Annotated in this window: 44 protein-coding genes and 2 tRNA genes (2 of these 46 running past the window's edge); 14 read left to right on the plus strand and 32 right to left on the minus strand. The window is 71.2% G+C overall.

The features are described 5' to 3' along the window. From ACFZBD_RS23495 to ACFZBD_RS23515, 5 genes are all read left to right on the plus strand, one after another. Positions 1-567, plus strand: partial view of a glycosyltransferase gene (locus tag ACFZBD_RS23495; RefSeq protein WP_391142628.1) — the 3' portion only. It extends 165 nt beyond the left edge of the window; only the last 567 of its 732 coding nucleotides appear in the window; its start codon lies off the left edge, out of view; the stop codon is at positions 565-567. Continuing rightward, positions 564-1,469, plus strand: a complete 906-nt coding sequence (locus ACFZBD_RS23500) for a glycosyltransferase (protein ID WP_391142629.1) — start codon at positions 564-566, stop codon at positions 1,467-1,469. Before ACFZBD_RS23495 ends, ACFZBD_RS23500 begins: the two co-directional genes overlap by 4 nt. Before the next feature lie 62 nt (positions 1,470-1,531). Then, complete coding sequence (locus tag ACFZBD_RS23505; RefSeq protein WP_391142630.1) at positions 1,532-3,766, plus strand: CDP-glycerol glycerophosphotransferase family protein; 2,235 nt, start codon at positions 1,532-1,534, stop codon at positions 3,764-3,766. Between the two features lie 71 nt (positions 3,767-3,837). Next, the gene (locus ACFZBD_RS23510; protein WP_391142632.1) at positions 3,838-7,422 is read left to right on the plus strand and encodes a CDP-glycerol glycerophosphotransferase family protein; all 3,585 of its coding nucleotides are present in this window, start codon (positions 3,838-3,840) and stop codon (positions 7,420-7,422) included. Continuing rightward, on the plus strand, positions 7,419-8,954 hold the full coding sequence (locus tag ACFZBD_RS23515) for a DUF6020 family protein (protein WP_391142635.1): 1,536 nt from the start codon (positions 7,419-7,421) through the stop codon (positions 8,952-8,954). The genes ACFZBD_RS23510 and ACFZBD_RS23515 overlap by 4 nt, the downstream gene beginning before the upstream one ends. Positions 8,955-9,108: 154 nt before the next feature. Here ACFZBD_RS23515 and obgE read toward each other — a convergent pair whose 3' ends face one another. The 19 genes from obgE to ACFZBD_RS23610 all read right to left on the minus strand — a co-directional run bounded on the left by obgE (position 9,109) and on the right by ACFZBD_RS23610 (position 35,379). After that, positions 9,109-10,548, minus strand: coding sequence for a GTPase ObgE (gene obgE, locus ACFZBD_RS23520; RefSeq protein ID WP_391142636.1), 1,440 nt, complete (start codon positions 10,546-10,548; stop codon positions 9,109-9,111). Positions 10,549-10,655: 107 nt separating this feature from the next. Next, on the minus strand, positions 10,656-10,910 hold the full coding sequence (gene rpmA / locus ACFZBD_RS23525; RefSeq protein WP_030961848.1) for a 50S ribosomal protein L27: 255 nt from the start codon (positions 10,908-10,910) through the stop codon (positions 10,656-10,658). 14 nt (positions 10,911-10,924) lie between these two features. Next, positions 10,925-11,245, minus strand: a complete 321-nt coding sequence (gene rplU, locus ACFZBD_RS23530) for a 50S ribosomal protein L21 (protein ID WP_114036861.1) — start codon at positions 11,243-11,245, stop codon at positions 10,925-10,927. A 249-nt stretch (positions 11,246-11,494) separates the two neighbouring features. After that, positions 11,495-12,424, minus strand: a complete 930-nt coding sequence (galU, locus tag ACFZBD_RS23535; RefSeq protein WP_391142640.1) for a UTP--glucose-1-phosphate uridylyltransferase GalU — start codon at positions 12,422-12,424, stop codon at positions 11,495-11,497. 93 nt (positions 12,425-12,517) lie between these two features. Beyond that, the gene (locus ACFZBD_RS23540) at positions 12,518-16,306 is read right to left on the minus strand and encodes an Rne/Rng family ribonuclease (RefSeq protein ID WP_391142642.1); all 3,789 of its coding nucleotides are present in this window, start codon (positions 16,304-16,306) and stop codon (positions 12,518-12,520) included. Between the two features lie 233 nt (positions 16,307-16,539). After that, a complete protein-coding gene (locus ACFZBD_RS23545) occupies positions 16,540-17,331 on the minus strand; it encodes a TIGR03936 family radical SAM-associated protein (RefSeq protein WP_391142644.1) in 792 nt (263 codons plus the stop codon). Between the two features lie 128 nt (positions 17,332-17,459). Beyond that, complete coding sequence (locus tag ACFZBD_RS23550) at positions 17,460-18,560, minus strand: hypothetical protein (protein ID WP_391142646.1); 1,101 nt, start codon at positions 18,558-18,560, stop codon at positions 17,460-17,462. A 75-nt stretch (positions 18,561-18,635) separates the two neighbouring features. Next, on the minus strand, positions 18,636-20,564 hold the full coding sequence (locus ACFZBD_RS23555) for a TIGR03960 family B12-binding radical SAM protein (protein ID WP_391142649.1): 1,929 nt from the start codon (positions 20,562-20,564) through the stop codon (positions 18,636-18,638). Between the two features lie 50 nt (positions 20,565-20,614). After that, entirely contained in the window at positions 20,615-22,150 is a 1,536-nt protein-coding gene (locus ACFZBD_RS23560; protein ID WP_391142652.1) for a CHAD domain-containing protein, read from the minus strand. A 48-nt stretch (positions 22,151-22,198) separates the two neighbouring features. Next, positions 22,199-23,398 (minus strand): rod shape-determining protein RodA, encoded by a 1,200-nt coding sequence (gene rodA, locus ACFZBD_RS23565; protein WP_391142654.1) that lies wholly within the window; start codon positions 23,396-23,398, stop codon positions 22,199-22,201. 4 nt (positions 23,399-23,402) lie between these two features. After that, entirely contained in the window at positions 23,403-25,598 is a 2,196-nt protein-coding gene (gene mrdA, locus ACFZBD_RS23570) for a penicillin-binding protein 2 (protein WP_391142656.1), read from the minus strand. Positions 25,599-25,617: 19 nt separating this feature from the next. Further along, positions 25,618-26,286: a rod shape-determining protein MreD gene (gene mreD / locus ACFZBD_RS23575; RefSeq protein ID WP_391142658.1), complete on the minus strand. Its 669-nt coding sequence runs from the start codon at positions 26,284-26,286 to the stop codon at positions 25,618-25,620. A gap of 3 nt (positions 26,287-26,289) precedes the next feature. Continuing rightward, positions 26,290-27,381 carry a rod shape-determining protein MreC gene (gene mreC / locus ACFZBD_RS23580; RefSeq protein ID WP_391142660.1) on the minus strand — a complete coding sequence of 364 codons (1,092 nt, stop codon included), beginning with the start codon at positions 27,379-27,381 and terminating at the stop codon, positions 26,290-26,292. Between the two features lie 152 nt (positions 27,382-27,533). Next, positions 27,534-28,553: a rod shape-determining protein gene (locus ACFZBD_RS23585; protein WP_189824232.1), complete on the minus strand. Its 1,020-nt coding sequence runs from the start codon at positions 28,551-28,553 to the stop codon at positions 27,534-27,536. A 282-nt stretch (positions 28,554-28,835) separates the two neighbouring features. Next, on the minus strand, positions 28,836-29,249 hold the full coding sequence (gene ndk, locus ACFZBD_RS23590) for a nucleoside-diphosphate kinase (protein WP_391142663.1): 414 nt from the start codon (positions 29,247-29,249) through the stop codon (positions 28,836-28,838). Positions 29,250-29,436: 187 nt separating this feature from the next. Continuing rightward, positions 29,437-29,829 (minus strand): DUF4233 domain-containing protein, encoded by a 393-nt coding sequence (locus ACFZBD_RS23595; RefSeq protein WP_391142665.1) that lies wholly within the window; start codon positions 29,827-29,829, stop codon positions 29,437-29,439. A gap of 5 nt (positions 29,830-29,834) precedes the next feature. Beyond that, complete coding sequence (locus ACFZBD_RS23600; protein WP_391142667.1) at positions 29,835-31,325, minus strand: glutamate ligase domain-containing protein; 1,491 nt, start codon at positions 31,323-31,325, stop codon at positions 29,835-29,837. 163 nt (positions 31,326-31,488) lie between these two features. After that, entirely contained in the window at positions 31,489-32,643 is a 1,155-nt protein-coding gene (locus tag ACFZBD_RS23605; protein ID WP_391142668.1) for an ATP-binding protein, read from the minus strand. A gap of 114 nt (positions 32,644-32,757) precedes the next feature. Beyond that, positions 32,758-35,379 (minus strand): valine--tRNA ligase, encoded by a 2,622-nt coding sequence (locus ACFZBD_RS23610; protein WP_391142670.1) that lies wholly within the window; start codon positions 35,377-35,379, stop codon positions 32,758-32,760. A gap of 138 nt (positions 35,380-35,517) precedes the next feature. Between ACFZBD_RS23610 and ACFZBD_RS23615 the strand changes: the two genes are divergently transcribed. Beyond that, positions 35,518-36,468, plus strand: coding sequence for a hypothetical protein (locus ACFZBD_RS23615; RefSeq protein WP_391142672.1), 951 nt, complete (start codon positions 35,518-35,520; stop codon positions 36,466-36,468). A gap of 92 nt (positions 36,469-36,560) precedes the next feature. On the opposite strand, the gene clpX is transcribed toward ACFZBD_RS23615, so the two are convergent. The 5 genes from clpX to ACFZBD_RS23640 form a co-directional block, all read right to left on the minus strand. Continuing rightward, complete coding sequence (gene clpX / locus ACFZBD_RS23620) at positions 36,561-37,844, minus strand: ATP-dependent Clp protease ATP-binding subunit ClpX (protein WP_158987286.1); 1,284 nt, start codon at positions 37,842-37,844, stop codon at positions 36,561-36,563. 168 nt (positions 37,845-38,012) lie between these two features. Further along, positions 38,013-38,690: an ATP-dependent Clp protease proteolytic subunit gene (locus tag ACFZBD_RS23625; protein WP_391142674.1), complete on the minus strand. Its 678-nt coding sequence runs from the start codon at positions 38,688-38,690 to the stop codon at positions 38,013-38,015. 47 nt (positions 38,691-38,737) lie between these two features. Beyond that, positions 38,738-39,343 carry an ATP-dependent Clp protease proteolytic subunit gene (locus ACFZBD_RS23630; protein ID WP_391143333.1) on the minus strand — a complete coding sequence of 202 codons (606 nt, stop codon included), beginning with the start codon at positions 39,341-39,343 and terminating at the stop codon, positions 38,738-38,740. A gap of 266 nt (positions 39,344-39,609) precedes the next feature. Beyond that, complete coding sequence (gene tig, locus ACFZBD_RS23635; RefSeq protein ID WP_391142676.1) at positions 39,610-40,992, minus strand: trigger factor; 1,383 nt, start codon at positions 40,990-40,992, stop codon at positions 39,610-39,612. A gap of 161 nt (positions 40,993-41,153) precedes the next feature. Then, positions 41,154-41,230, minus strand: a tRNA-Pro gene (locus tag ACFZBD_RS23640). 131 nt (positions 41,231-41,361) lie between these two features. Here ACFZBD_RS23640 and ACFZBD_RS23645 point away from each other — a divergent pair. Further along, a tRNA-Gly gene (locus ACFZBD_RS23645) sits at positions 41,362-41,435 on the plus strand. 102 nt (positions 41,436-41,537) lie between these two features. Here ACFZBD_RS23645 and ACFZBD_RS23650 read toward each other — a convergent pair. From ACFZBD_RS23650 to ACFZBD_RS23660, 3 genes are all read right to left on the minus strand, one after another. Further along, complete coding sequence (locus ACFZBD_RS23650) at positions 41,538-41,732, minus strand: hypothetical protein (RefSeq protein WP_030210679.1); 195 nt, start codon at positions 41,730-41,732, stop codon at positions 41,538-41,540. Between the two features lie 162 nt (positions 41,733-41,894). Then, on the minus strand, positions 41,895-42,344 hold the full coding sequence (locus tag ACFZBD_RS23655; protein WP_391142679.1) for an HD domain-containing protein: 450 nt from the start codon (positions 42,342-42,344) through the stop codon (positions 41,895-41,897). A gap of 55 nt (positions 42,345-42,399) precedes the next feature. Then, on the minus strand, positions 42,400-43,545 hold the full coding sequence (locus tag ACFZBD_RS23660) for a SpoIIE family protein phosphatase (protein WP_391142681.1): 1,146 nt from the start codon (positions 43,543-43,545) through the stop codon (positions 42,400-42,402). 107 nt (positions 43,546-43,652) lie between these two features. Here ACFZBD_RS23660 and ACFZBD_RS23665 point away from each other — a divergent pair, with 107 nt between their 5' ends. Then, the gene (locus ACFZBD_RS23665; protein ID WP_391142683.1) at positions 43,653-44,882 is read left to right on the plus strand and encodes a GNAT family N-acetyltransferase; all 1,230 of its coding nucleotides are present in this window, start codon (positions 43,653-43,655) and stop codon (positions 44,880-44,882) included. A 24-nt stretch (positions 44,883-44,906) separates the two neighbouring features. Here the strand turns inward: ACFZBD_RS23665 and ACFZBD_RS23670 are convergent, their stop codons facing one another. Beyond that, positions 44,907-45,716 carry a DNA-formamidopyrimidine glycosylase family protein gene (locus ACFZBD_RS23670; protein WP_391142685.1) on the minus strand — a complete coding sequence of 270 codons (810 nt, stop codon included), beginning with the start codon at positions 45,714-45,716 and terminating at the stop codon, positions 44,907-44,909. Then, positions 45,716-46,210 (minus strand): ribose-5-phosphate isomerase, encoded by a 495-nt coding sequence (locus ACFZBD_RS23675; RefSeq protein ID WP_391142687.1) that lies wholly within the window; start codon positions 46,208-46,210, stop codon positions 45,716-45,718. Before ACFZBD_RS23675 ends, ACFZBD_RS23670 begins: the two co-directional genes overlap by 1 nt. A 185-nt stretch (positions 46,211-46,395) precedes the next feature. Between ACFZBD_RS23675 and ACFZBD_RS23680 the strand changes: the two genes are divergently transcribed. Further along, entirely contained in the window at positions 46,396-47,841 is a 1,446-nt protein-coding gene (locus tag ACFZBD_RS23680; RefSeq protein ID WP_391142688.1) for an amino acid permease, read from the plus strand. 146 nt (positions 47,842-47,987) lie between these two features. On the opposite strand, the gene ACFZBD_RS23685 is transcribed toward ACFZBD_RS23680, so the two are convergent. Continuing rightward, positions 47,988-48,611 carry a biotin transporter BioY gene (locus tag ACFZBD_RS23685; RefSeq protein ID WP_391142691.1) on the minus strand — a complete coding sequence of 208 codons (624 nt, stop codon included), beginning with the start codon at positions 48,609-48,611 and terminating at the stop codon, positions 47,988-47,990. A 285-nt stretch (positions 48,612-48,896) separates the two neighbouring features. On the opposite strand from ACFZBD_RS23685, the gene ACFZBD_RS23690 reads away from it, so the two are divergent. From ACFZBD_RS23690 to ACFZBD_RS23700, 3 genes are all read left to right on the plus strand, one after another. Further along, the gene (locus tag ACFZBD_RS23690; RefSeq protein ID WP_391142693.1) at positions 48,897-50,291 is read left to right on the plus strand and encodes an amino acid permease; all 1,395 of its coding nucleotides are present in this window, start codon (positions 48,897-48,899) and stop codon (positions 50,289-50,291) included. Between the two features lie 115 nt (positions 50,292-50,406). Further along, the gene (locus ACFZBD_RS23695; RefSeq protein WP_391142696.1) at positions 50,407-51,825 is read left to right on the plus strand and encodes an amino acid permease; all 1,419 of its coding nucleotides are present in this window, start codon (positions 50,407-50,409) and stop codon (positions 51,823-51,825) included. 177 nt (positions 51,826-52,002) lie between these two features. After that, positions 52,003-52,647 carry a Fe-Mn family superoxide dismutase gene (locus ACFZBD_RS23700; protein WP_391142699.1) on the plus strand — a complete coding sequence of 215 codons (645 nt, stop codon included), beginning with the start codon at positions 52,003-52,005 and terminating at the stop codon, positions 52,645-52,647. A 162-nt stretch (positions 52,648-52,809) separates the two neighbouring features. Here ACFZBD_RS23700 and ACFZBD_RS23705 read toward each other — a convergent pair whose 3' ends face one another. Continuing rightward, positions 52,810-53,445 carry a DsbA family protein gene (locus tag ACFZBD_RS23705; RefSeq protein ID WP_391142700.1) on the minus strand — a complete coding sequence of 212 codons (636 nt, stop codon included), beginning with the start codon at positions 53,443-53,445 and terminating at the stop codon, positions 52,810-52,812. 158 nt (positions 53,446-53,603) lie between these two features. Between ACFZBD_RS23705 and pepN the strand changes: the two genes are divergently transcribed. Further along, positions 53,604-56,180, plus strand: a complete 2,577-nt coding sequence (pepN, locus tag ACFZBD_RS23710; protein ID WP_391142702.1) for an aminopeptidase N — start codon at positions 53,604-53,606, stop codon at positions 56,178-56,180. Positions 56,181-56,369: 189 nt separating this feature from the next. Beyond that, positions 56,370-57,233 (plus strand): hypothetical protein, encoded by an 864-nt coding sequence (locus ACFZBD_RS23715; RefSeq protein ID WP_391142704.1) that lies wholly within the window; start codon positions 56,370-56,372, stop codon positions 57,231-57,233. A 58-nt stretch (positions 57,234-57,291) separates the two neighbouring features. Here the strand turns inward: ACFZBD_RS23715 and ACFZBD_RS23720 are convergent, their stop codons facing one another. Continuing rightward, positions 57,292-57,671, minus strand: partial view of a serine hydrolase gene (locus ACFZBD_RS23720; RefSeq protein ID WP_391142706.1) — the end only. The gene runs 781 nt beyond the window's last position; the window shows 380 of its 1,161 coding nt (coding positions 782-1,161); the start codon falls outside the window, past its right edge; the stop codon is at positions 57,292-57,294.

Below are 57,671 nucleotides of genomic sequence, written 5' to 3' on the forward strand. Positions count from 1 at the left end.
GCGACCGTGATGACCCTGCCGTACAACCTCGGCGTCGGCGGTGCCATGCGCGCCGGCTACCGCTACGCGCACGACCGCGGCTACGACGTCGCCATCCAGGTCGACGCCGACGGCCAGCACGACCCGCGCAACGTCCCCGAGCTGCTGGCCCGTCTCGGCCGCTCCGACCTGGTCATCGGCGCGCGCTTCGCCGGCACCGGGGAGTACGAGACCCGCGGCCCCCGCAAGTGGGCCATGCTCGTCCTCGCCTTCTGGCTCTCCCGCATGGCCAAGTCGAAGCTCACCGACGTGACCTCCGGCTTCCGCGCCTGCAACCGCGACCTCATCGACGTCTTCGCGCACTGGTACCCCGTCGAGTACCTCGGCGACACCGTCGAGAGCACCATCGCCGTGGTCCGGGCCGGCTACCGCATCGAGCAGGTCCCCGTGGCCATGCGTCCGCGCGCCACCGGCACGCCCAGCCAGTCGCCCTGGAAGGCCACGATGTACCTCGGCCGGATCGGGATGATCCTGCTGCTCGCGCTCAGCCGGCGGTCCGCCCTCGGCCCCGCGCGGAAGGGCAAGTGACCGCTGTGGACACGCTCGACATCATGCTGCCGCACTACGGCGACACCGGTCTCCTCCAGGCCGCCGTGCGCAGCGTGCTCGACCAGACCGACAAGGACTGGCGGCTGACCGTCGTCGACGACGGCCGCGAGGAGGGCGTACCCGAGTGGTTCGCCTCCCTCGGCGACAGCCGGGTGCGCTACGAGCGCAACGAGCGGAACCTCGGCATCACCAAGAACTTCCGCAAGTGCGTGGAGCTGGTGGAGTCCACCCACTTCACCATGCTCGGCAGCGACGACCTGCTGCTGCCGGACTACGTGGCCACGATCCGCGCGGCCGTGGCCGCCGAGCCCGGCGCGGCGATCTACCAGCCGGGCGTCGAGGTCATCGACGAGCACGGCAACCCCTCCACCACCCTGGGCGACGAGGTCAAGCGGCGGCTGTACGCGCCGAAGAACGACGGCCGCCGGCTGGTCCTGTCGGGCGAGCCGCTCGCCGCGAACCTGCTGGGCGGGAACTGGCTGTACTTCCCCTCGATCGCCTGGCGCGCCGACGTCGTCAAGGAGATCAGCTTCCGCGAGGACCTCTCGGTCATCCAGGACCTGGCGCTGATCATCGAGCTGATCCGGCGCGGCGAGAAGCTGGTGGTGGACCCGGCGACGGCGTTCCGCTACCGCCGCCACTCCGGCAGCCTCTCCTCGGCCGAGGCCATGACGGGCGCCCGCTTCGGCGAGGCCGTGCGCTTCTTCAACGAGGTCGCCGACGAACTCGACCGGCACGGCTGGCCGAAGGCCGCGAAGGCGGCCCGCCGGCACCTGTCCATGCGTCTGCACGCGCTGACGCTGCTCCCCGGGGCCCTGCGGCACCGCCAGTCGGCCGCCGTACGCCGCCTGCTCGGCTACGCCCTGACCTCCACTCCGTGAACGTCCTCCCGGGGCGGCCGGACGCGGTCCGGCCGCCCCGCTGAACCTCCCCTGGTAGCCACATGACTCCTACGCAAGCAGCAGATCGGCCCGCCGTACCCCGGTTCAGCATCATCGTGCCGGCGTACGGCGTCGAGGCGTTTCTGCGCGACTGCCTCGACTCCGTGCTGAGCCAGTCCTTCGGGGACTTCGAGGTCATCGCCGTCAACGACGCCTCGCCCGACGCCTGCGGCGAGATCATGGACGAGTACGCGGCCCTGGACGAGCGGGTCGTGGCGGTCCAGCTCACCGCCAACGTCGGTCTGGGCCGCGCCCGGAACGTCGGCATGACCCGCGCCCGGGGCACGTACCTGCTCTTCCTGGACAGCGACGACACCATGCTGCCCGGGTCCCTCCAGGCGATCGCCCGGCGCCTGGAGGAGACCGAGGACCCCGACCTGCTGGTCTTCGACTACTCCCGCACCCACTGGGACGGTCGGATCACCCCCAACGCCAAGGCCGCGGTGCTGGCCGAGAGCCCCCGCGGCGCCTTCGCGCTGGACGAGAAGCCCGAGCTCCTCGGCCTGCTCCAGGTGGCCTGGAACAAGGCGTACCGCCGTGCGTTCGTGGAGCGCTGGGGCTTCGAGTACCCCACGGGCTACTACGAGGACACCCCCTGGACCTATCCGGTCATGGTCGCCGCCGAGCGGATCGCCGTCCTGCCCCGGGTCTGCGTCCACTACCGCCAGCGGCGCCAGGGCAGCATCCTGCACAGCCGCAGCCGCAAGCACTTCGACGTCTTCGACCAGTACGAGCTGGTCTTCGCGTTCCTGGCCGCGCACCCGGAGTTCGAGCGCTGGCACGGCGCGCTCTACGAGCGGATGACCACGCACTTCCGGGTGATCGAGCGCTCCCCCGGCCGGCTCCCCGACGACGCCCGCGAGGAGTTCCGCACCCGCTTCCTGGCCGCCGAGCGCGCCCACCGCCCCGCCGGCCACGTCGCGCCGCAGAGCTCGACGTCCACGGCCCGCAAGGTCGCCACCCGCCTCCCCGTGCCGCTGCGGAAGGTCGCCCGCGGCGCCTACCGCTCGGCCCGCAGGCTCCGCGCCGCCCCGCGCACCCTGCGCAAGCCGCTGCGCACGGCGGTCCTGGCCGGCTACTACCGCGCCCAGCGCATGCTCCCGGTCCAGAACGACGTCGCCGTCTTCGCCGCGTACTGGAACACCGACTACGCCTGCAACCCGGCGGCGATCCACCAGAAGCTCCTCGAACTGGCCCCCAAGGTCAAGGCGACCTGGATCCTCAAGCCCGGTTCGCGCAACACCCCGCCGCCCGGCACGAACGTCGTCCACCCCGGCTCCTTCGGCTTCTGGCGCGCCATGGCCCGGGGCAAGTACTTCGTGAACAACGTGAATTTCCCCACCCGGGTCGTCAAGCGGCCCGGGCAGATCCACGTGCAGACCCACCACGGCACCCCGCTGAAGCGGATGGGCGTCGACCTGGCCGAGTTCCCGGTCGCGCAGGGCGACCTCGACCTGCCGACGCTGATGCAGCGGGTGGACCGCTGGGACTACAGCATCTCGGCGAACAGCTTCACCACCGCCATCTGGGACCGCGCCTACCCCGCCGAGTACACCCCGCTGGACTACGGCTACCCGCGCAACGACGTCCTCGTCCACGCCACCGAGGAGGACCGGGCGAAGGCCCGCGCCAAGCTCGGCGTGGCCCCCGGCTCGACGGTCGTCCTCTACGCCCCGACCCACCGCGACTACCACGGCACCCCCCGCCCCCTGCTGGACCTGGAGCGCTTCGCCCACCGGCTCGGCGAGGACTACACCGTGCTGTCCCGCGCGCACTACTTCCACCTGGACGCCCCGGACGCCGGCGGCCCCGCGGCCCACGGCGTCCTCGACGTCAGCGGCCACCCGTCGGTCGAGGAGCTGTACCTCGCGGCCGACTGCCTGCTGACGGACTACTCCTCACTGATGTTCGACTACGCCCACCTGGACCGGCCCATCGTGGTCTTCGCCAACGACTGGGAGGTCTACCGCGCCACCCGCGGGACCTACTTCGACATCCACGTCGAATCTCCGGGCCCCGTGGTGGAAACCGAGGAGGACCTGCTCGACGTCTTCCTCTCCGGACGATGGTCGGACGAGGCGTCCGCCACGGCGCGGGCGGCGTTCCGCAGACGTTTCTGTGAGTTCGACGACGGCTTCGCGGCGGAGCGTGTGGTGCGGAAGGTCTTCCTGAACCAGGAGAATGTACCGCCGGTGGCGCTCCCACCGGAGCGCCCGAGCCCTCCCGCACGAGGCTAGAGCTACCGTGTCCGGCGAGCCCGGCCGCCGCCGTCACGCACGAACACTTTGAGGAAAGGCGCAGTACCCCCATGCCTCCCCGCCTGTCAGTAGTCGTTCCCGTTTACAACGTGGAGCTCTTTCTCGACGAGTGTCTGCAGTCACTCGTCGACCAGACCTTCACCGACTGGGAAGCCATCGTCGTCGATGACGGTTCCTCCGATGGCAGCCTCGCGATCGCGCGGCGCTGGGCGGCGGAGGACGCGCGTTTCCGTGTGGTCGAGCAGGAGAACAAGGGACTGGGCCCGGCGCGCAACACCGGGGTGGCCCATCTCACCCCCGGTACGGAGTTCCTCGCGTTCGTCGACAGCGACGACATCGTGCTCCCGGACGCCTACGAACGCTGCGTCGCCAGCCTGGAGGAGACCGGCTCCGACTTCGTCAGCGGCAACGTCAACCTCCTCAAGGCCGGCGAGGTCCTTCCCTCGCCGCTGCACGAGAAGCGCCTGGGCAAGAGCCGCACCCGGACGCACATCACCCGGGACAAGGCCCTCGTCTACGACCGCACCGCCTGGAACAAGGTCTTCCGCCGGTCGTTCTGGGACCGTCACGCCTTCGAGTTCCCCGGCATCCTCTACGAGGACGCGCCGGTCACCCTCCCGGCGCACTTCCGGGCCTCCTCGGTGGACGTGCTCGGCGACCCGATCTACCTCTGGCGCCAGCGGACCGGCGGCGCCCCGTCGATCACCCAGCGCCGCACCGAGCCGGTCAACGTCCGCGACCGCATCCGCTCCTGTGACTCCGTGAGCCGCTTCCTGGCCTCCCAGCCCGGCGAGGCGTACGCGGAGCACAAGCGCTGGTACGACGAGATCTTCATCAGCGACGAGCTGCCCCTCTTCATGGGCGTCCTCGACGAGGCCGGCGACGAGTTCCGCACGCTCTTCATGTCCGGGGCCGCCGACTTCCTCAGCCGGGTCGACCCGCGGATCATGCCCCGGCTGACGGTCTCCCTGCGGCTGAAGTGCCACCTGATCTCCGAAGGGCGGCTGGAGGAGCTCCTCGACCTCCTCGCCTTCGAGCGCGAGACCGGCCGCGCGGTGCCCGTGACCCGCCAGGGGCTGCGCCACTTCGCCGACTACCCCGTCATCGACCGGGCCAAGGGCGAGGTCCCGCGCCAGGTCCTGCGGGTGGACTCCGACTTCTCGGCGCGCGCCCGCGTCGAGGAGGTGAGCTGGCGCGGCGGCCGGCTGCACATCGACGGCCACGCCTACATCCGCAACCTGGCGGCCGAGAAGCCCAAGCCCGCGCTGCGCGTCCTGATGCTGCGCGAGACCGGCAGCCGGCGCACGGTCCTGGTCCGGCCCAGCCGGACGCAGGCGCCCCGGGCCACCCAGACGTCGGGCCAGTCGCTGCACAACTACGACTGGTCGGGCTTCGCCCTCGACCTCGACCCGGGCAAGCTCAAGGCCCGCGGCGGCTGGCGCGACGGCGTCTGGCGGCTGACCGTCGCCACCGTGCAGCAGGGCGTGGTGCGCCGCACCCGCCTCAAGGCCGGCGAGAGCGGCAGCGCCGAGAGCCCCGCCCAGTTCTGGGTGGAGGACGACGTCCGCGTCGTGCCGTACGTCCTGGACAGCCACCTCTACGTCCGCGTCGACCGGGTGCGCGCCCGGCTGACCGGGCACCGTGCCGTGGACGGCGCGATCGAGCTGACCGGTGTCCTCGGCCACGAGGCCGTGGCGCCCGGCGCGGGCGGCACGCTCCGCCTGACGCACGGGACCTCCGGCGCCACGCTGGAGTACCCGGTCACCCGGACGGCCGCCGCCTCCGGCGCCCAGGAGTTCTCCGTACGGGTCCCGCTCGCGGACCTGGACGTCGAGGGCCGCGACTCGGAGAACCCCGAGGTCACCGACAAGTGGTCGGCCGAGCTGGTCCTCGCCGGCAAGCGGAAGTTCCCGGTCGCCGTCGACGACAGGCACGGCGACCTGGGCCGCCAGCACCCCGTCACCGCCGACGCCACCGCCCCCTGGGGCACCCGGGCGATCGCCGTGACCAACGACGGCATCGGCCGGCTCGTGCTGCGCACCCAGCCGGTCCAGCCCATGGTCGGCGGCATCACCGTCACCCCCGAGGGACGGATCGTCCTGGAGGGCTCCGTGCCCGCCACGGTCGACGAGCCGGTCGAGCTGGTGCTGCGTCACAGCCGCCACGCGGAGGAGCACGCCCACCCGGTCACCGTCGAGGACGGCGTCTTCCGCGCCGACTTCCTGCCCGTTCCCACCGGGATCACCGAGGTCCCGCTGCGCCAGGGCCGCTGGTACCTCTTCGCCCGCACCGCCGAGAGCCGCTTCGAGGTGCCGCTGCGGGTCGTGCCCGCCTCCCTCGGCGAACTGCCGGTCGGCTTCACCGTCCGCGGCCGCGACTACACCCTCACCCACCGGTTCTACGACCGGCTGCTGGTCGAGGCGGCCCCCGACCTCGGCACCGAGGAGTTCGGCTGGTACCGCCAGCGGGAACTGCGCACCACGCTGTACACCGAGGCGCGCACCGCGCCACTGCGGGACACCGTGCTGTACGCCTCCTTCTCCGGCCGCCAGTTCTCCGACTCGCCGCGCGCGGTCTACGAGGAGCTGCTGCGGCAGGGCTCGGAGCTGGAGCACGTGTGGGTCGTGGAGGACCGCCGGGCGCACATCCCGGAGGGCGTCAAGGTCATCCGCCGCTGGAGCCGGGAGTGGTACGAGGCCCTGGGCCGCAGCCGCTTCATCGTCACCAACACCCATCTGCCGCACTGGATCAGGCGCCGTGAGGGCCAGGTGATCGTGCAGACCTGGCACGGCACCCCGCTCAAGCGGATCGGCCACGACATCGACAGCGTGCAGTTCGCGGACCGCAAGTACCTCTCCAAGGTGGCCGAGGAGACTCCGAGCTGGAGCTTCCTCATCTCCCCCAACCGTTTCTCGACGCCGATCATGAAGCGGGCGTTCCAGTACGAGGGGGAGGTCCTGGAGTCCGGTTACCCGCGCAACGACGTCCTGCTGTCGGACAAGACGGAGGACCTGGCGCGCGCGGTGCGCGAGCGCATCGGTCTGCCGGAGGGCAAGAAGGTCGTGCTGTACGCGCCGACCTGGCGGGACGACCAGTTCTACCAGGCGGGCAACTACAAGTTCGATCTGCGCCTGGACGTCGAGAAGGCCGCCGCGCGGCTGGGCGAGGACCACGTCCTGCTGGTCCGCAAGCACTCGAACATCGTCGACGCCGTCCCCGGCGCGGGCGACGGCTTCGTCTACGACGTCTCCAGCTACCCCGACATCGCCGAACTGTTCCTGATCACCGACGTGCTGATCACGGATTACTCCTCCCTGATGTTCGACTTCGCGAACACGGGCCGGCCGATGCTGTTCTTCACGTACGACCTCGAGTACTACCGGGACCAGCTCCGCGGCTTCTACTTCGACTTCGAGAAGCGGGCTCCCGGCCCCCTGCTCCAGACCTCCGACGAACTCATCGAGGCGCTGAGCGACATCGAGCGCATCAGCGGCCGCTACACCGAGGCGTACGGTGAGTTCCGGGACGTCTTCTGCGACCTCGACGACGGCCACGCCTCCGAGCGCGTGATCACGCGGATGCTGGAGCTGGCGTACCCCGACCGAACGTCCCCCGACCCCGCGGAGAAGCGTTGAGACTGCCGACCATTCCCTACGTCAGCGAACGGCTGGAACGGATCCCGGCTCAGCGGCGGCTGCCCCTCGCGGTGTACGCGGTCACTCAGCTGATCTTCCTGGTCTGGTGGGCCGCCTTCTACCCGGGCGGGATGAGTTACGACTCCATCTCGTACGTCTGGCACGTCACCACCGGTCACTGGATGTCGAACCACTCGGTGGCCTATGACGGCCTGGTGTGGCTCTCGCTCCAGATCACGGGTGACCTCGCCGCGCTCACGCTCCTGCAGTCCGTGGCGATGGCCGCGTCCCTCGCCTATGTGACGGTGACGCTCCGCCGGTTCGGGGTGCGGGGCAAGTGGAGCGCCACGGCGGCGATCGCGTGCGCGGTGCTGCCCTCAATCGGCACCTTCACCGTGTACGTGTGGAAGGACGTGCCCTTCGCCATCGGCGGGATCCTCGCCTTCGGCGCGGCCGGCCGGCTCGCGGCCCGGCGCATGCGGGGCGAGGAGTCCGTCCGCGACAAGGCGTTCCGCAACGAGATCGCGGTCCTCTTCCTCGGCTTCGTGTGCATGGGGATCTTCCGGAACAACGGCCTGCTCGTCGCGGTCATCGCGGTGCCGGTGCTGCTGCTCGTGCTGCCGAGGATGCGGCGCTGGCTGCTGTTCGCGACGGTCGTCCCGGTGGTCATCGCGGCGGGGCTCAACACGGTGGTCTACCCGGCCCTGGGCGTGCAGACGCCGACCAAGGACCAGGTGTACGCGATGAACTACGCGGACATCGCCGTGGTCTACGGCAAGGTTCCGCAGACCTTCACCAAGGCCGACAAGGAGCTGATGGCGAAGGTCGCCCCGCTGGACCACTGGAGCGGCCGGGCGGCGAACTGCTACAACGCCGACTGGGCGATGAAGAAGCCCATGGACCGCAAGGCGGCGGCGCGGCTCAACAGCGAGCTGATCGACCTGTGGGTGCGGACCATGAAGCGCACCCCGGACCAGATGATCGCGGCGCGGCTGTGCCGCTCGCACATCGCCTGGTCGCCGTTCCCCGGGCCGAGGGAGCTGATGGGCCATACGCTGATCAGCCCGCCGTCGGTGCCGAAGAACCTCTTCGGCTGGGCGGACTGGAACGACGAGATGCGGGACAGCCCGTACCGTCCGCTGCTGAAGATCCGTCCGCTGGCGGAGCCGCTGAACGACGCCGCGTACTTCACCTGGATGGCCAGCAAGACGCCGCAGCTGCAGTGGCTGCTGTTCCGGGGCGCGATCTGGTGCTACGCCGCCTACGCGGTCGTCCTGTGGTTCTCCCGCCGCAACCGGACCTGGACGCCGCTCGCGCTGGTGGCGATCCCGCTGGCGCTGCAGCTGACGGTGGTGGCGGCGAACCCGGCCCCGCTGGCGCGCTACATGTTCGCCCCGATGTTCATCGGCATCCTGACGATCCCGCTGATTGGCGCGAAGCCGCGCTTCGGGAAGCAGGGCACGCGGAAGGCGGCGGCCGCGGAGCCGACGCAGGAGCGCGACCCGGAGCCCGAACCGGAACGGGTGCACTGACAGCTCCCTGATCCGACGAGGGGCCCGGCCGGCGACGGCCGGGCCCCTCGTCGTTCGCCGGGCGCTCCCGGCACCGCGAGACGAAACGGCGCCGCGCCGGACTCCGTGGGGAATCCGGCGCGGCGCCGACGCTCTGCCCGGGGCGGGCGGGAGGCTAGAACGGGTCGAAGTCGTCGAACTCGCGCTGCGCCTCGTCCCGTTCGGCGTCCCGGTCGCGGCGGCGCTGCGCCGCCGGGCGCGGGGCCTCCAGGCGGTGGTCCTCACCACGGCGGCCGAGCATCTCGGCGCCGGCCATCATCGTGGGCTCCCAGTCGAAGACGACCGCGTTCTCCTCGGAGCCGATGGCGACGCCGTCGCCGGCGCGGGCGCCCGCCTTCATCAGGGCGTCCTCGACGCCGAGGCGGTTGAGGCGGTCGGCGAGGTAGCCGACGGCCTCGTCGTTGTTGAAGTCGGTCTGGCGGACCCAGCGCTCCGGCTTCTCGCCGCGCACCCGGTAGACGTCCTCGTCGCCGTCGTACGTGACCGTGAAGCCGGTGTCGTCGACCGCCTTCGGGCGGATGACGATCCGGGTCGCCTCCTCCTTCGGCTTGGCCGCGCGCGAGGTCGCCACGATCTCGGCCAGGGCGAAGGAGAGCTCCTTCAGGCCGGTACGCGCCACGGCGGACGCTTCGTAGACGGTGTAGCCGCGGGCCTCCAGGTCCGGGCGGATCATCTCCGCGAGGTCCTGGCCGTCCGGGATGTCGATCTTGTTGAGGACGACGATCCGGGGCCGGTCGTCGAGGCCGCCGTACTGCCTCAGCTCCTCCTCGATGACGTCGAGGTCGGAGACCGGGTCGCGGTCGGACTCCAGCGTCGCCGTGTCCAGGACGTGCACCAGCACCGAGCAGCGCTCGACGTGGCGCAGGAACTCCAGGCCGAGGCCGCGGCCCTGGCTGGCGCCCGGGATCAGGCCGGGAACGTCGGCGATCGTGTAGACCGTCGAGCCGGCGGTGACGACGCCCAGGTTCGGGACGAGCGTGGTGAAGGGGTAGTCCGCGATCTTCGGCTTGGCGGCCGAGAGGACGGAGATGAGGGAGGACTTGCCGGCGCTGGGGTAGCCCACGAGCGCCACGTCGGCGACGGTCTTCAGCTCCAGGACGATGTCGCCCAGGTCGCCGGGCTCGCCGAGCAGCGCGAAGCCGGGCGCCTTGCGCCGCGCGGAGGCGAGCGCCGCGTTGCCGAGGCCGCCGCGGCCGCCCTGGGCGGCGACGTACGTCGTGCCCTCGCCGACCAGGTCCGCGAGGACGTTGCCCTGCTTGTCGAGGACGACGGTGCCGTCGGGCACGGTCAGGACGAGGTCCTGGCCGTCCTTGCCGGAGCGGTTGCCGCCCTCGCCGGGCTTGCCGTTGGTCGCCTTGCGGTGCGGCGAGTGGTGATATTCGAGGAGCGTGGTGACGGACTGGTCGACGACCAGGATCACATCGCCGCCACGGCCGCCTGTGCCACCGTCCGGGCCGCCGAGCGGCTTGAACTTCTCCCGGTGAACGGAGGCGCAGCCGTGGCCTCCGTTACCCGCGGCGACGTGCAGCTCGACGCGGTCCACGAAGGTGGTCATGGGTGTGCCTCCATTTACTTACGTACGGAATGTCTATCTAGTAACACGCGAAAGGCGGACCCGCTTCCCGTTACGGGAAGTGAGGTCCGCCTCCGCAAAAGAACCGATCAGGCGACCGGAACGATGTTCACGACCTTGCGGCCACGGTGGGTGCCGAACTGCACCGCACCGGCGTTGAGGGCGAACAGCGTGTCGTCGCCGCCGCGGCCGACGCCCGCGCCCGGGTGGAAGTGGGTGCCACGCTGGCGGACCAGGATCTCACCGGCGTTGACGACCTGACCGCCGAAGCGCTTCACGCCGAGCCGCTGAGCGTTGGAGTCGCGACCGTTCCGAGTGGACGATGCGCCCTTCTTGTGTGCCATCTCTCCTCAGTCCCTTACTTCGCAGCCGTGGGGATGCCGGTGACCTTGATCGCCGTGTACTGCTGGCGGTGGCCCTGGCGACGGCGGTAGCCGGTCTTGTTCTTGTAGCGAAGGATGTCGATCTTCGCGCCCTTGTGGTGGTCCACGACCTCGGCCGTGACCTTGATACCGGCCAGGACCCACGGGTCGCTGGTCACGGCGTCGCCGTCGACAACGAGCAGGGTCGAGAGCTCGACCGTGTCGCCAACCTTGGCAGTGGAAATCTTGTCAACCTCAACGATGTCGCCGACAGCAACCTTGTGCTGGCGACCACCGCTGCGCACGATGGCGTACACGCGGATCTCTCTCTCACTCGGGAACGGACCCCTGATGCCAGCCGCTCACACGGGCCGAGGCCCGCGGTGATCCGGAAGTGGACGAGCGGCCTCTCCCGACGGACGGGAGGAGGGTGCTCAGGGGAGTGGCACGTCATACGACACGCCGACGGTCAAGGTTACGGGCCGGTGCCGCAAGGGGTCAAATTCGGCGGACCGTACCGCTTCGGCCCCGCGGGGCGCCCGGGGGCGCCCCGCACGGGCCGGGCGTCACGCCTCGGCGGTCTCGGCGGTCTCGGCGGTCTCGGCGACGAAGCCGCGCAGCCAGGCGCGGAACTCGGGGCCGAGGTCCTCGCGCTCGCACGCGAGGCGGACGATCGCCCGGAGGTAGTCGCCGCGGTCGCCCGTGTCGTAGCGGCGCCCCTTGAACACCACGCCGTGGACGGGTCCGCCCACGGACTCGTCACGCGCCAGGGTCTCCAGGGCGTCGGTCAGCTGGATCTCCCCGCCACGGCCGGGCTCGGTCCGGCCCAGCACGCCGAAGACGGCCGGGTCCAGGACGTAGCGGCCGATGACGGCGTAGCTGCTCGGCGCGTCGGCCGGGTCCGGCTTCTCCACCAGGCCGGTGACCCGCACGACGTCGGCGTCCTCGGTCATCTCGACGGCGGCGCAGCCGTAGAGGTGGATCTGGGCCGGGTCCACCTCCATCAGGGCGACGACGCTGCCGCCGCGCCGGGTCAGGACCTCCAGCATCCGGGCGAGCAGCGGGTCACGGGGGTCGATCAGGTCGTCGCCGAGGAGGACCGCGAACGGCTCGTCGCCGACGTGCGGGGCCGCGCAGAGCACGGCGTGGCCGAGGCCGCGGGGGTCGCCCTGGCGGACGTAGTGCATGGTGGCGAGCTCGCTCGACTCCTGCACCTTCGCCAGGCGCTCCTCGTCACCCTTGCGGGTGAGGGCGGACTCCAGCTCGTGGTTGCGGTCGAAGTGGTCCTCGAGGGGGCGCTTGTTGCGCCCCGTCACCATCAGGACGTCCTCCAGACCGGCCGACACCGCCTCCTCCACCACGTACTGGATGGCCGGCTTGTCGACGACCGGCAGCATCTCCTTGGGAGTCGCCTTGGTCGCCGGCAAGAACCGCGTGCCCAGACCGGCGGCAGGGATGACGGCCTTGCGGACGCGCGTGGTGGGGATGTTGTTCATCGGGCTGGTTCCTGTTTTCCGAATCGTGTCAAAGCCGTGTGGGCCGTCCTCGGGCGAGGACGGCCCACACGGGCCGGCTGCGTCGGTGCCCCGTCAGTCCTGCGTGGGGGCGGCGGTCTTCTTGGCAGCCGTCTTCTTGGCGGTCGTCGTCTTCTTGGCAGCCGTCTTCTTGGCCGTCGTCGTCTTCTTGGCGGCGGTCTTCTTGGCGGTCGTCGTCGTCTTCTTGGCGGCCTTGCGGGCCGTCTTCTTGGCCGGGGCGGGAGCCTCGGCCTCGACGTCGGCCTCGGCCGCCTCGGTCACGGGAGCGGCCGGCGACTCGACCACCACGACGGCGGCCTCCTCGGCGCCCGTCGGGGACCCGGCGGGCGCGGTGACCTTGCGGACCACCCGGCGACGGGCCTTCGGCGGGGCGGCCACGGGGGCCTCCTCGACGACCGGCTCGGGCGCGGCCTCCACGACCGGCTCGGGCGCGGGCTCCGCGGCGGGTGCCACGGGCTCGGCCTCGACGACCGGCGCCGGGGCCGGGGAACCGGCAGGTGCCGTCGCCTTGCGGGTCGCACGGCGGCGGGCCTTCGGCGGGGCGGCCACGGGGGCCTCCTCGACGACCGGCTCCGGCTCGACGACGGGCGCGGCCTCCACGACCGGCTCCGGCTCGACGACCGGCGCGGGCTCGACGACCGGCGGACCGGCCGGCGCGGAGACCTTGCGGGTCGCACGGCGGCGGCCACGGCCGCGGGTGGCGGCGGCCTCGGCCTCGGCGGCGCTGCTGTACAGCTCCTCGTCGGGGCGGAAGGGCTCGGCCACGGCGACCGGAGCGGCGACCTCGGCGGCCAGCTCGGCCTCCGTCTCGACCGTCTCGGTCTCCTCCGGCTCGGCCGTCGCGGCGCTCTCGACGTGCTCGTGCTCGTGCTCGTGGTGCTCCGCGCCACCGCGGCCGCGCTTCTTGGCGCGCTTGCCGCCACCGCCGCCGCCGGGGGCGGTCGGCTGCTCCATGTGGACGATCACACCGCGGCCGTTGCAGTGGACGCAGGTCTCGGAGAAGGACTCCAGGAGGCCCTGGCCGACCCGCTTGCGGGTCATCTGGACCAGGCCGAGCGAGGTGACCTCGGCCACCTGGTGCTTGGTCCGGTCCCGGCCCAGGCACTCCAGGAGACGGCGCAGCACCAGGTCGCGGTTGGACTCCAGGACCATGTCGATGAAGTCGATGACGACGATGCCGCCCAGGTCGCGCAGCCGGAGCTGGCGCACGATCTCCTCGGCCGCTTCGAGGTTGTTCCTTGTCACGGTCTCCTCGAGGTTGCCGCCCTGGCCGGTGAACTTGCCGGTGTTGACGTCGACGACGATCATCGCCTCGGTCTTGTCGATCACCAGCGAGCCGCCGCTCGGCAGCCAGACCTTGCGGTCCAGCGCCTTCATCAGCTGCTCGTCGATCCGGTACGTCGCGAAGACGTCGACCTCGCTCGTCCACTTGGACAGGCGGTCGGTCAGGTCCGGGGCGACGTGGTTCACGTACCCGTGGATGGTCTCCCAGGCGTCGTCACCGCTGACGATGACCTTGGAGAAGTCCTCGTTGAAGATGTCGCGGACGACGCGGACGGTCATGTCCGGCTCGCCGTAGAGGAGGGTCGGCGCGTTGGTCGCGCCGCCGCTCTTGGCCCTCTTCTGGATCTCTTCCCACTGCCCCTGCAGACGCTCGACGTCACGGCGCAGCTCGTCCTCGCTCGCGCCCTCGGCGGCGGTGCGCACGATGACGCCCGCGTCCTCGGGGACGATCTTCTTGAGGATGGTCTTCAGCCGGGCCCGCTCGGTGTCCGGGAGCTTGCGGCTGATGCCGGTCATGGAGCCCTCGGGGACGTACACGAGGTAGCGCCCGGGCAGGGACACCTGGCTCGTCAGACGCGCGCCCTTGTGGCCGATCGGGTCCTTCGTCACCTGGACGAGGACGGACTGGCCGGACTTGAGGGCGGTCTCGATGCGGCGCGGCCCGTGGGCCATGCCGAGCGCCTCGAAGTTGACCTCACCGGCGTACAGGACGGCGTTGCGGCCCTTGCCGATGTCGACGAAGGCGGCCTCCATGGACGGCAGCACGTTCTGGACCTTGCCCAGGTAGACGTTGCCGACGTACGAGGTGGCCTGCTCCTTGTTGACGTAGTGCTCGACGAGCACGTCGTCTTCCAGGACGCCGATCTGGGTGCGCTCGCCGTTCTGGCGGACGACCATGACGCGCTCGACGGCCTCGCGGCGGGCCAGGAACTCGGCCTCGGTGATGATCGGGACGCGGCGGCGGCCCTGCTCGCGGCCCTCGCGGCGGCGCTGCTTCTTCGCCTCCAGACGCGTGGAGCCCTTGATGGACTGCACCTCGTCGGACGGCTCGGTCTTCTCGCGCGCCGGGCGGGGCTCGCGGACCTTGACGACCGTACGGACGCCGTCGTCCTCGCCCGCCTCGGTCTCGCCGGAGGCGTCACCGCTGCGGCGGCGACGGCGGCGACGGCGACGGGAGCTGCTGCTGCCGGACGCGGAACCGCTTTCGTCGTCGTCGCTGTCGGCGTCGGACTCGTCCTCGGACTCCTCGTCCTCGGCGTGGGGCTCCTCCGCCTCCTCGGCCTCGTCGGGCTCCTCCGTCTCGGCGAGCTCGCCACGGCGACGGCGACGGCCGCCCCGGCGGCGACGGCGGGACGGGCGGTCCTCGTACTCGTCGGTGTCGTCGGCCTCGGCCTCGGGCTCCTCCGCCTCGACCTCGGGCTCGTCGGCCACCGTGGCCGGCACGGGCTCGACGGCGACGGGCTCGGCCTCCGCGGCGGGCTCGCCACGGCGGCGACGGCGGCGACGGCCGGCGGGCTCGGGTCGCTCGACCGTCTCGGCGACCGGCTCGGGGGTCTCGACGGTCTCTTCCTCGTCCGGCTCCTCCACGGCCTCGGCGGCGGCCGCGGCTGCCGCGGTCTCCGGGGTCTGGAACATCGGCTCGGTGAAGACCGGGGCCTGGAAGACGGCGACGGCGGGGCGCGCGGCCCGGCGACCGCGCGAGGTCTCCTCGGCCTTGGGGGCGACGACCGGCTCGGCGGTGAACTGCGGCGAGACGGCGCGGCGGCGGGTACGGCCGCGGGTGGCGGCCTTCTCGGCGGCGGCGACCTCGGGCTCGTCGGCGGTGATCTGCTCGACGGTCTCCTGCGGCAGGGTCTCGCCGGCCGGAGCGGCGGGGGCCTCGGGCGAGGTGGCCTGGCGGGTGGCGCGACGGCGGGTCCGCGGCGCGGGCGCGGCGGACTCCTCGGCCGGCGCCTCCTGCACGGGTGCGGCCTCGACGGGCGCCTCGGCGACGGCGGTCTCCGCGGCCGGCTCGACGGGCTGCTCGGCCGGGGCCTCGGGCGAGGTGGCCTTGCGGGTGGCACGACGGCGGGTCCGCGGCGCGGGCGCGGCAGGCTCCTCGGCCGGCGCCTCCTGCACGGGTGCGGCCTCGACCGGCGCCTCGGCGGGCGTCACGGCGACGGCCTCGGCGGGCTGCTCGGCGGAGGTGGCCTTGCGGGTGGCACGGCGACGGGTCCGCGGCGCGGGCGCGGCGGACTCCTCGGCCGGGGTCTCCGGCGCGGCAGCCTCGGCCGGCGCCGCGGCGACGGCCTCGGCGGGCTGCTCGGCGGGCGCCTCGGCGGAGGTGGCCTTACGGGTGGCACGACGGCGGGCGCGCGGCGCGGGCGCGGCGGGCTCCTCGGCCGGGGTCTCCTGCGGGGCGGCCGCTACGGGCGCCTCGGCGGGCGTCTCCACGGCGGCTTCGGTGGTGGTGTCCGCGGCGACCGGGGGTCCGGCCGGCCGGGAGGCTGCGCGGCGCCTGCGGCGCGGCGGCAGCTTGTCACCAGGTGCGTTGTTGTTCTCTTCGTTCGGCTCGAGCATGCGGGGTTTCTCCCGTCACGCTCCCGGGCGCCGCGTCTTGGTCCGGTCCGGCGGCACGATCGCGCGAGATGCGCGGTGCCGCCGTCCGGGGCGCGGGCGCCGCACGGGAGCTGATGTCTGGCTCGCCGGTTCCCTACGCGTGGTGCGTACGGCCTGGCGAAAGTCTCCTGGTCTGTGCGCTGCCCGACCCAGGTGGCTCCCGAGTGCCAGGGCTGCGCTACAACGACCGCTCCCTACGCGGTACCGGCACCCGGCGCCGTCGCTGAGGCGGTCGCGGCGGCCTTGGGTGGAGCGGCCGTGACTGCCTCGCGGTCGGGCGCGAGCGGGTCGGTCACCGTGCCGGACTCCTCGTCGAAGAGCCCCTGCGCCAGCCTGGTCACCGCAGCGGGGACCGGCGGCGCCAGGTCGGCCACAGCTCGGAGACCGGACAGGACGTCGTCGGGTCGCACGGCAGGTGTCACGTGCCGAACAACCAGCCGCAGTATCGCACAGGCATTGTCCAGCGGCCTATCAGCCAGGGAACGTGCCTGTGGATGATCCGCGACGAGGTCGGCGACGGCGGAACGGGCGTCGAAGGTGCGGATGCCGTTCTTGGTCTTGCGTCGGACTTCCACGGTTTCGGCGGCGAGGAAGGCCTCGACGGCCTTCGTCACCTCCTCGACGGTGACGCCGTCGAGCCGCAGCTCCCACACGGAGGCGGTGAGCCGGTCGGCGAGTCCGGAGGTCCGGGCCTCGACGGCGTCGGTGATGTCGAGGCCGGCCGGGAGCGACTCGTCGAGCAGGGCCCGCAGCGTCTCCGGATCCCGCGCCTCGGTGAGGGCGATCTCCAGGTACTCGGCCTCGGAGCCCGTACCCGTGGGGGCGGCGTTGGCGTACGACACCTTGGGGTGCGGGGTGAAGCCGGCCGAGTACGCCATGGGCACCTCGGCGCGGCGCAGCGCCCGCTCGAACGCGCGCTGGAAGTCACGGTGGCTGGTGAACCGGAGGCGGCCGCGCTTGGTGTAGCGCAGTCGGATGCGCTGCACCGCCGGTGCGGGCGGCGGGCCTTCGGGCTGTCGCTTGCCCAGTGGTTCTTCTCCTCGGTGCGGGGCGGGCGCGGGTGGCGCACCGCCCACGAAATGCGGGTGGCCTGCCTCTGGGGGTCCCGACCGGCTCACCCCCGCTGTCGCGGGGAGATCTCGGGTGCGGGCGCCGCGCCGGAGGCGGTTGCTGTACTACCCAGAGTACGCGCCTGGGCCACCGCCGGTTCCCCAGGCTCGGTCGTCCGGGCTCCGCCGACCAGTGCGTACCAGGCGTCCCGCCGGGCCTGTCGCACGCTCGCGCGCGCCGATCCGAACGCCGCGCGGGCGGCGCGCCGCGCTTCGGAGGCGGCCTTGCGGGCCGGGGCCCAGACGCCGTCCCGCAGCAGGCGGCCGACCGGCGCGCACACGGTCCGGTAGATCAGGACGGCGGGACGGCCCAGCAGGTGCCAGGCGGCCCGGGCCAGGGCTCGGCCGACGGCGCGGGAGACGAACCCGGCGATCCGCCAGCCGACCCGGAGGGCGCCGACGACCTCCCGCCCGACCGGGACGAGGACGTACCGCCACAGCAGACCGAGCGGGAGGACGAAGCCGTAGCGGACGGCCGGCACCAGCACGTACCGCCACAGGCCCACCCACGGCCACACGAACACGGCCTTGGCCAGGACGCCCAGGCCCCGTCCGATTCCGGTGAGGAGCCAGGCGATGCCGTGTCCGAGCGGGGTGAGGACGGTGGCGTACAGCCATCCGGCCGGGATCGCGAAGCCGTAGCGGGCCAGCGGCAGGACGCCGTACCTCCACAGCCCGGCGGCGAGGAAGGCGAGCCCCCGGCCGACGGGCGCGAGGATCCAGCGGTAGGCCCAGCGCGCGGGAAGGACGAGGCCGTAGCGGACGGCCGGCACCAGGACGTACCGCCACAGGCCCACCCACGGCCATACGCACACGGCCTTGGCCAGCCAGAGGGCAGCGATGCCCAGGCCGCGGAGGAACGGGGCCAGCACCTGGCGGCCCAGCCAGAGGAGGGGGACGGCCAGCCGTCCGCCGAGCCATCCGAGCCCGCGGGCCAGCGGCCGCCACACCGCCCGTTCGAGGAACCGCCCGCCGGCGGCCAGGAGGTCCCAGACCATCCGTACCGGCACGACGACCAGCAGGACCACGAGGCGTACCGGAATCCTGACGAACGCCGTCACACAGCCCTCGGGGGCGGGACGCGGCTGCGGCTTCTCCATGCTCATGCTGGGAATGACGCGACGGCCCGGCGGAGGGTTTCCCCTCGCACCGGGCCGTCGTCGGAGTGTGACCGGAACGGGCTACTGGACGACCGTCAGCGGCAGCAGCTTCTTGCCGGTCGGGCCGACCTGGATCTCGGTCTGCATGGCCGGGCACACGCCGCAGTCGAAGCACGGCGTCCAGCGGCAGTCCTCGACCTCGGTCTCGTCCAGCGCGTCCTGCCAGTCCTCCCAGAGCCAGTCCTTGTCGAGACCGGAGTCCAGGTGGTCCCAGGGCAGGACCTCTTCGTAGGTGCGCTCGCGGGTGGTGTACCAGTCGACGTCGACGCCCTGCTCGGGCAGCGTCTTCTCGGCGCAGGCCATCCAGCGGTCGTACGAGAAGTGCTCGCGCCAGCCGTCGAAGCGGCCGCCGTCGTCGTAGACCGCGCGGATGACCGCGCCGATCCGGCGGTCGCCGCGCGAGAGCAGGCCCTCGACGATGCCGGGCTTGCCGTCGTGGTAGCGGAAGCCGATCGAGCGGCCGTACTTCTTGTCGCCGCGGATCTTGTCGCGGAGCTTCTCCAGGCGGGCGTCGGTCTCCTCGGCGGAGAGCTGCGGCGCCCACTGGAAGGGGGTGTGCGGCTTGGGCACGAAGCCGCCGATCGACACCGTGCAGCGGATGTCGTTCTGGCCCGACACCTTGCGGCCCTCGGCGATCACCTTGACCGCCATGTCACCGATCTGCAGGACGTCCTCGTCCGTCTCGGTCGGCAGGCCGCACATGAAGTACAGCTTCACCTGACGCCAGCCGTTGCCGTACGCGGTGGAGACGGTCCGGATCAGGTCCTCCTCCGAGACCATCTTGTTGATGACCTTGCGCATGCGCTCGGAGCCGCCCTCGGGGGCGAACGTGAGGCCGGACCGGCGGCCGTTGCGGGTCAGCTCGTTGGCGAGGTCGACGTTGAACGCGTCGACCCGGGTCGAGGGGAGGGACAGACCGATCTTGTCCTCCTCGTACCGGTCGGCCAGGCCCTTCGCGATGTCGCCGATCTCGGTGTGGTCCGCCGAGGACAGCGAGAGCAGGCCGACCTCCTCGAAGCCGGTCGCCTTCAGACCCTTCTCGACCATCTCGCCGATGCCGGTGATGCTTCGCTCCCGCACGGGGCGCGTGATCATGCCGGCCTGGCAGAAACGGCAGCCGCGGGTGCAGCCGCGGAAGATCTCGACGGACATCCGCTCGTGGACGGTCTCGGCGAGCGGGACCAGCGGCTGCTTGGGGTACGGCCACTCGTCGAGGTCCATGACGGTGTGCTTGGACACCCGCCACGGCACACCGGAGCGGTTGGGGACGACCCGGGCGATACGGCCGTCGGGGAGGTACTCGACGTCGTAGAAGCCGGGGATGTAGACCGAGCCCGTCCTGGCGAGCCGGAGGAGGACCTCCTCGCGGCCGCCGGGGCGGCCCTCGGCCTTCCAGCCGCGGATGATCTCGGTCATGTCGAGGACGGCCTGCTCGCCGTCGCCGATGATCGCCGCGTCGATGAAGTCCGCGATCGGCTCGGGGTTGAAGGCCGCGTGGCCGCCCGCGAGCACGATCGGGTGGTCGACGGTCCGGTCCTTCGACTCCAGCGGGATGCCCGCGAGGTCGAGGGCGGTGAGCATGTTGGTGTAGCCCAGCTCGGTGGAGAAGCTCAGGCCGAAGACGTCGAACGCGCCCACGGGCCGGTGGCTGTCCACGGTGAACTGCGGGACGCCGTGCTCCCGCATCAGCTCTTCGAGGTCCGGCCAGACGCTGTAGGTGCGCTCGGCGAGGACGCCCTCCCGCTCGTTCAGCACCTCGTACAGGATCATGACGCCCTGGTTGGGCAGGCCGACCTCGTACGCGTCCGGGTACATGAGCGCCCAGCGCACGTCGGCGGACTCCCACGGCTTGACCGTGGAGTTCAGCTCTCCACCGACGTACTGGATCGGCTTCTGCACGTGCGGGAGCAGAGCTTCGAGCTGCGGGAAGACAGACTCGGCAGCAGACATCTCGAACCTTCGTGAGCTGGCAGGGGGCGACTCTCAAGCGTACCCGCTCCTCAGAAGCCGACCGCCGCCCTCGTTTTCGTCGCCGAGGTCCGCTTCCAGACCTCGGGGAACCGGTCCTCCAGGGCCGCGCCGAGCGCCTCCTCCCGGCCGTACAGCAGCCCCCAGACGAAGGCCGGCTCCCCCGCCGCGTGGGCCTGGATCGCCAGGGTGCGCAGGGTCTCGCGGGCGACGACGCTGTCCTGGTGGTCGCCGAGGAGCGACTGGACGGACTTGATCCGCCGGGCGAAGCGCTTGACGGGCTTGCCGAGGGCCGGGGTGGCGGCCTCGGCGGCGTAGCGGGTGCGCTTGGCGGCCTTGCGGGCCCCGTGCAGGGCGAGGTCGCGCTCGTGCCCGGGGGGAAGGGACAGGGCGCGGTCGACCCGCCCGGCGAGCCGGTCGTAGTCCTTGCCGACCGCCTTGGTGAGGACCTTCGGGGCGTCCCGGTGGGCGGCCTTGCGCAGCGGCGGGTCGGCGACCAGCGCGTGCAGGGTCCGCAGGAGCGCCAGGTGGCGGTCGGAGTCGAGGGCGGCGAGGGCCGTGCGGCGCGCGTCGGCGCCGACGGCGGCGTCCCAGACGCGGAGCCGGGCGCGGACGGGCCCGAGGAGCAGGGTGTCGGGGACCGCGTCGACCCGGTCGGCCAGGTGGGCGGCGAGAACCTCCTGGTCGCGGGCCACGCCGAGCTCCCCGGCCAGCCACTTGAGCTCCTCGCCGATGGGGTCGGTGACGGTCCGGTCGAGGACCTTGCCGTACGTCTTGAAGGCGCTGCGGAGCCTGCGGGTGGCGACGCGCATCTTGTGGACGGCGTCGGGCAGCTCGCGCCGGACGGCGGGGTCGTAGCGGACGATCGCCTCGACCTGTTCCCGTACGTACGCGAGGACGCGGCCGCCCGCGGTGTCCTCGCCGAGGGCCGGCGGCCGGGTCGCCGGGTCGGCCGCGGGCGGTGCCGGGGTCGTCTCCGCCAGCGCCCTGGCCAGCTTCGACGGGGCGGTGGAGGGCCGTACGCCCGCCTTCCTGAGCCGCTTCTCGACCGCGTCGAGGAGGCCGGGGTCGGCGCCGTCCGCCAGCTCGACCTCGATCTCCTTCCAGGAGGCGGTCGCTCCCCCGTCCTCGCCGAGACGCTCGGCGAGGACGGTGTCCACCGACACCTCGGCCAGCAGGGTCCCCGCGTCGTCCAGCAGATGGCGGACGGCCCGGGAGGAAAGGAGCCGGACCACGGGGGCGACCTCGCCGCCCAGGGTCCGGGAGCGCAGCAGCCCGGCCAGCGACTCCGGGAGGGTGTCGTCCAGCGGGGCCCTGATCTCGTCGCGCACCCCGGGGGCGACGGGCAGCTTGAGGTGCCAGCCGGCGTCCCCGCCGCCGGTGCGGCGGCGCAGGGTCAGGGAGCCGGCGGCCAGGCGGAGGTCGGCGGTGTCGTAGTAGACGGCGTCGAGTTCGTCGACGCCTCTGTCCTGGACGGCCGAGACCCCCGGGGCCCGGGTGAGGTCCGGCAGCCTCGTCTCGTCGGTGGCTTCGTACTTCCGCTCGATCTCGCGCTTCGTCTCGGCCATGTATCGAATCTAGTCGCCAACGGGCTTTCGCGCAGAGCGGCTTGGGTCTCAGGCGGTCATCGGCCGCTGGACCCGGATCGACTGGAGCAGCCCGATCGCGACCCACACGGCGAACATCGACGAGCCGCCGTAGGAGACGAACGGCAGCGGCAGTCCCGCCACCGGCATGATGCCGAGCGTCATGCCGATGTTCTCGAAGGACTGGAACGCGAACCAGGCGATGATGCCGGCGGCGACGATCGTGCCGTACAGCTCGGTGGTCTCGCGGGCGATGCGGCAGGCCCGCCAGAGGATGACGCCGAGCAGGCCGAGGATCAGCGCGCCGCCGAGGAAGCCCAGCTCCTCGCCGGCGACGGTGAAGATGAAGTCGGTCTGCTGTTCGGGCACGAACTGGCCGGTGGTCTGGTGGCCGTTGAAGAGCCCGGCGCCGTACAGCCCGCCGGAGCCGATCGCGATCCGGGCCTGGTTGGTGTTGTAGCCGACGCCCGCCGGGTCGAGCTCGGGGTTGGCGAAGGCGGCGAAGCGGTTGAGCTGGTACTCGTCGAGCACACCGAGCGCGGCGACGAGGAGGGCGCCGGTGACCCCGGCGGCGATGAGGCCGAGGACCCAGCGGTTGGAGGCGCCGGAGGCGAGGAGCACTCCCAGCACGATCACCACCATGACCATCACCGAGCCGAGGTCGGGCATCAGCATGACGATGCCCATCGGGAGGGCGGCCAGGACGAGCGCCTTGGCGACGGTGAGGTGGTCGGGGTGGATCTGGTCGCCCGCGTCGACCTTGGAGGCCAGCAGCACCGCCATGATCAGGATGATCGTGATCTTGACGAACTCGCTGGGCTGGAGGGAGAAGCCGCCGCCGAGGACGATCCAGGCGTGCGCGCCGTTGATGGTGGCGCCGAGCGGGGTGAGGACGGCGAGGATCAGCAGGACGGAGATGCCGTAGAGGACCGGTACCGCGCCGCGCAGGGTGCGGTGGCCGAGCCAGACGGTGCCGATCATCAGGGTGAGCCCGATGCCGGTGTTGAGGACGTGGCGGAAGAGGAAGTAGTACGGGTCGCCCTGGTTCAGCTCCGTACGGCCCCGGGTGGCGGACCAGACGAGCAGGGCGCCGAGCAGGGACAGGGCGATGCTGGAGAGCAGGATCGGCCAGTCGAGCCGGCGCAGCACCGAGTCCCGGGCGGTCAGCTTCGCGATCGGGCCGCGTTCGGGGGCGTACCGGGAGACGGAGAAGCCGTGGGGTGCGGTCATCGGGTCAGTCCCTCCAGACGGCGGGGGGCGGGCCCGCGAGTGGCTCCTGCCCGCCTTCCCTCTTCTTGTTCGGGTCGACCAGCTGTGCCGCGGGGTCGTACGGCTTGATCGTGGGCGTCTCGATGGTCCCGTCGGCGAGGATCCTCGGCAGCGTCTTCTGCGGCTGGGGCAGCAGGGCCCGCCCGAGGTCCTGGTTGCCCTCGTCGTCGAGGCCGTAGATCGCGTCGTAGATGTTGCGCACGGCGGGGCCGGAGGCGCCGGAGCCCGTACCACCCTGGGAGATCGTCATGACGATCGTGTAGTCGCGGGTGTAGGTCGCGAACCAGGAGGTGGTCTGCTTGCCGTAGACCTGGGCGGTGCCCGTCTTGGCGTGCATCGGGATCTTGTCCTGTGGCCAGCCGCCGAACCGCCAGGCGGCGGTGCCGCCGGGCTCGACGACGGAGCGCAGGCCCTTGTCGAGGTCCTTGATGGTCTGGGCGTCGACCGGCAGCCTGCCGTGGGGCTTGGGCTTGATCTCGGTGACCTTCTTGCCGTCCGGGCTGATCACGGCCTTGCCGATGGTGGGGTTGTAGAGGGTGCCGCCGTTGCTGATGGCGGCGTAGGCGGTGGCCAGCTGGATGGGGGTGATGAGGACGTCACCCTGTCCGATGGCGAAGTTGATGCTGTCGAAGGCCTTCAGCTGGTTGCCTTCGAGGCAGCTCTCGTAGGCGATCTGCTCGACGTACGAGCCGCCCTTCTTGCCCTGCTTGCACCAGGCGTCCTTGTTGGCTTCCCAGAAGCTCTTCTTCCACTGCCGGTCGGGGATGCGGCCGCTGACCTCGTTGGGCAGGTCGACGCCGGTCTCGGAGCCGAAACCGAAGTCGTGGGCGGTGCGGTAGAACCAGTCGTGGGCGTCCTTCTTGGGCTTGAGCCCGCCGTCGCGCTGCCACTCCTGGTGGCCCAGACGGTAGAAGACGGTGTTGCAGGAGAACTTGAGGGCGTCCCCGAGGGTGATGGGGCCGTGCCCCTGCGACTCGAAGTTCGCGAAGCTGCGGTTGCCCATGCTGTAGGAGCTGCTGCAGTTGTAGAGGTCGTTGAAGGGGTGGCCGCCGCGGACGGCCGCGCTCGCCGACACGACCTTGAAGACCGAGCCGGCGGGCGCCTGGCCCTGGATGGCCCGGTTCAGCAAGGGGTAGTTCGAGTTCTTGTCGGTGAGGCGGGCGTACTCCTTGCCGGAGATGCCGCCGATCCAGGCGTTGGGGTCGTAGTCGGGCTGGGAGGCCATGGCGACGACCCGGCCGGTCCGGGACTCCAGGACGACGACGGCGCCCGCGTCGGCCTCGTAGGGACGGCCGGTGATCTTGTCGGTCTCCTTGCGGACGGTCTCCATGGCCGCGTGGAGTTCGAACTCGGCGACGGCCTGGACCCGGGCGTCGATGCTGGTGACGACGTTGGAGCCGGCCACGCCGGGGTCGGACTCGCTCTGGCCCATCACCCGGCCGAGCTTGTCGACCTCGTACGACGTGACGGCGGCCTTGCCGCGCAGCTGCTTGTCGTAGGTGCGCTCCAGGCCCGAGCGGCCGACCTGGTCGGAGCGCAGGTGCGGCGAGTCGGTGTCCTTGGCCTTCTCGATCTCCTCGTCGGTGACCGGCGAGAGGTAGCCGAGGACCTGCGAGGAGCGGGCCTTGCCGGGCGCGGGGTAGCGCCGGACGGCGGTGGGTTCGGCGGTGATGCCGGGGAAGTCCTCGGCGCTCTCCCGGATCGTCAGGGCCTGCTGGGTGGTGGCCTCGAGCGTGACCGGGATGGGCTGGTAGGGCGAGCCGTTCCAGCAGGGCTGCGGCGTCTGGGAGTCGCAGAGCCGGACCTTGTCCATGACGTCCTTGGGCTTCATGCCCAGGACGCCGGCGAGCCGGGTGAGGACGCCCTTGCCGTCGTCCTTCATCTTCATCAGCGCGGTGCGGGACGCGGAGACGACCAGCCGGGTCTCGTTGTCCGCGAGGGGGACGCCGCGGGCGTCGAGGATCGAGCCGCGCACGGCGGGCTGGACGACCCGCTGGACGTGGTTGCTCTTCGCCTCGTCGGTGTACTCCTTGCCGTTGCGGATCTGGAGGTACCAGAGGCGTCCGCCGAGGGTGAGGAGGAGGGAGAAGACGAGGACCTGGATGATGACGAGACGGATCTGGACCCTGGGTGTCCGCCCGGTCTCCGGGATGTTGCTCATACTGCCGGTGCCCCCTCGGTCACAGTCGCTTGACGCCCTTGATGCGGCCCGCTCGCGCGGCTCTGCCCCGGGCCGCCTTGACGAGCAGGCCTCCGCGCTGGTTGCCGATCCGCAGGCCGGTGCCGGAGGAGAGCCAGCCGGAGGCGACGTCGGTGGCGGCGCCGCCACCGGCGTCGGCGAGCGGGTCGTTGTCCACCTTCCGGGCCAGCGCCATGATCATCGGCACGGTGAAGGGCGCGAGGAGGAGGTCGTAGACGGCCGCGGTGAAGAGCAGGAAGCCGAGGCCGACGTGGCGGGCGGCGGTGTCCCCGACGAGGGCACCGACCCCCGCGTACAGCAGGGTGGTGCCGACCGCGGCGACGACGACCACGGCCATGGGCCCGCTGGCGGACTTGAGCCGGCCGTTGTCGGGGCGGGCGAGGCCGGCGAGGTAGCCGATGACGCAGAGGACGAGGGCGTAGCGGCCGACGGCGTGGTCCGCGGGCGGGGCGAGGTCGGCGAGGAGGCCGGCCCCGAAGCCGATGAGGCAGCCGCCGACGGGGCCGTACACCAGAGCGAGGCCGAGGACGGTCAGCAGGACGAGGTCGGGGACGGCGCCGGGGAGCTGGAGCCGGGCGAGGACGGAGACCTGGATGACGAGGGCGACCACGACGAGGGCCGTGGAGAGCAGGATGCGGTTGAACTTCATTCCTCAGTCCCCCTGCTCTTGGTTCTGTCCGTCGGCCGGCGCCTGCCCCGGCGGCCGGCCGTCCGGCGCGGCGGGCTGCTGCCCGTCCTGTGCCTGGCCCTGTGGTTGGCCCTGTGGTTGGCCGTCCTGCACCTGTCCCTCGACCTGCCCCTGCGGCTGACCCGCCTGCTGGCCGGGCTGCTGGCCGGGCGGCGGAGTCGGCGTGATGGTGACCGTGACGGTCGGCGCCGGCTTGGGCTTGGGCGGCAGGACCATGTCGCGCGGGTCGGTGCGCGGGGCCTGGACGACGACGCCGACGATGTCGAGCTTGGTGAAGCCGACGTACGGACGGACGTAGACGTTACGGGTGAGGCCGCCGCCCGGCGGGTCGACGCGGACGACCTCGCCGACGGGCACGCCGGGCACGAAGGGCCGGTCGGCGTGGGAGCCGAAGGTGACCATCCGGTCCCCGGGCTTGACCTTGGCCTTGCCGTTGAGGAGCTGGACGAGGAGCGGGCGGTCGCCCTGGCCGGTCGCGAAGCCGAGTTCGTCGGTCTTCTCCATGCGGGTGCCGACGGTGAAGTCGGGGTCGCTGGCGAGGAGCACGGTCGCCGTCGAGGGGCCGACCGTGGTCACCCGGCCGACGAGGCCCGCGCCGTTGAGGACGGTCATGTCGCGGGTGATGCCGTCGTTGGCACCGGCGTCGATGGTGACGGTCCAGGAGAAGCCCTGGGCCGCTCCTATGGCGACGACCTCGGCGGCCTTGATGCCGTACTGCCCGGCGCCCGCCGTCTTCAGCATGGTGTCGAGCTCGCGGACGCGGCTGCGATTGCGGTCGTCGCTGCCGAGCTTGGTCTTGAGGGCGGCGTTCTCGCGCTCCAGCGCGGCGATCCGGGTGTGGCGCTCGCCGGAATCGCGCACGGCTCCTATGGCGTTGCCGATCGGGTCGACGGCCGCCGCGACGCCGTTCTCCACCGGGCCGAAGACCGCGGCGGCGGCCTGCCGGGCGCCGTCGACCGGTGACTCCTGGCCTCCGCGGATGTCCACCGTGATCAGTGCGAACGCGATGGCGATCAGCAGCACCAGGAGCAGCCGGCTCTCTCGTGTGTCCCTCACGTGCGGCGGCCGTGCCTTTCCTCTTGGTTCGGTTGTTCCGTGCGGTCTGTGCCGGTGTACCGACGATCCGCTGTACGGGTGTTCTTACCATCCGTGCCGGCGGCCCCCCGGACCGAGGTGCCCGGGGGCCGGCGCGGACGGTCCCGGAACCGTCAGCGGCGGGGCTGGGCGTCCAGCACCTGCTGGAGCGCCTCGAACTCCTCCACGCACTTGCCCGAGCCGAGCGCCACCGAGTCCAGCGGGTCCTCGGCGATGTGGATCGGCATTCCGGTCTCGCGGCGCAGCCTCTCGTCGAGGCCGCGCAGAAGTGCGCCGCCACCCGTGAGAACGATGCCACGGTCCATCACGTCACCGGAGAGCTCGGGCGGACACTTGTCGAGCGTGGTCTTCACGGCGTCGACGATGGCGTTGACCGGCTCCTCGATGGCCTTGCGGACCTCCGCGGCGGAGATGACCACGGTCTTGGGCAGACCGGAGACGAGGTCGCGGCCGCGGATCTCGGTGTGCTCGTCCTTGTCGAGGTCGTACGCCGAGCCGATGGTGATCTTGATCTGTTCGGCGGTGCGCTCACCGAGGAGGAGCGAGTACTCCTTCTTGATGTGCTGGATGATCGCGTTGTCCAGCTCGTCGCCGGCGACCCGGATGGACTGTGCCGTGACGATTCCTCCCAGCGAGATCACGGCGACCTCGGTGGTGCCGCCGCCGATGTCCACGACCATGTTGCCGGTCGCCTCGTGCACGGGGAGTCCGGAGCCGATGGCGGCGGCCATGGGCTCCTCGATGATGTGCACCTGTCGGGCGCCGGCCTGCGTCGACGCCTCGATGACGGCGCGGCGCTCGACTCCGGTGATGCCGGAGGGAACGCAGACGACGACCCGGGGGCGGGCGAGGTAGCGGCGCTTGTGGATCTTGAGGATGAAGTAGCGGAGCATGCGCTCGGTGATCTCGAAGTCGGCGATCACGCCGTCCTTCAGAGGCCGGACGGCGACGATGTTGCCGGGGGTCCGGCCGATCATCTTCTTCGCCTCGGCACCGACCGCGAGGATCCCGCCGGTGTTGGTGTTGATCGCGACGACGGACGGCTCGTTCAGAACGATGCCTTTACCCCTGACGTACACCAGCGTGTTGGCGGTCCCGAGGTCGACAGCCATGTCACGGCCGATGAACGACATTGAGTTCCCCTTGTTTCCCATGAGGATGCGTCGGGCCTTCCCAATTGGAGCGTTGACGGCTTCTCAGGTCGGCGAGGTGGTGGGTGCGGGTGGTGCGGCGTGGAGTTTTCCATCGTAGTGCCGCCCGCACGGATACCGCGCGGTGGCCCACCTCTGTATAGGTGACGGTAGGACGCAGCGATGCGTTCCCGGTTACGTCGTTCATATGCCTGGGGGCGACCGAAATTCCATCGGTCGCCCCAGGTCGTTGCTGTGGATGGCTGACACGGGGTCAGCTCCGGGTCATGCCAGGCCGGGGAAGAAGATCTTCAGTTCCCGAATGGCGGATTCCTCGGAGTCCGAGGCGTGGATCAGGTTCTCCCGGACGATGGTCCCGAAGTCCCCCCGGATGGACCCGGGGGCCGCGGCGATCGGGTCGGTCGGGCCGGCCAGGGTGCGCACGCCCTCGATGACGCGCTCGCCGTCGACGACCAGGGCGACGACCGGGCCGGACTGCATGAAGCCCATCAGCGGCTCGTAGAAGGGCTTGCCCTTGTGCTCGCCGTAGTGCAGCTCCAGCGTGTCCTGGTCCAGGTGGCGCAGCTCGAGGGCGGAGATGGTCCAGCCGGCCTTCCGCTCGATCCGGCCGATGATCTCGCCGACCAGCCCGCGGCGGACGGCGTCGGGCTTGAGCAGGACGAGCGTGCGCTGGCTCACGGTGGAGACTCCTTACGAAATGCGGTGTGCGGACCTCAGAGGCTACAGGTCCCGCACGGCCGACGATTACGCAGCGTCAAGCCGTACGGATGCCCGCACGCGGACGGGGTCGCGCGCGGGCGTGGGGCCGGACGGGGCGGGCGTACGGGAGCGGGCTCCCGGCCAGACGGGACTTTCGAAACACGCCCTAGGCCGGGTTGGGCTCCGACGTGGGCGTCGCCGTCGCGGGGTCGGCCGTCTCCGCCGCCTCCGCCTGGGCGGCCCAGCGCGCCTTCGCCTCGTCGATCGTGCGGCCGTAGCGGATCGAGGCCCACCACAGCACCGCGAAGGTCGCGCCGAGGAAGAACATCACCGGCACCACGAACCCGCTCGCGATGAGGGCGATCTGCAGCGCCCAGCCCAGCTGGAGCCCGCCCGGGCGGGTGATCATCCCGCAGAGCAGCACCGACAGCAGCATCGCGACGCCGCACACCGTCCAGACCGCGGTCATGGACAGGCTGTCGTCCTTCATGGCGACGAGCCCGGCGAACCCGATCACGAAGAACTCGCCGATCAGCGTCGAGGCACAGAGCGTACGCATGGGATTCAGCGCCTTCCGAGCAGCAGCCGGGCGTCCCCGACGGTGAAGATCGATCCGGTGACCAGCACACCCGCGCCGGCGTACTCGTCCTCTTCCTCCGCGAGGGTGATCGCCGCCTCGATGGCGTCGTCCACGCGCGGCTCGACGACCACCCGCTCGTCGCCGAAGACCTCGACGGCGAGCGCGGCGAGCGCGTCCACGTCGGTGGCGCGCGGACTGGAGTTCGCCGTGACGACGACCTCGGCGAGGATCGGCTCGAAGGCCTCCAGCAGGCCCCTGGCGTCCTTGTCGGAGCTGGTGGAGATCACGCCGATGAGCCGCGAGAAGCCGAAGGCCTCGCTGATGCCCTCCGCCGTCGCCCGGGCGCCGGCCGGGTTGTGGGCGGCGTCCAGGATGACGGTCGGGGAGCTGCGGACGACCTCCATCCGGCCGGGCGTGGAGACCGAGGCGAAGGCGCGGCGGACCGTGTCGACGTCGAGCGTCCGTGCGTGCTCGGCGCCGATGCCGAAGAACGCCTCCACCGCCGCGAGGGCGACGGCGGCGTTGTGCGCCTGGTGGGCGCCGTAGAGCGGGAGGAAGATGCCGTCGTACTCACCGCCGAGGCCGCGCAGGGTCAGCAGCTGGCCGCCGACCGCGATCTCGCGGCTGACGATGCCGAACTCCATGCCCTCGCGGGCCACCGTGGCGTCCACCTCGACGGCCTTCTTCAGCATGACCTGCGCCGCGTCCACCGGCTGCTGGGCCAGGACGACCGTCGCGCCCTGCTTGACGATCCCGGACTTCTCGCCCGCGATCGCGCCGGGCGTGTCGCCGAGCCGGTCGGTGTGGTCGAGGTCGATCGGGGTGACGACGGCGACCGAGGCGTCGATGACGTTGGTCGCGTCCCAGGTGCCGCCCATGCCGACCTCGACGACGGCGACATCCACCGGCGCGTCGGCGAAGGCCGCGTACGCCATTCCGGTCATGACCTCGAAGAAGGAGAGCCGGAACTCCTCGCGGGCGTCGACGAGGTCCACGTACGGCTTGATGTCCTCGTACGTCTCGATGAACTTCTCGGCCGAGATCGGGGCGCCGTCGAGGCTGATCCGCTCGGTGATCGTCTGCACGTGCGGCGAGGTGTACCGGCCGGTGCGCAGCTCGAAGGCGCTCAGCAGCCCCTCGATCATGCGGGCGGTCGACGTCTTGCCGTTCGTCCCCGTGATGTGGATCGAGGGGTACGCGCGCTGCGGCTCGCCGAGCACGTCCATCAGGGCGGCGATCCGGCGGACCGACGGCTCGAGCTTGGTCTCGCCCCAGCGGGACGCGAGCTCGGTCTCGACCTCGCGCAGCGCCTTGTCCACCTCCGGATCGGCGGGCCGGGAGGGCACGGGGTCACCCTGGGGCGGACCGGCCTGCGCGCGCAGGGTGCGGCTGCCGGCCTCGATCACCGCCAGGTCGGGGTCACGGTCGGTCTCGGCGTCGACGATGTCGTCGAACGGGTCGCGGGGCTCACTCACGGGGCCAGTCTACGGAGGCCCACCGACAGGACCGCGGACCCACCCCATTCGGGACTTTCGCCCCAGGGGGCCGGGGCCGCCCGCGGGTCGGGGCGAGCGGGTGCCCGCGGGTCGGGGCGCGCGCCGGTCGGGGCGCACGGGGCCCGCGGGTCGGGGCGCACCGCTAGGCCGGGCCGAAGCCCGTCGGAAGCAGCGCCGTCACCCGGTACACGTCCCCGTCCGGTCCGGCCTTCAGCGTGCCCCCCATGCTGGTGACCCGCTCCTCCATCGAGAACAGGCCCGTCCCCGTCGAGACCGGCACCCGGTCCGGCGGGGTCTCCGGCAGCGGGTTGACGACGTCGATGCGCAGGTCACGGCCGGCCACCGTGATCGCGACGGTCACGGGCCGGCCCGGCGCGTGCTTGGCCGCGTTCGTCAGGCACTCCTGGACCACCCGGTGCACGGCCGTCTGGCGCAGCGGCGACAGCGCCTTGGCCTCCTCGGCGACCGTCAGCGCGACCGGCCCGCCCATCCGCTCGCTCTCCCGGGCGAGGGCGCTCAGCCCTTCCAGGCCGGGGGTCGCCGCGCCTCCGTCGGCCCGGCGCACGATCGTCTCGTTCAGCATGTGGTGGGCGCGGCGGGCGGTGTCGGCGAGTTCGTCGAAGTCCTTGCGGTACGCCCCTCCCCCGGCCCGGACGGCCAGCACCTCGGCCCGTACCGCGAGGACGGTCAGCTCGCGCCCCACCAGGTCGTGGACGTCCCGGCCCACCGAGATCCGCTCTTCCTGGACGGCCTGGCGGGCGGTGGCCTGGGCGCGCTGCGACTCCAGCGCGCGGACGAGGTCCTGCCGGTAGGCGGCGATGCCGACGCCCGAGGCGAGGACGCCGATCGGCACCACGAGGCTCAGGAAGTCGCTCAGCGTGTCACCGTGCCGCCCGGGCCAGCCCGGGGCGTGGAACAGCGCGTAGGCCACGGCCACATAGAGGACGGTCGCGAGGACGGCCATCCGGCGGCCCCGGAAGCGGCCCAGCGAGTACAGCGCGAACTGGATCATGGTCAGCTCGTGCAGCCAGCCCATCAGGGCGAGCGCGACGAGGTACGGGACCCAGGGCAGCCGCCGTCGCAGCACCAGCGTCGAGGCGCCGGCGGCGAGCACGAGCGTGGCGGTGACCCCGGTCAGGGAGTTGTCGGCGCGGGCGAGGCCCGGCACGTCCAGGAGCATCAGGGCGAAGGCGCTCAGCGCCGTGACGACGTCGAGGGCCCGCGGCGATCCGGCCCACCGGTCCACGCGGCGCCGCAGCGCGGGGACGGCGGGGAGGCGGAGCATGCCTTCCATCATGCAAGGTCCTTGGACCCGAAGGGACGGACTTTGGTCACAAGTCGCGTGATGTCAGGCACTCCGGACAAACGCGAAGGGCCCGGGACCGGCCGGTCCCGGGCCCTTCGCGTCGGATCACGCCTGCGGCAGCCGCTCCAGCTGCGCCTGGATGCGGGCGATGTCCTCGTCGGCCTTGGCGAGCCGCGTCCGGATCTTGTCGACCACGTTGTCCGGCGCCTTGGCCAGGAACGCTTCGTTGCCGAGCTTTCCGTTGGCCTGCGCCTTCTCCTTCTCGGCGGCCGCGAGGTCCTTGGCGAGCCGCTTGCGCTCCGCCGCCACGTCGATGGTGCCGGAGAGGTCGAGTGCGACCGTGGCCCCGGCGACCGGCAGGGAGGCGGTGGCCGAGAAGCCCTCGCCCTCCGGCTGGAGACGCAGCAGCTGCCGGATGGCCGCCTCGTGCGGGGCGAGCGCGGTCCCGGCGAGGTCCAGGCGGGCCGGGACCTTCTGCCCCGGCTGGAGCCCCTGGTCGGAACGGAATCGGCGGACCTCGGTGACGACCTGCTGGACGAGCTCGATCTCGCGCTCGGCGGCCTCGTCGCGGAAGCCGGAGTCGGCGGGCCAGTCGGCGATGACGATGGACTCCTGACCGGTGAGCGTGGTCCAGAGCGTCTCGGTGACGAACGGGACGACCGGGTGCAGCAGCCGCAGCGTCACGTCCAGGACCTCACCGAGGACGCGGCCGGAGACCTTGGCCTGCTCGCCGCCGGCGAAGAACGTCGTCTTCGACAGCTCGACGAACCAGTCGAAGACCTCGTCCCACGCGAAGTGGTAGAGGGAGTCGGACAGCTTCGAGAACTGGTAGTCGTCGTAGAAGGCGTCGACCTCGGCGACCGTCTTGTTGAGACGGGAGAGGATCCACCGGTCCGTGGCGGACATCTGCGACGGGTCCGGCAGCGGGCCCTCGACCGTGGCGCCGTTCATCAGCGCGAAGCGGGTCGCGTTCCAGATCTTGTTGGCGAAGTTGCGGGAGGCCTGGACCCAGTCCTCGCCGATCGGGACGTCGACGCCCGGGTTCGCGCCGCGCGCCAGGGTGAAGCGGACGGCGTCGGAGCCGTACGTGTCCATCCAGTCCAGCGGGTTGACCGCGTTGCCGAAGGACTTCGACATCTTCTTGCCGAACTGGTCGCGGACCATGCCGTGTAGGGCGATGGTGTGGAACGGCGGGGTGCCGTCCATCGCGTACAGGCCGAACATCATCATCCGGGCGACCCAGAAGAAGAGGATGTCGTAGCCCGTGACCAGGACGGAGTTCGGGTAGAACTTCGCGAGGCTGTCGGTCTGCTCCGGCCAGCCGAGCGTGGAGAACGGCCACAGGCCGGAGGAGAACCAGGTGTCGAGGACGTCCGTGTCCTGGTGCCAGCCCTCGCCCGTCGGCGCCTCGTCGTCCGGTCCGACGCAGACGATCTCCCCGTTGGGGCCGTACCAGACGGGAATGCGGTGACCCCACCACAGCTGGCGCGAGATGCACCAGTCGTGGAGGTTGTCGACCCAGTCGAAGTACCGCTTCTCCATCTCCTGCGGGTGGATCTTGACCCTGCCGTCGCGGACCGCGTCACCGGCGGCCTTGGCGAGCGGGCCGACCTTGACCCACCACTGCATGGACAGCCGCGGCTCGATGGTGGTCTTGCAGCGCGAGCAGTGGCCGACCGAGTGGACGTACGGACGCTTCTCGGCGACGACGCGGCCCTCGGCGCGCAGCGCGGCGACGATGGCGGAGCGGGCCTCCAGACGGTCCAGGCCCTGGAAGGGGCCGTGGGCGGTGATGACCGCGCGCTCGTCCATGACCGCGAGGCTCGGCAGGTTGTGGCGCTGGCCGATCTCGAAGTCGTTCGGGTCGTGAGCGGGCGTCACCTTGACGGCGCCGGTGCCGAACTCGGGGTCGACGTGCTCGTCGGCGACGACCGGGATACGGCGGCCCGTCAGGGGCAGCTCGATCTCGGTGCCGACCAGGTGCTTGTACCGCTCGTCGTCCGGGTGGACGGCGACGGCCGTGTCACCGAGCATCGTCTCGGCGCGGGTCGTCGCGACGACGATCTCCGAGTCCCCGGAGCCGTAACGGATGGAGACCAGCTCGCCGTCGTCGTCCTGGTACTCGACCTCGATGTCCGAGATCGCCGTCAGACAGCGGGGGCACCAGTTGATGATGCGCTCGGCGCGGTAGATCAGCTCGTCGTCGTAGAGCCGCTTGAAGATGGTCTGGACGGCCTGGGAGAGGCCCTCGTCCATGGTGAAGCGCTCGCGGGACCAGGCGACGCCGTCGCCCAGGCGCTTCATCTGGCCGGAGATCTGGCCCCCGGACTCGGCCTTCCACTTCCAGACGCGCTCGACGAACGCCTCGCGCCCCAGGTCGTGGCGGGACTTGCCCTCCTTGGCGAGCTCCCGCTCGACGACGTTCTGGGTCGCGATGCCGGCGTGGTCCATGCCCGGCTGCCACAGCGTCTCGTAACCCTGCATCCGCTTGCGGCGGGTGAGGGCGTCGATCAGCGTGTGTTCGAAGGCGTGACCCAGGTGGAGCGACCCCGTCACGTTCGGCGGCGGGATGACGATCGTGTACGGCGGCTTCTCGCTGTTCGCGTCCGCCTCGAAGTAACCGCGCTCTACCCAGCGCTCGTACAGCTTCCCCTCTACTTCGGCCGGCGCGTACTGGGTCGGCAGTTCGGGGTTGGCTGCTGGCTGCTGCTGAGTGTTCTCGGTCACGGGGCCAGTTTAGGGGTGTGGCGGCGTGGTCCCGAAACTCGATTGTTCGGTAACGGTGTGGGCCCCGCCGCCCCGGGCCGACCGGCGTTCCGCGAGGATGTTCGTCACGCATAAACATCCTGTGAGGGGAACCTGTCCATGAGCTACAACCAGCCGGGCCCGTACGGCGGCCAGCCGCAGCAGCCCGGGCCCTACGGCGGCCAGCAGCCAGGCCCCTACGGCCAGCAGCCGCAGGCGCCCCAGCCCGGTTACGGCTACCCGCAGCAGGCCCCGCAGGGCGTCCCGCCGCAGCAGCCGCCGTACGGATACCCGCAGGGCGGCCAGCAGCCGGGTCCCTACGGACAGCCTCCCCAGCAGCCGCCGTACGGCCAGGCCCCCGGCGCCTACCCGCCGCCCCCGCCCGGCGCGCCGAAGAAGAAGACCGGCCTGATCATCGGCGCCGCGGTCGTGGCCCTCGCCCTGGTGGCCGGCGGTGCCTGGTACTTCACCGCGGGCGGCGGCGGTTCGTCGGTCGCCGACGACGGCCCGCACAAGCTGATCACCCCGGAGACGGTGCTCACCGAGTACAAGAAGCAGCCCGGCAGCGGGGACACGAGCGGCAAGGACAGCCTCAAGGCGGCCCAGCAGAAGGGCGTCAAGAACGCCACGGAGGTCAGCGCCGCCTACGACGTGAAGAACGAGGCCAACCCGCTCAGCGGCAAGCTGATCTCCTTCAGCGGCCTCTACGGCGAGGTCAGCGACCCCGAGCAGGTGGTCGACGACATCTTCGCGTACATCAAGTCGGAGTCCGACAAGGACAAGGCGAAGGGCAAGGACAACGAGCCGGTCCTGGTCGGCAGCCCGCAGGAGTACGAGCCCGCGGAGCTGGACGGCGCCGTCCTCAAGTGCCAGCAGGCCAAGTCCGAGGCCAACGCCGCCACCTCCACGCCGGCGTTCACCTTGACGGTCTGCGTCTGGGCCGACCACAGCACCGTCGGCTTCGTCGCGCCGATGGACATGGGCTCCCTGCTCACCGGCAAAGCGGGCACCCCGGAAGAGGCCGCCGGCATCGCGGCCAAGCTCCGCAAGGAAGTCCGCGTCAAGATCTGACCGGCCGGTCCGGTCCAGTCCGGTCCGGTCCGGACACGACGGAGGGGGTCCCGCCGACGGCGGGACCCCCTCTCTCGTACGCGCTCTCCGCGTCAGGCCGACTTCTCGTGCCGCCCGTCGTTCTTCACGATCCTCGGCACCAGCGTCGGGTTCACGTTGTTGCGCACCACGTCCGCCGTGATGACCACGCGCGCCACGTCCTTGCGGGACGGGACCTCGTACATCACCGACATCAGGACCTCTTCCATGATGGCCCGCAGGCCACGCGCGCCCGTGCCGCGCAGGATCGCCTGGTCGGCGATGGCCTCCAGGGCCGGGCGGTCGAAGTCCAGCTCGACGCCGTCGAGTTCGAAGAGGCGCTGGTACTGCTTCACCAGCGCGTTGCGCGGCTCGACGAGGATCTTGAGCAGGGCCTCGCGGTCGAGGTTGTGGACCGAGGTGATGACCGGGAGGCGGCCGATGAACTCCGGGATCATCCCGAACTTCACCAGGTCCTCGGGCATGACCTCCTGGAACTGGTCGCTCGCCTCGATCTCGCGCTTGGAGCGGATCGTCGCCCCGAAGCCGATGCCCTTGGCGCCCGCCCGCGACTCGATGATCTTCTCCAGGCCGGCGAAGGCGCCGCCCACGATGAAGAGCACGTTCGTCGTGTCGATCTGGATGAACTCCTGGTGCGGGTGCTTCCGGCCGCCCTGGGGCGGCACGGAGGCGGTGGTGCCCTCCAGGATCTTGAGCAGCGCCTGCTGCACGCCCTCGCCCGAGACATCGCGCGTGATCGACGGGTTTTCGCTCTTCCGGGCGACCTTGTCGATCTCGTCGATGTAGATGATCCCCGTCTCGGCCTTCTTGACGTCGTAGTCGGCCGCCTGGATCAGCTTCAGGAGGATGTTCTCGACGTCCTCGCCGACATAGCCGGCCTCCGTCAGCGCCGTCGCGTCGGCGATGGCGAACGGAACGTTCAGCATCCGGGCCAGCGTCTGCGCGAGGAGCGTCTTGCCGGAGCCCGTGGGCCCCAGCAGCAGGATGTTGGACTTCGCCAGCTCGATGGCGTCGTCACGGCCCGCCCCGCCGCCGTTCTCGCCGGCCTGGACGCGCTTGTAGTGGTTGTACACCGCGACCGAGAGGGCCTTCTTCGCGGGCTCCTGCCCGACGACGTACCCCTCGAGGAACTCGTAGATCTCGCGGGGCTTGGGGAGTTCCTCCCACCGCACCTCGCTCGTCTCCGCGAGTTCTTCCTCGATGATCTCGTTGCAGAGGTCGATGCACTCATCGCAGATGTACACACCGGGTCCTGCGATGAGCTTCTTCACCTGCTTCTGGCTCTTTCCGCAGAACGAGCACTTGAGCAGGTCGCCGCCATCACCGATGCGTGCCACGAGGTGCTTCCCCTTCGCCTGGGAGCGCCTGGTTCAGCGACTCCTGGTGCCTCATATTCGACGGTACCTTGCCGGGCCCCCCGTTCGGGCCCCCCTTGGCACGGTTCACATGGACGGGAATGCGCCATGATCACCACCATGCTCCCCGTGCCGCGGGAAGGTCGAGCGTCAGGCTGCCGCGGCGGCCGTGCTCTTGCGGGTCGAGACGATCTGGTCGACGAGGCCGTACGCCAGGGCGTCCTCGGCGGTCAGGATCTTGTCGCGCTCGATGTCGTCGCGGATCTTCTCGATCGGCGTCGACGAGTGCTTGGCCAGCATGTCCTCCAGCTGCGTACGCATCCGGAGGATCTCCCTGGCCGCGATCTCCAGGTCGGAGAGCTGCTCGCGGCCGGTGCCGCCGGACGGCTGGTGGATCAGCACGCGGGCGTTCGGCAGGGCCATCCGCTTGCCGGGGGTACCGGCGGCGAGCAGCACGGCCGCGGCGGAGGCCGCCTGGCCCATGCAGACCGTCTGGATGTCCGGCTTCACGAACTGCATGGTGTCGTAGATCGCGGTCAGCGCGGTGAAGGAGCCACCGGGGCTGTTGATGTAGATCGAGATGTCACGGTCGGGGTCCATCGACTCCAGGCACAGCAGCTGCGCCATGACGTCGTTGGCCGACGCGTCGTCGATCTGCACGCCGAGGAAGATCACGCGCTCCTCGAAGAGCTTCGCGTACGGGTCGTACTCGCGCACGCCCTGCGAGGTGCGCTCGACGAAGCGCGGGACGACGTACCGGTTGTCCACCTGGGGGCCGGAGTAGAGGCCGCTCGCGGAGAAGTTCGGGGTCATTGGGGTGTTCACCATCCTGGTGGCGTTCAGCGGGCTGGGATCGGTGCGGAAGGGCCGCGGGCTCAGGCGCCCGTGCCGCCGCCGCCCGGAACGCCCGAGGCGGCAGAGATGATCTCGTCGATGAGGCCGTAGTCCTTGGCCTCCTCCGCGGTGAACCAGCGGTCGCGGTCGCCGTCGCGGATGATCGCCTCGACGGTCTGGCCGGAATGCAGCGCGGTGATCTCGGCCATGCGCTTCTTCGTACGAAGGAGGTACTCGGCCTGGATCTTGATGTCCGAGGCGGTGCCGCCGATGCCGGCGGAGCCCTGGTGCATCAGGATGTCGGTGTTCGGCAGCGCGAAGCGCTTGCCGGTGGCGCCGCCGGTGAGCAGGAACTGGCCCATCGAGGCCGCCATGCCCATACCGATGGTCACGACGTCGTTGGGGATGTACTGCATGGTGTCGTAGATGGCCATGCCGGCCGTCACCGAGCCACCAGGGCTGTTGATGTAGAGGTAGATGTCCTTGTCCGGGTCGGCGGCAAGGAGCAGCATCTGCGCGGTGATCTTGTTGGCGATCTCGTCGTCGACCTGCTGGCCGAGGAAGATGATGCGCTCGCCGAGCAGCCGGTTGTAGACATGGTCGCCGAGGCCGCCACCGATGGACGGCTCACCCGCGGCGTAAGGCATCAGATTCGTCACGTATCCACCTGCTCGTCTCTGACGGCTCCGGCCGTCTCAGCGTCTCTCGTACTAAGGACGGGGTACGACCCTGCCCTCGTATTCATGGACCCTAACGCGCAGGTCGGACAACGCCATCCCGCTTCCCGAACTGTTCGCTGGGAGCGCAAGGTAGTTGGGGCGTCCGCGCGTTCGGACCGCATACGGTCACGGGCCCGGGCGCACCGCAGTGCGTCCGGGCCCGTGGACCGGTCCAGCGCGAGGCTCGGGCCTCGTTACTTCTCGTCGACCTCGGTGTCGCCGGTGGCGGCCTCGGCCGCGTCGGTGGCGGCCTCGGTCTCGTCCTCGTCGTCCTCGAGGTCGACGGTCTCACCGTTGGTGTCGACGACCTTGGCGGCCTCGACGACGACCGCGAGGGCCTTGCCGCGGGCGACCTCGCCGACGAGCATCGGCACCTGGCCGCCCTCGACGACGGCCTGGGCGAACTGGTCGGGGCTCATGCCGGAGGAGGCGGCGCGGCGCATGAGGTGCTCGGTGAGCTCCTCCTGGCTGACGTTCAGCTTCTCCTTGTTGACGAGCTCATCGAGGATGAACTGCGTCTTGATGCCCTTCTCGGCCTGCTCCTTGGTCTCGGCCAGGAACTCCTCCTCGGTCTTGCCCTGGATCTCCAGGTACTTCGCGAGGTCGAGGCCCATCTGGCCGAGCTGGTGGTGCTCCAGGTTGTGCTTGCGGGTGTTGATCTCGTCCTCGAGGAGCTTCTCGGGGATCGGGACCTCCGCCAGCTTCAGCAGCTCGTCGAGGACGCGCTCCTGGGCCTGGGTGGCCTGGTCGAACTGCTTCATGTTCTCGAGGCGCTTGCGGCTGTCGGCCTTCAGCTCGTCGAGGGTGTCGAACTCCGACGCCATCTGCGCGAAGTCGTCGTCCAGCTCGGGGAGCTCGCGGGCGGCGACGGCGGTGACCTTGACGGAGACCTCGGCGTCCTTGCCCTCGGCGGAGCCGCCCTTCAGCTGCGAGCTGAAGGTGGCCTCGCCGCCGGCCTCCAGGCCGGTGACGGCCTCGTCGATGCCGTCGAGGAGCTCGCCGGAACCGATGGTGTACGAGACGCCCTCGGCGACACCGTCGGGCAGGACCTCGCCGTCGACCTTGGCCTCGAGGTCGATGGTGACGACGTCACCGTCGGCGGCGGCGCGCTCGACCGGGTTGGTGGAGGCGAAGCGCTCGCGCAGCTGCTGCACGGACTTCTCGACGTCCTCGTCGGTGACCTCGACCGCGTCGACGGTGATCTCGATGCCGGAGTAGTCCGGGATCTCGATCGCCGGACGGATGTCGACCTCGGCGGTGAAGGCCAGCAGCTCGCCGTCCTTCAGCTCGGTGATGTCGACCTCGGGCTGACCCAGCGGGTTGACCTCGGCTTCGTTGACGGCCTCGGTGTAGAACTTCGGGAGGGCGTCGTTGACGGCCTCCTCCAGCACAGCACCACGGCCGAACCGCTGGTCGATCACGCGCGCCGGGATCTTGCCCTTACGGAAGCCCTTGACCGTGACCTGCTGGTTGATCTTCTTGTACGCCGCGTCGAGGCTGTCCTTGAGCTCCTCGAAGGGCACCTCGACAGTGAGCCGAACCCGGGTCGGGTTCAGGGTCTCCACGGCGCTCTTCACGGTTCGGTCTCCTTGGTGGCTGATTCTTGGATTCTGCCGGTGCCGCGCGGGGGCGGTTCCGGCCGATCGGCCCGGTCAGAGAGACACACGGGCACGCAGCTTGCATAGTAACCGCAAGCGGGAGGCGGCCCACAACGCGATCTTGTGTTCCGTGATCTTGGTGGTCGGGGTGGCGGGATTTGAACCCACGGCCTTCCGCTCCCAAAGCGGACGCGCTACCAAGCTGCGCCACACCCCGTCGGTGCGACACGTAGGGTACATGGACGGGGACAGCGCGACGCCCCCTGTGGAAGGAGCGTGCGGGGACCGCCCGGGACCCGCTACGATGCTGTCCGTGCCGCGGCCCTCGTGACCTGCGGCGCGCTCTGTGCGGGCGTAGCTCAATGGTAGAGCCCTAGTCTTCCAAACTAGCTACGCGGGTTCGATTCCCGTCGCCCGCTCCATACGCCGCCGGCCCGGCCCCTTCCGAGGGGCCGGGCCGGCGGCGTTCTCGCGTCACCCCGGAGCCTGTCGGCCCGGAGCGTGTCGCCTGGGAGCGTGTCGGCTCAGAACTTGATGGAGGCGACCGTCTGCGTTATCGAGTCGAGGAAGCGCTGGATGTCGTCGGCCATGCCCGTGGAGGCAAGGAAGAAGCCGAAGAGCACCGCGACGACGGCCGGGCCGGCCTTCAGGCTTCCGCCGCGGATCAGCACCACCATGATGATCGCCAACAGCAGCACCACGGACAGTGAAATGGCCACAACTGATCACACCCTCGGTCGGTCCCGCCTTGCCGCCCGGGAGCGTGCGTCACAGAACACCCCCGCAGCACCCATGGTGCCACCAACTTCCTGCCCCGGAACGCCCGGTGGGCAATCGTCCGCGTTCGAATCGAGCCAACCGTCGGGATTTCGTCTTGATCGTTACGGGGTGGGCAGGCCGAGGAGTTCCCGCACGTGGGCGTATTTGGCGGTCAGGCGGGTCCGGGTCGGGGTGTCGAGGACGGCGAGACGGGCGGGGTCGGCGTTGTGGGCGAGGTCGGACTCCTTGACCAGGAGGGCACCGGGGGTGGCCAGAATCCGCCGGGTGTAGCTCTCGGGTTCCTCGCCGGGGCGGCGGGTGAGGGCGAGGACCATGTCCTTCACCGCGCGCGGGAGTTCGGCGTCCTCCAGCCAGGCGGCGGAGAGGGCGTCGTCCTCCACCGCGTCGTGGAGCCAGGCCGCGGCGATCTGGTCGTCGGTGCCGCCGCGGGCGCGGACGCCGTCGGCGACCGCCCGCAGGTGTTCGGCGTACGGGCGTCCCGCCTTGTCGGTCTGGCCGTCGTGGGCCGCGACGGCGAGGGCTTCGACCTGGGCGAGGGTGAGGTGCGCCATGCGGTGACTCTACGGGTCGGGCGCCCCGCGCCCGTAGCCCCCGGGCGCCGCGGGCTCAGGTCCGGCGGCTGATGAGGAGGAGCGCGCGGTCGTCGTTGACGTCCTTGGCGCAGGCCTCGATCAGGTGCCAGGCGGCTCCCTCGAAACCGGTGGCGACATAGCGGTCGGCCTCGCCGGTGAGCCGGTCGATGCCCTCGGCGATGTCGCGGTCGGCGGCCTCGACGAGACCGTCGGTGAAGAGCATCAGGACGTCGCCGGGCCGCAGCGAGCCCTTGACCGGGTGGAACTCGGCGCCGTCGTACACGCCGAGGAGCGGGCCCTCGCCGGTCTTCTCCTCCCAGCGGCCGGTTCCCGCGTGGAGCTGGAGAGCGGGGAGGTGGCCGGCGGAGAGGAGTTCGTAGTCCCCGGACTCCAGGTCCAGGACGAGGTGGATGGAGGTGGCGAAGCCCTCGTCCCAGTCCTGACGGAGCAGATAGCCGTTGGCGGCGGGCAGGAAGCCGTGCGGGGGGAGGGAGCCGAGGAGGCCGCCGAAGGCGCCGGAGAGCAGCAGGGCGCGGGAGCCCGCGTCCATGCCCTTGCCGGAGACGTCGGTGAGCAGCACTTCGAGGGTGCGGCCGCCGTTGGTGCGGGCGGCGACGACGAAGTCGCCGGAGAAGGACTGGCCGCCGGCCGGGCGGAGCGCCATCTCGCGGTGCCAGCCCTGGGGGAGGCGGGGCAGGGCGCTCTGGATCCGGATGCGTTCGCGGAGGTCGAAGAGCATGGTGCCGCCGCGCCGCCAGGGCACGCCGACGCGGGCCCGGAACTGGGCGATGAGCAGTCCGAAGAGGCCGCAGGCCGCGACGACGAGGACCGTGCCCGGGGTGACGCGGGCGGGGCCCTCGGTGTACGGGCCGAGGACGACGGACTCGACGATCAGGGCGCCCGCGGCGGCCGCGTACAGGCCGAGCAGGCTGGCGGGGCGCAGCAGCAGGCCGCCCGCCACGATCGGCAGGACGAGGGCGGCGGGCGCGCACCACACCGGGTTGGCGAGGGTGCCGAGGGTGATCGCCGGGATGGTGAGCAGCAGTCCCGCCAGGGCGACCCAGTCGGAGCCGTCGCCGCGGAAGTAGTCGACGCCGGATTTGCGCAGGGCGACGCGGAGCCGGTGGGCGCTCTTGCGCAGCCGGGCTCCGTACGCGTCCACTCCGCTGCGTCGTCCCATTGGCCTGGACCCTATCCATCCGTCCGGGCCGCGTGCAGGGGGACCCCGAAGACGTCGCGCGCGAAATCGGGTCGCCCCGGGCTCGTGGGCGCTGGTATCGATGGCCTATGACGACGGAACTGCGGGTGCTTGACCCGGCCGAGTGGGACGACTGGTTCGGGACGCTGGAACTGGCGTTCGGTGGTGTCGCCGAGGCGCCGGAGGAGCGTGTGCTCTGGCGGGAGCTGACCGAGTGCGACCGCTCGATCGGGGTCTGGGACGGCGGGCGGTGCGTGGGGACGGCGGGGGCGTTCAGCTTCCGGTTGTCCGTTCCGGGCGGGGCGCTCGTGCCGGCGGCGGGCGTGACGATGGTGGGCGTGGACGCGACGCACCGGCGTCGGGGGATCCTGACGGCGATGATGCGGCGTCAGCTTGACGACGTACGGGCGGGCGGCGAGCCGCTGGCCGTGCTGACGGCCTCGGAGCCGGAGATCTACGGCCGGTTCGGCTACGGCATCGCCGCGTTCACGACGCGGGCGATCGTCGACACGGGCCGGGTGCGGCTCTCGGTGCCGGAGGGTGTGGACGCGGTGCGCCTGCGGCGGGCCGACCCGGCGACGGCGGCCCCTGCGTGCGAGGCGGTGTACGCCCGGCGGGTGCCGGCGCGGCCGGGGATGCTGGCCCGGCAGCCGGGCTGGGAGCGGCTGCCGCTGCTGGATCCGCCGGGTGAGCGGGGCGGGGCGTCGCCGCGGCAGTGCGTGCTGGCGGAGCGGGACGGGGAGGTCGTGGGGTACGCGCTGTACGCGGTCAAGCCGGAGTGGACGTACGCCGGGTCCGAGGGCGAGGTCGTGCTGAAGGACCTGGAGGCGCTGGACCCGGTGGCGGAGGCGGCGCTGTGGCGGTTCCTGTGGTCGATCGACCTGACGTCGTCGCTGCGGATCAACAGCCGGCCGGTGGACAGCGCGTGGGAGCACCTGGTGAGCGATGTCCGGCGCTGCGCGCCGACGCGCCGGGACGGCTTGCACCTGCGCCTGGTGGAGGTGGGGGCGGCGCTGGAGGCGCGGACGTATCAGGCGCCGGTGGATGTGGTGTTCGAGGTGGCGGACGCGTTCTGTCCGTGGAACGAGGGGCGCTGGCGGCTGACCGGGGACGCCAAGGGGGCGGTGTGCGTGCGTACCGCCGAGCCCGCGGATCTCGCCTTGTCCGTACGGGAGTTGGGGTCGGCGTATCTGGGCGGGACGTCGCTGGTGTCGCTGGCGGCGGCCGGCCGGGTGCGGGAGCTGCGCGGGGGCGCGCTGGTGGAGGCGTCGGTGGCGTTCGGGTCGCCCGTGGCGCCGTGGCTGCCGCACGGGTTCTGACGGAGGCGGCCGGCGGGGGGGGCGTCAGGTCTGCTGGCAGGTGGGACACCAGAAGAGGTTGCGGGCCGCGAGGCCGGCGGTGCGGATGTCGGTGGCGCAGATGTGGCAGGGCATGAGGGCCCGGCGGTAGACGTAGACCTCGCCGCCGTGGTCGTCGACGCGCGGGGGGCGGCCCATCGCCTCGGGGGTGTGCTCGGGGCGGACGGTGTCGATGCGGTTGTGTCGGACGCCTTCGCGCATGAGCGCCACGAGGTCCGTCCACATCGCGTCCCACTCACGGCGCTCGATGTCCTTGCCCGCGCGGTAGGGGTCGATGCCGTGGCGGAAGAGGACCTCGGCGCGGTAGACGTTGCCGACGCCCGCGATGACCTTCTGGTCCATGAGCAGGGCGGCGATCGTGGTGCGGGACCGTGAGATCCGGCGCCAGGCCTTGTCGGGGTCGTCGCCGGTCCGGAGCGGGTCGGGGCCGAGGCGGTCGTGTATCGCGTGCTTCTCGCCGTCGGTGATCAGCGCGCAGGTGGTGGGGCCGCGCAGGTCGACGTATGACGCGGTGTTCGCGAGCCGCAGCCGCACGGTGTCCGTGGGCGGTGGTGCCGGGGCGTCTCCGAAGGTCACCTTGCCGAAGAGGCCGAGGTGGATGTGGATCCACTCCTCGCCGGGGAAGCCCAGGAAGAGGTGCTTGCCGTGCGCCTCGGTGGATTCGAGGACCGCTCCGTCGAGCAGGGCGGCGGAGTCGGCGAACTTGCCCTGCGGGCTGGAGACGCGCACGGACCGGCCGCCGAACCGTTCCCGGTGGTCGGCGGCCAGTCGGTGGATCGTGTGCCCCTCGGGCATCAGGCGGTGGGCTCCTGCGGGTGGTGGGCCGGGATCGGGGGGAGCTCGCCGGTGGTCTCGTACGCGGTGAGCATCTCGATGCGGCGGGTGTGACGCTCCTCACCCGAGTACGGCGTGTTCAGGAAGATCTCGACGAACTTCGTCGCCTCTTCCCGGGTGTGCATCCGGCCGCCGATGGAGACGACGTTGGCGTTGTTGTGCTCGCGGCCGAGGGCGGCGGTCTGCTCGCTCCAGGCGAGGGCGGCGCGGACCCCCTTCACCTTGTTCGCGGCGATCTGCTCGCCGTTGCCGGAGCCGCCGATGACGATGCCCAGGCCGTCCGGGTCCGCGGCCGTCCGCTCGGCGGCACGCAGGCAGAACGGCGGGTAGTCGTCGATGGCGTCGTAGATGTGGGGACCGCAGTCGACGGGCTCGTGGCCATGGGCCTTCAGCCACTCGACGAGGTGGTTCTTGAGTTCAAAGCCGGCATGGTCGGAACCGAGGTACACGCGCATGGGTCCGAGTGTGGCACGGCGCGAGCGGGGTAGCGGTCAGCGGGGTCGGGACCTCGTCCCGTGCCGGTACGGACCTTCGACCCTCGCGCAACGATCCGGAATCGGCTCTTCCGATCACCCGGGTCCACGGGTTTCAATGCTCGTTGCTCGCGACCCGAGCGCACCCCAGACGTAAGGAAGCGTTCATGACCACGCAGCCGACCCTTGCGAAGGAAGGCCACAGCACCGGTAACCCCGGTGATTCCCAGCCCTCCGACGGACTCAAGGCCGGTCTCAAGAACCGTCACCTCTCGATGATCGCCATCGGTGGCGTCATCGGCGCCGGACTGTTCGTCGGCTCCGGCTCCGGCATCGCCGCGGCCGGTCCCGCCATCCTTCTGTCGTACGCCCTCGTCGGCACCATGGTCGTCTTCGTGATGCGGATGCTCGGCGAGATGGCGGCGGCGCGGCCGACGTCCGGCTCCTTCTCGACCTACGCCGACCAGGCGCTGGGCCGCTGGGCCGGATTCACCATCGGCTGGCTCTACTGGTTCTTCTGGGTCGTCGTCCTCGCCGTCGAGGCGACCGCGGGCGCGGTGATCCTGGAGTCCTGGATACCGGCCGTGCCGCAGTGGGCCTGGGCGCTCATCGTGATGGTGGTCCTGACCGCGACCAACCTCGCCTCCGTCTCCTCGTACGGAGAGTTCGAGTTCTGGTTCGCCGGCATCAAGGTCGTCGCGATCGCCGCCTTCGTGGTGGTCGGTCTCCTCGCGGTCTTCGGCGTGCTGCCGGGCTCGGACAACCCGGGCGCGGGCTTCGCGCACCTCAGCGACGCCGGGGGCTTCCTCCCGATGGGCGCGGGCGCGATCCTCACCGGTGTGCTGATGGTCGTCTTCTCCTTCATGGGCAGCGAGATCGTCACCCTGGCCGCCGGCGAGTCCGAGGACCCGCAGCGGGCCGTCACCAAGGCCACCAACAGCGTGATCTGGCGGATCGGCGTCTTCTACCTGGGCTCGATCTTCGTCGTCCTGACGCTGCTGCCGTGGAACGACAAGTCGATCGTCGAGAAGGGCTCGTACGTCGCCGCCCTGGACTCCATCGGCATCCCGCACGCCGGCCAGGTCATGAACGTGATCGTGCTGACGGCCGTGCTGTCCTGCCTGAACTCGGGCCTCTACACCGCCTCCCGCATGGCCTTCTCGCTCGGCCGGCGCGGTGACGCGCCGAAGTCCTTCGCCAAGGTCAACAAGCGGGGCGTGCCGACGGCCGCCATCCTCTCGTCCGTGGTCTTCGGCTTCGTCGCGGTCTTCTTCAACTACCAGTGGCCCGACACCGTCTTCGCGTTCCTGCTGAACTCCTCCGGTGCGGTCGCGCTCTTCGTCTGGCTGGTCATCTGCGTGACCCAGCTGCGGATGCGCGGGATCATCCTGCGCGAGACGCCCGAGAAGCTGATCGTGCGGATGTGGCTCTTCCCGTACCTGACCTGGGCGACCATCGCGATGATCGTCTTCGTCCTCGGCTACATGCTCTACGACGGCGGCAGCGCCCGGGAGCAGGTCGTGCTCTCGCTGCTCGTGGCGGCCCTGGTGCTGGTGATCGGTCTGGTCAAGGAGCGGTTCGCGAAGGCCACGCGGGACGAGATCAGCCACTGATCCACTCCGGTCCCGGGGCTCGCCCCGGCCCGGCGCATTACCGGCCCCCGCCCGACGTACCGCGTCGGGCGGGGACGGAAAAGCTCTCCGTACGCCGATCACCTCGGCGGCGGAGAGCTTTTCCATGTCGGGACGGAGGAGGGGGCTCAGCCCTTGCGGCCGGCGAGCTTCCACGCGGTCGGCAGCAGACCCATCGCGAGGACGGCCTTGAGGGCGTCGCCGATGAGGAACGGGGTCAGGCCGGCGGCGACCGCCTGCGACAGCGTCATGCCGGTGGCGAGGGCGAGGTAGGGCACGCCGACGGCGTAGATGATCAGGGAGCCGAGCGCCATCGCGCCCGCCGTGCGGAGCACGGAGCGGTCGGCGCCGCGGCGGGCGAGGCCGCCGACGACGGTGGCGGCGAGGACCATGCCGAGGAGGTAGCCGAAGGACGGCATGCCGTATCCGGAGGTGGCCTGGGCGAACCAGGGCACGCCCGCCATGCCGGCGAGGGTGTACACCGCGAGGGCGAGGAAGCCGCGACGGGCGCCGAGCGCGGTGCCGACGAGCAGGGCGGCGAAGGTCTGGCCGGAGACCGGGACCGGGGAGCCGGGCACCGGGACGGCGATCTGGGCGGCTATGCCGGTGAGGACGGCGCCGCCGGCGACCAGCGCGAGGTCGCGCACGCGGCTGGGGGCGCCTCCCCGCTCCAAGAGCCGGGGGGAGGGCAGCAGGTCGGCCAGCACCGTCCCGGCGCGCAGGGGACGGAGAGGGGCGGCGGCGGTGCTCATCGGTGCTCCGGGGGGTGAGAGGGGTCCCCCGGGCCCGCGGGGCGGGGGGAGGACGAGGACGGACGGATCGACCGTAGTGGAGGAGTGAACGCTCGATCACCATCAGCCGTGGACAAAGCGGAGGTTGAGGGTTTCGTGGAGTTCACACAAAGGTCCGGGATCTCTCCGTGCGCTACGTGACGCTTGTCACGGGGAAGGCTCTCCAAGAGGTCCCTTTTGCACCGAGGGCGGCTCACCAGGGAGACTGTGCGGTCTCCATAAAACGTTCCGAGAGCACGAGCACCCATGCGCGACGCACCACCCGCCTCCCCGGCGTCCCTCGCACCCGAACCGGAGCCGTTGTCCCACGGGCTGAAGCAGCGTCATCTGACGATGCTCGGCCTGGGCGGGGTGATCGGCGCCGGGCTCTTCGTCGGCTCGGGCGCGGGCATCGCCGTCGCCGGACCCGGCATCGTGCTCTCGTATCTGATCGCCGGCGTCCTCGCCCTGCTGGTCATGCGGATGCTCGGGGAGATGTCGGCGGCGATGCCGGCCTCCGGCGCCTTCTCCGTCCACGCCGAGCGGGCGCTCGGCCGCTGGGCGGGCTTCTCCGTGGGGTGGCTGTACTGGTTCCTGCTGGTGGTGGTGCTCGCCGTGGAGGCGACGGGCGCGGCCCGGATCGCCAACGGCTGGGTGCCGGGGATCCCCCAGTGGGGCTGGGTGCTGCTGTTCATGGTCGTGTTCACCCTCGCCAACCTGGCGGCGGTGAAGAACTTCGGCGAGTTCGAGTTCTGGTTCGCCGCGCTCAAGGTCGGCGCGATCGTCCTCTTCCTCGCCCTGGGCGCCCTCGCCGTCGTCGGGTGGCTCCCGGACACGGACCCGGTGGGGATGGCCAATCTGACGGGGCAGGGCGGTTTCCTGCCGGCCGGCTGGGAGGGTGTGGTCTCCGGCGTCCTCGCCGTCGTCTTCGCCTTCGGCGGCCTGGAGGTCGTCACGATCGCCGCCGCCGAGTCGGACGACCCGGCCCGCAACGTGGCGCGGGCGGTGCGCAGCGCGGTCTGGCGGATCCTCTTCTTCTACGTCGGCTCGATGCTGGTGATCGTGACCCTGCTGCCGTGGACCGCGATCGTGCCGGGGCAGTCGCCGTACGTCGCCGTCCTGGACGCGATCGGCGTCCCGGGGGCGGGTCAGATCATGAACATCGTGGTGTTCGTGGCGCTGCTCTCGGCGCTGAACGCGAACCTCTACGGCTCCTCGCGGATGGTCTTCTCCCTCGCCGAGCGGGGCGAGGCTCCGCAGGGGCTGCTGAAGGTCTCCGGCGGCGGGGTGCCACGGCGCGCCGTGCTCGCCTCGGTCGCCTTCGGCTTCGTCTCCGTGCTGCTCAATCTGAAATGGCCGGATTCCGTCTTCCTGTACATGCTCAACGCGGTCGGCGCCGTCCTCCTCTTCGTCTGGGGCCTGATCGCCGTCTCGCAGCTGAGGCTGCGGCCCCGGCTGGAGCGGGAGGCTCCGGAGCGGCTGACCCTGCGGATGTGGGGGTTCCCGTGGCTGACGTGGACGGCGCTGGCCGCCATGGTGGCCGTGTTGGTGCTGATGCTGGCGGACGACGGATCGCGGCCGCAGGTGCTGTGGTCGGCGGCGGCCACCGGGGCGGTGCTGCTCGTGGCGTGGGTGCGGGAACTGCGTACGAAGCGGAGGTGAATCTTCACCTTGTGTGAAGCTGGTGCCCGTATAGCGGACATACGTTCCCTGTAAGCGGTGTGCCCACTCAGACTTGGCGCGTTCCCCCGCTTCCGGCCAATGAACAGGGCGATCCATGTCCCGGACCAGCGCGCCCGCGCCCGTCGACCGCAAGGACGACGGCGCGACCCCCTCCTCCGGCCTCACCCACGGCCTCAAGCAGCGCCATCTGTCGATGATCGCCCTCGGCGGCGTCATCGGCGCGGGCCTCTTCGTCGGCTCCGGCGCGGGTATCGCCGCCGCCGGCCCCTCGATCGTCATCGCGTACGCGATCTCCGGGCTGCTCGTCATGCTCGTGATGCGGATGCTCGGCGAGATGTCGGCCGCCAACCCGGCGTCGGGCTCCTTCTCCGTCCACGCCGAGCGGGCCATCGGACCGTGGGCCGGCTTCACCGCCGGGTGGGCCTTCTGGTTCCTCCTCTGCGTGGCCGTCGGCCTGGAGGGCATCGGCGCCGCCAAGATCATGACCGGCTGGTTCCCCGGGACACCGGAGTGGGCCTGGGTGGCCCTCTTCATGCTGGTGTTCTGCGGCACCAACCTGGCGGCGGTGAAGAACTTCGGCGAGTTCGAGTTCTGGTTCGCCGCGCTCAAGGTCGGCGCGATCGTCCTCTTCCTCGGCATCGGCGTGCTCGCCATCGTCGGGGTGCTGCCCGGCGCGGAGGCCCCTGGCGCGGCGAACCTCACCGGGGACGGCGGTTTCTTCCCCCACGGCTCCGAGGGGCTGATCGTCGGCCTGCTCGCCTCCGTCTTCGCGTACGGCGGTCTGGAGACCGTCACCATCGCCGCGGCCGAGTCCGAGCACCCCGTCCAGGGCGTCGCCAAGGCGGTCCGTACGGCGATGTGGCGCATCGCGCTCTTCTACATCGGCTCGATGGCGGTCATCGTCACCCTCGTCCCGTGGGACGACAAGGCGGTCGTCGAGAAGGGCCCGTACGTCGCCACGCTCGACCACCTGGGCATCCCGGCGGCCGGCCAGATCATGAACGTGGTCGTCCTGATCGCCCTGCTGTCCGCGATGAACGCCAACATCTACGGCGCGTCCCGCATGGCCACCTCGCTGGTCGCCCGCGGCCAGGGCCCGAAGGCGCTGGGCCGTACCTTCGGCGGCGTGCCGCGCCCCGCCGTCCTGGTCTCCTCGGTCTTCGGCTTCGCCTGTGTGCTGCTCTCCTACTGGCGGCCGAACGACATCTTCATCTGGCTCCTCAACACCATCGGCGCGATCATCCTCGTCGTCTGGTTCTTCATCGCCGTGTCGCAGCTGCTGCTGCGCCGCAGGACCGAGCGCGAGGCGCCGGAGAAGCTGGTGGTGAAGATGTGGGCGTACCCGGTGCTGACCTGGGTGGCGCTGGGCGGCATGGCGGCGATCTTCTTCCTGATGGCCCGGGACGAGGGCACCCGCGTGCAGCTGTACTGGACGGGCGCCCTGACCCTGCTGCTCGCCGTCATCGGCTTCGCCCTGCAGAAGGCGCGCGGACGGGCCGCTCAGGACGCCTGACCCTCCCCGCCCGTACGGCTGAGAGCCCCCGGATCCGTCGATCCGGGGGCTCTCCCCTTTTCCGGGCGTTTCGGACACGGCCTAGGTCGAAGGGCTGATCAAACTCGGGGACCAACTGCTGTTAGCCTGCACTTGCATATAGGTTGCAATAAGCACCAGCAGCGAGAGGCTCGGCACATGGCGATCTACACCCTTCCCGAACTGCCGTACGACTACGCGGCGCTGGAGCCGGTGATCAACCCGCAGATCATCGAGCTGCACCACGACAAGCACCACGCCGCCTACGTCAAGGGGGCGAACGACACCCTCGAACAGCTGGCAGAGGCGCGCGAGAAGGACCAGTGGGGCGCGATCAACGGCCTGGAGAAGAACCTCGCGTTCCACCTCTCCGGCCACATCCTGCACTCCATCTACTGGAACAACATGAACAGCCCGAAGGAGGGCGGCGGCGGCGAGCCGCTCGCCGCCGACGGCGTCGGTGAGCTCGCGGACGCGATCACCGAGTCCTTCGGCTCCTTCGCGAAGTTCAAGGCCCAGCTGACCAAGGCCTCCGCGACCACCCAGGGCTCCGGCTGGGGCGTCCTCGCCTACGAGCCGATCAGCGGCCGGCTCATCGTCGAGCAGGTCTACGACCACCAGGGCAACGTCGGCCAGGGCTCCGTCCCGGTCCTCGTCTTCGACGCCTGGGAGCACGCCTTCTACCTGCAGTACAAGAACCAGAAGGTGGACTTCATCGAGGCCATGTGGCAGGTCGTCAACTGGCAGGACGTGAACAAGCGCTACCAGGCGGCCCGGAACTCCGTGCCGCTGATCTCCTTCTGATCCCTCCGGATCGGAACCCTCCGCGTCCTGCTCGTGATCGTCTTCTCAACCTTCGCGTGCGGACGGATGAAAGAAGAACCCCCGTGATGACGTGAATCACGGGGGTTCTTCCCTGTCCGGGGCCCGGGCACCGGCGCCGGGGCGGGGGCCGCCGAGGGGCGGCTACTCGAAGCTCGGGGCCGCCGTCCGCGTGCGCTTGATCTCGTAGAAGCCGGGCGTCGCCGCCACCAGCAGCGTGCCGTCCCACAGCCGGGCCGCCGCCTCGCCGCGCGGCGTGGGCGTGACGACCGGCCCGAAGAAGGCGACCTCGTCGCCGTCCGCGCCCGGGACGGAGATGACCGGCGTGCCGACGTCCTGGCCGACCTTCTCGATGCCCTCCTTGTGGGAGGCGCGCAGCTCGCTGTCGTAGGTGTCCTTGTCGGCGTACTCGACCAGGTCGGCCGGCAGGCCCACGTCGGCGAGGGCGGCGGCGATGGCCTCGCGGGTGGGGCCCTCGCCGTCGTTGTGGAAGCGGGTGCCGAGCGCGGTGTAGAGCTTGCCGACGACCTCGTCGCCGTGCAGCTGCTGGGCCGCGATCACCACGCGGACCGGGCCCCAGGCCTTGGTCTCCAGCATGTCGCGGTACTCCGCGGGCAGCTCGTCCAGCCGGTTCTCGTTGAGGACGGCCAGGCTCATGACCTTCCACCGCACGTCGACCGGGCGCACCTTCTCCACCTCCAGCATCCAGCGGGAGGTCATCCAGGCCCAGGGGCACAGCGGGTCGAACCAGAAGTCGGCGGTGGTCCTGCTCTCGGACATGTCACTCCTCGTGAATCGCTCGCGCAAGGCTGTCTGACGGATATCGGTACGCAGAAGGGAGCAACACCACCGCGTGGCGGACGCATTCCCCGAGTGCCCGGCGTCAGTGGCACATGGGAGGATCGGTGCTGTTTCGAACGTGCCACGAAGGAGTGACCGTGCCCGGAGAGAATCTGTCCCGCGACGAGGCCCGCGAGCGGGCCGAGCTGCTGACCGTCGACGGGTACGAGGTCGCCCTCGACCTGCGCTCGGCGGTCGGCGAGTCCGGGGACGGGGTCGCCCCCGCCGAAGGCAGGGGGAGGGCGCGGACCTTCCGCTCGGTGACGACCATCCGCTTCCGCCGTACGGGCACGGGCTCGGCGACGTTCGTCGACTTGATCGCCCCGGCCGTGACGTCGGTGGAGCTGAACGGCCGGGCGCTGGACCCCGCCGTCGTCTTCGACGGCGCGCGGATCGCGCTGGACGGTCTCGCCGACGAGAACGTCCTGGTGGTGGACGCCCAGTGCGCCTACAGCCGCACCGGAGAGGGCATGCACCGCTTCGTCGACCCGGAGGACGGCGAGGTCTACCTCTACACGCAGTACGAACCGGCCGACGCCCGCCGGGTGTACGCCAACTTCGAGCAGCCCGACCTGAAGGCGCCGTACCGCTTCGAGGTGACCGCGCCCGACGACTGGACGGTCTGGTCCAACGGAGCGGGCGAGAAGGGCGCGGACGGCGTGTGGAGCTTCGCGGAGACCGCGCCGATCTCGACGTACATCACCTGCGTCGTCGCGGGGCCGTACCACTACGTCACCGACACCTACCGGCGCGGGGACGTCGAGATCCCGCTCGGCGCGATGTGCCGCAAGGGGCTCGCGAAACACTTCGACGCGGACGACGTCTTCCTGGTCACCAAGCAGGGCTTCGACTTCTTCCACGACAACTTCGACTTCCCCTACCCCTTCGGGAAGTACGACCAGGCCTTCGTCCCCGAGTACAACCTCGGCGCGATGGAGAACCCCGGCATGGTGACCTTCCGCGAGGAGTACATCTACCGCGGCAAGGTGACGCAGGCGGCGTACGAGCGCCGGGCGAACGTCATCCTGCACGAGATGGCGCACATGTGGTTCGGCGACCTGGTCACCATGGTGTGGTGGGACGACCTGTGGCTGAAGGAGTCCTTCGCCGACTTCATGGGCTCGTTCTCGCTGGCGGAGGCGACCCGTTTCACCAACAGCTGGGTGACCTTCGCCAACAACCGCAAGGCGTGGGCGTACCGCGCCGACCAGCTGCCCTCCACCCACCCGATCACGGCCGACATCCGTGACCTGGAGGACGCCAAGCTGAACTTCGACGGGATCACGTACGCCAAGGGCGCCTCGGTCCTCAAGCAGCTGGTGGCGTACGCCGGGCGGGACGCGTTCCTGGAGGGCGCGCGGCGCTACTTCAAGCGCCACGCCTACGGGAACACGCGTCTGACGGACCTGCTGTCGGTGCTGGAGGAGACCTCCGGCCGCGACATGAAGGCGTGGTCGCGGTCCTGGCTGCAGACCTCCGGGGTCAACACGCTGACGCCGGTGGTGACGTACGACGCCGAGGGCCGGATCACCGAGCTGGCCGTCGTCCAGGACGGCGAGGAGCTCCGCCCGCACCGGGTGAAGGTGGGGCTGTACCACCTGTCGCCGGAGGGCGCTCTCGTCCGGTACGCCCAGGCCGAGGCGGACGTCACCGGGGCGCGGACGGTCGTGCCCGGTCTGGCCGGATCGGCCCGGGCCGAGCTGGTGCTCGTCAACGACGACGACCTCACGTACTGCAAGGTCCGCTTCGACGAGCGTTCGCTCGCCACGCTGCGGGCCCACCTCGGCGACATCACCGATCCGCTGGCCCGCGCGCTGTGCTGGTCGGCGCTGTGGAACCTGACGCGGGACGGTCTGATGCCGGCCAGGGACTTCCTGGCGATCGTGCTGGAGTTCGCGGGCCGCGAGACGGACATCGGCGTGCTGCAGATGGTGCACGCCTGGGCCCAGTCGGCCGTCACCCACTACGCCGCGCCCGCCTGGCGGGCGGAGGGCGGCCGGCTGCTCGCCGAGGGCGGCCTGCGCGAGCTGCGGCTGGCCGAGCCGGGCAGTGAACACCAGCTGACCTGGGCGCGGTTCTTCGCCGCGGCCTCCTCGTCCGACGCGGACTTCCAGCTCCTCGAAGGGCTGCTCGACGGCTCCGCGAAGATCGACGGCCTGGACGTCGACCAGGAGCTGCGCTGGTCGTTCCTCACCCCGCTCGCCGCCCACGGCCGGGCCGACGAGGCGCGGATCGACGCGGAGCTGACCCGGGACGACACGGCGACCGGCAAGCGGCACCAGGTCCGATGTCTGGCGGCCCGGCCGTCGGCCGCGGTCAAGGCGCAGGCGTGGGCGCAGGTCGTCGAGTCCGACGCGCTGTCGAACGCGCTCGTCGAGGCGACGATCGCCGGGTTCGTCCAGCCCTCCCAGCGCGAGCTGATCGCGCCGTACGCGGAGAAGTACTTCGCGGCGATCGAGCGGCTGTGGGCGGACCGTTCGATCCAGATCGGGATGGACGTGGTGCGGGGTCTCTTCCCCGGTCTGCGGGACAGCGAGGAGACCCTGGCGGCGACGGACGCGTGGCTCGACGCCCACGCCTCGGCCGCCCCGGCGCTGCGCCGGCTGGTCCTGGAGTCCCGGGACGACCTGGCGCGGGCGCTGCGCGCGCAGGCCTGCGACGGCCTGGCGGGCTAGCCGCGGATCAGGGGGGCGGCCCCGGTGGCGAGCGGTGCTCGCGGCCGGGGCCGTCCGCTGTTCCGGCCCCGGCGGGGGCGGGGTCTGATCGGCAGTCGAACGCGCGTACTTTAGGGCGAGCTTGTCCCTAAATGTCGACGGCCTTGTAACAGCGGTTAGCGGACGGCCGGGCGGCGGAAGACCCCCGGCATGAACCACAACGCCCCCATCACCCCCCGCCCCGCCTCCCTCCCCCTCACCGGCGACGACCGACTGCGGGAGGCGCTCGGCTACGCCCGGCACCGCGGCGGCTGCCTGCCGGCCCAGACGCCCGAGGCGATGATCACCGGTCTCGCCGCGCTGGCCCTGCACCGCTTCGACTCCGCTCCCCCGCCGCTCGCCCTCGACCGGATCGACGTCCTGGTGCCCCGCACCCGCCGGCTGCGCTCCACCGCCTCGGTGCGGGTCGTGCGCGCCCAGGAGCCGCCGGTGCCGGTGGAGATCGCCGGGTTGCCGGTCGCGCCGGTCGCCCGGGCGCTCGCCGACGCGGTCGCCGTTGTGGCCGACCCGGCGGTGGTGCGCCGGCTGCTCACCGAGGCGGTGCGCGGTGGGCACTGCGAACCGAGCACGGTGGTACGGGAGTTGAACCGGGCCCGGCTGCTGAGCCGGCCCCATGTGGTGGACGCGGTGGACGCGCTGCTCGCGGAGGGCCGCTCCCTGGCGGAGGAGCGGCTCTACGAGATGGTGCGGGCGTTCGCCCTGCCGGACCCGCTGTGGAACGTGGATCTGCGGCTGCCCGGCGGCCCCCATCTGGGCGGCCTCGACGCCTACTGGCCGGACCAGGCGGTGGCGGTGGAGCTGGACACCCGGGCGCCGCGGCAGGACGACGACGCGCTGTGGTCGGAGTACACCCGCAAGCGCGAGCACCTGGAGCGGCTCGGCATCACGGTGGTCCACCTCACCCCCCGCAAGCTGCGGGAGGCGATGGACCAGCAGGCCACCATCGTCCGCACGGCCCTGATGGCCGCGTCGGACCGGCAGCCCGCCGCCTATGTCGTCGTCCTGCCGCGGTAGCGGCCCCCCGGCGGCGCGGTGCCCGCCCCGCCCGGGCGGACGGTCCGGCCGCCGGAGGTCACTTCTTCGGCGCCGTGCCGCAGAACTCGGCCTCGACGACCGCGTTGGTGTCCCCGGTCCAGTCGGCGTTGAGGTTCAGGGCGAGCGAGTGCCCGCCGTTCCGGGTGACGTGGGCCTCGGACGTGGAACCGTGGATGCCGCCGCCGTGGCCCCAGACCTCCTTGCCGCAGCTCAGCTTCGTCCGCATCAGCCCGAGGCCGTAGCGCAGCTGCGGGAAGTCCGGATGGGTGGCCACGGTGTCGGTCAGCTCCCGCTGCTCGGCCTTGGGCAGCAGCCCGCCCTTGAGCAGGGCGCGGTAGAAGGTCTGCAGATCACCGGAGTTGGAGATCATCTCCCCCGCCGCGTAGGCCAGGCTCGGGTTCAGTTCGGTGACGTCGT

Source organism: Streptomyces sp. NPDC008121 (assembly GCF_042957155.1).
Lineage (GTDB): Bacteria > Actinomycetota > Actinomycetes > Streptomycetales > Streptomycetaceae > Streptomyces.

Coding starts and splice junctions, on each gene's coding strand:
- ACFZBD_RS23505 (WP_391142630.1), top strand. CDS start 1,532: ATGACTCCTACGCAAGCAGCAGATCGGCCCGCCGTACCCCGGTTCAGC.
- ACFZBD_RS23510 (WP_391142632.1), top strand. CDS start 3,838: ATGCCTCCCCGCCTGTCAGTAGTCGTTCCCGTTTACAACGTGGAGCTC.
- obgE (WP_391142636.1), bottom strand. CDS start 10,548: ATGACCACCTTCGTGGACCGCGTCGAGCTGCACGTCGCCGCGGGTAAC.
- rpmA (WP_030961848.1), bottom strand. CDS start 10,910: ATGGCACACAAGAAGGGCGCATCGTCCACTCGGAACGGTCGCGACTCC.
- galU (WP_391142640.1), bottom strand. CDS start 12,424: ATGAACAACATCCCCACCACGCGCGTCCGCAAGGCCGTCATCCCTGCC.
- ACFZBD_RS23540 (WP_391142642.1), bottom strand. CDS start 16,306: ATGCTCGAGCCGAACGAAGAGAACAACAACGCACCTGGTGACAAGCTG.
- ACFZBD_RS23550 (WP_391142646.1), bottom strand. CDS start 18,560: ATGAGCATGGAGAAGCCGCAGCCGCGTCCCGCCCCCGAGGGCTGTGTG.
- ACFZBD_RS23555 (WP_391142649.1), bottom strand. CDS start 20,564: ATGTCTGCTGCCGAGTCTGTCTTCCCGCAGCTCGAAGCTCTGCTCCCG.
- ACFZBD_RS23560 (WP_391142652.1), bottom strand. CDS start 22,150: ATGGCCGAGACGAAGCGCGAGATCGAGCGGAAGTACGAAGCCACCGAC.
- rodA (WP_391142654.1), bottom strand. CDS start 23,398: ATGACCGCACCCCACGGCTTCTCCGTCTCCCGGTACGCCCCCGAACGC.
- mrdA (WP_391142656.1), bottom strand. CDS start 25,598: ATGAGCAACATCCCGGAGACCGGGCGGACACCCAGGGTCCAGATCCGT.
- mreD (WP_391142658.1), bottom strand. CDS start 26,286: ATGAAGTTCAACCGCATCCTGCTCTCCACGGCCCTCGTCGTGGTCGCC.
- ACFZBD_RS23585 (WP_189824232.1), bottom strand. CDS start 28,553: ATGTCGTTCATCGGCCGTGACATGGCTGTCGACCTCGGGACCGCCAAC.
- ACFZBD_RS23595 (WP_391142665.1), bottom strand. CDS start 29,829: ATGCGTACGCTCTGTGCCTCGACGCTGATCGGCGAGTTCTTCGTGATC.
- ACFZBD_RS23605 (WP_391142668.1), bottom strand. CDS start 32,643: ATGATGGAAGGCATGCTCCGCCTCCCCGCCGTCCCCGCGCTGCGGCGC.
- ACFZBD_RS23615 (WP_391142672.1), top strand. CDS start 35,518: ATGAGCTACAACCAGCCGGGCCCGTACGGCGGCCAGCCGCAGCAGCCC.
- ACFZBD_RS23625 (WP_391142674.1), bottom strand. CDS start 38,690: ATGGTGAACACCCCAATGACCCCGAACTTCTCCGCGAGCGGCCTCTAC.
- ACFZBD_RS23630 (WP_391143333.1), bottom strand. CDS start 39,343: ATGCCTTACGCCGCGGGTGAGCCGTCCATCGGTGGCGGCCTCGGCGAC.
- ACFZBD_RS23655 (WP_391142679.1), bottom strand. CDS start 42,344: ATGGCGCACCTCACCCTCGCCCAGGTCGAAGCCCTCGCCGTCGCGGCC.
- ACFZBD_RS23660 (WP_391142681.1), bottom strand. CDS start 43,545: ATGGGACGACGCAGCGGAGTGGACGCGTACGGAGCCCGGCTGCGCAAG.
- ACFZBD_RS23665 (WP_391142683.1), top strand. CDS start 43,653: ATGACGACGGAACTGCGGGTGCTTGACCCGGCCGAGTGGGACGACTGG.
- ACFZBD_RS23670 (WP_391142685.1), bottom strand. CDS start 45,716: ATGCCCGAGGGGCACACGATCCACCGACTGGCCGCCGACCACCGGGAA.
- ACFZBD_RS23675 (WP_391142687.1), bottom strand. CDS start 46,210: ATGCGCGTGTACCTCGGTTCCGACCATGCCGGCTTTGAACTCAAGAAC.
- ACFZBD_RS23680 (WP_391142688.1), top strand. CDS start 46,396: ATGACCACGCAGCCGACCCTTGCGAAGGAAGGCCACAGCACCGGTAAC.
- ACFZBD_RS23685 (WP_391142691.1), bottom strand. CDS start 48,611: ATGAGCACCGCCGCCGCCCCTCTCCGTCCCCTGCGCGCCGGGACGGTG.
- ACFZBD_RS23690 (WP_391142693.1), top strand. CDS start 48,897: ATGCGCGACGCACCACCCGCCTCCCCGGCGTCCCTCGCACCCGAACCG.
- ACFZBD_RS23695 (WP_391142696.1), top strand. CDS start 50,407: ATGTCCCGGACCAGCGCGCCCGCGCCCGTCGACCGCAAGGACGACGGC.
- ACFZBD_RS23700 (WP_391142699.1), top strand. CDS start 52,003: ATGGCGATCTACACCCTTCCCGAACTGCCGTACGACTACGCGGCGCTG.
- ACFZBD_RS23705 (WP_391142700.1), bottom strand. CDS start 53,445: ATGTCCGAGAGCAGGACCACCGCCGACTTCTGGTTCGACCCGCTGTGC.
- ACFZBD_RS23715 (WP_391142704.1), top strand. CDS start 56,370: ATGAACCACAACGCCCCCATCACCCCCCGCCCCGCCTCCCTCCCCCTC.